The sequence below is a fragment of the Brevibacterium sp. 91QC2O2 genome, from assembly GCF_024580695.1.
Lineage (GTDB): Bacteria > Actinomycetota > Actinomycetes > Actinomycetales > Brevibacteriaceae > Brevibacterium > Brevibacterium moorei.
Genome location: NZ_JANIJY010000001.1, coordinates 56197 through 113079 on the forward strand (window position 1 = coordinate 56197; position 56883 = coordinate 113079).

Sequence of the window (56883 nt, forward strand, 5' to 3'; positions counted from 1 at the left end):
TGCGACCTGGATTTCGACGGAGTCATCCGAGGATGTGCCGACCCACGGCGCGAAGGCGCATGGATCGACGAGGAGATCATCGCGATCTACTCGAGCCTTCACTCCAAGGGCATCGCACATTCGATCGAGGTGTGGGAGGACCAGCGGCTGGTCGGAGGACTATACGGCCTGGCTCTGGGCTCCTTGTTCGCGGGGGAGTCGATGTTTCATCGGGCGACGGACGCCTCGAAGGTGGCCCTGGTTCACTTGGTCGAGCTGCTCGACGGGGTGGCGTCGGGACGGCCGTGGCTGATCGACACTCAGTGGTCTACACCGCATTTAGCGACGCTCGGTGTATCGGAAATCCCCCGGCTCGAATATGAGCGCAGACTGCCCGCCCTGCTCGGCGGCATTCATTCGCAGGGTTTTCTCAAGAACTGAACAGCCCGGTATGAATTTCTACCCCGTGTAGCGGTAAGGTAGACACGACAAAAGTAGTTATTGGTACGTAGGCTCATCGCCCGCTGCGAAACCCACTCGGATTCGCCTCGATCGCGGTTGGTGAACCTGCCGAATCAGTTGTGAAAGGCTGCACGTGGATTCTCCGAATCAGCCAGCACGTGGGAGGGCAGCGACCTGGGCCAAGCGGCTTGGCCTGGTCGGGGTGCTCTCCGGCGCTGTGCTCCTCTCAGGATGTTCCAAGGAGGAACTCAAAATCGGGTTCATGCCCCTCGATTCCGTGGGCGCCACGAACCACACGGAGGCATATACCCATCTGTGGGTCGGCGGCTGGATCGCCGCCCTGCTCGTCGGCCTCGTTACCTGGGGTCTGATGCTCTTCTGCCTCATCGCCTACCGTCGGCGCAAGCACGACCGTGGCCTGCCGGTGCAGATGGGGTACAACATGCCCATCGAAATCTTCTACACGATCGTCCCGATCATCTTGGTTGTCGGATTCTTCGGTCAGACGGTTCACACGCTGAACCAGACGACTGAGGACAAGACCCCCGGCGAACAGAAGATCGAGGTCGTCGGCAAGCAGTGGGCGTGGGACTTCAACTACGTCACGGAGGACGCTTACTACGCCGGTGTCCAGGCGAACCTGGACGGCACGGAGAAGCCCGGTAAGAACGCTCCCACGCTGTACCTGCCGGCCAATACGAACCTCGAGATCGAGCTGCGCTCCCGCGATGTCATCCACTCGTTCTGGGTGCCGGCATTCCTGGAGAAGCGGGACATGATCCCCGGCCAGCCCAATACCCTGCACCTCAAGGCCCTCAAAGAGGGCGAGTACATGGGTAAGTGCGCCGAACTGTGCGGCGAATTCCACTCGGAGATGCTCTTCAACGTGAAGGTCGTGTCGATGGAGGAGTTCAAGGCCCAGACCAAGCAGCTGCGCGATTCCGGTAACAAGGGCCAGCTCGGCGACGACCTGGACCGTACCGAATGGCACAAGAACCCGTACGAGGAGGGTGAGAAGTAATGACGGCGGTTGCCAATGAACCGATTACCGTCGCGGCCGGGCCCAAACAGCCCAAGAGCCTCGGCAAGGTGATCGTCAGCTGGATCACCTCCACTGACCACAAGACCATCGGGTACATGTACCTGATCGCGTCCTTCCTGTTCTTCTGCATCGGCGGCGTGATGGCGCTGCTGATCCGCCTGGAGCTGTTCGAACCGGGCATGCAGATCATCGAGACCAAGGAACAGTACAACCAGCTGTTCACGATGCACGGCACGATCATGCTGCTGATGTTCGCGACGCCGTTGTTCTCCGGCTTCGCCAATGTTCTGATGCCGCTGCAGATCGGGGCGCCCGATGTCGCCTTCCCGCGACTGAATGCCTTCGCCTTCTGGCTGTACCTGTTCGGTTCGCTCATCGCCTGCGCGGGCTTCCTGACCCCGCAGGGCGCCGCCGGCTTCGGCTGGACGGCCTACGCCCCGCTGAGTAACACGACGTACACGCCGGGCATCGGCGGACACCTCTGGGTGATGGGCCTGGCCTTCCAGGGCTTCGGTACCATCATGGGCGCGGTGAACTTCATCACCACGATCATCACCCTGCGCGCTCCGGGTATGACCATGTTCCGGATGTCGATCTTCACCTGGAACACCCTGATCACCGGTGTCCTGATCCTGATGGCGTTCCCGCCCCTGGCCGCAGCCCTTCTGGCGCTGGGAGCCGACCGAATATTGGGTGCGCATGTGTTCAGTCCGGAGAACGGCGGGCCCATTCTGTTCCAGCACCTGTTCTGGTTCTTCGGGCACCCGGAGGTCTATGTCATCGCCCTGCCGTTCTTCGGCATCGTTTCCGAGATCTTCCCGGCGTTCTCCCGTAAGCCCGTGTTCGGCTACAAGATGCTGGTTTACGCGACGATCGCGATTGCGGCCCTGTCCGTGACCGTGTGGGCACACCACATGTACGTCACCGGTGCGGTGCTCTTGCCGTTCTTCGCCTTTATGACGATGCTGATCGCGGTGCCGACGGGTGTGAAGATCTTCAACTGGATCTTCACCCTGTGGAAGGGATCGATCACCTTCGAGACCCCGATGCTGTGGTCGTTGGGCTTCCTGGTCAGCTTCGTCTTCGGCGGTCTGACCGGTGTCATCCTGGCCTCTCCTGCGCTGGACCAGCACATGTCCGACAGCTACTTCGTCGTGGCCCACTTCCACTACGTGATCTTCGGTACCGTCGTATTCGCGATGTTCGCGGGCTTCTACTTCTGGTGGCCCAAGTGGACCGGCAAGATGCTGAGCGAGCGCCTGGGCAAGATCCATTTCTGGATCCTGTTCATCGGCTTCCACGCGACCTTCCTGGTGCAGCATTGGCTGGGTGTTATGGGTATGCCGCGGCGTTACGCCGACTACCTGCCGCAGGACGGCTTCACCGTTCTCAACCAGGTGTCGACGATTGGTTCGCTGATTCTGGGCCTGTCGATGATTCCGTTCTTCTTGAACGTCTGGATCACCGCACGCAAGGCACCCAAGGTCACCGTGGACGATCCGTGGGGCTACGGCAGCTCGCTCGAATGGGCGACCTCCTGCCCGCCCCCGCGCCACAACTTCAACTCGCTGCCCCGGATTCGCTCCGAACGCCCCGCGTTCGACGCGAACCACCCGGAGCTACTGGAGCTGGCGGGGCACCCGGCGGATGCCTACTCCCTGCCTGAGAGGAGCACCAAGTGAAGTTCACAGCATGGCTGTTCGGCGCTTCGATCTTCTTCTTCCTGCCGGTCGCCCTGGTCTACGGCATTCTGACGGATTTCAAGGAGCTCGTGGGCTTTCCCGCGATCGCCCTGGTCGGTCTGATGTGCCTGATGATCGGCGGCTATGTGGGCCTGCATCACAGGACCACCGGTGATATCGCCTCGGATAACGAACAGGGCGAGATCGCCGATGAGGCCTACGAGTACGGCTTCTACAGCCCCTGGAGCTGGTGGCCGCTGGTCGTCGCCATCGGCGGCGCCATCACCTTCATGGGTGTTGCGGTCGGCTGGTGGATCGTGCCCTTCGGTGCACTGATCCTCTCGGTCGGTGTGGTCGGTCTGGTCTTCGAGTACGATCGCGGCAAGCACGCTCACTGATCGGATTCCCGGTTGCCGCGCCCCGGTCCTCCACATCATGTGGAGGACCGGGGCGCGGTGCATTCAGCGGCTTCCTGCGGGCAGGCCGGCGAGGTGGATGGGCTTCTCGGAAGTAACCCACCGGGTTCGGTGAGCCACTGGCGGTCCGTGCAGCGGGCGGTGGCGGGTGCCGGGGGCTGTGGGCGCACGGACTCTCGGGTCCCGCGGATATAGCGTTCTGACATAGCGAAAGGGGCGGGTGCTCAAACTCAGTTTGAGCACCCGCCCCTTTCGCGGTCCCTCCCGGGGAAGTATGTCCTGACCTGTGGCCTGTTACCGCGGCTAGCGTGCCCTGCGGGCGGCGCGCCGGGCCGCGAGCTCGTCCATGGGCGCCGGTGAGGTGGTCCGGCCTGAAGCGTCTAGGGGACGCTCGCTGGGAAGCTCGGAAAGCTTGCCCTCGACCTCACGCCAAACGCGCCCGACGGCGATGCCGAAGACGCCCTGCCCGCCCTGGATGAGGTCGATGACCTCGTCTGCGGATGTGCACTCGAAAACACTGGCGCCATCACTCATCAGCGTGATCTGGGCGAGTTCCTCGATGCCGTGTTCGCGGAGATGACTAATGGCCACGCGGATCTGGTTGAGTGCAACACCGGTATCGACCAGACGTTTGACTACCTTGAGCACCAATACGTCACGAAAACCGTAGAGACGCTGCGTGCCCGAGCCGTCGGCTTCTTGAATGGAGGGTGCGACGAGGTCGGTACGGGCCCAATAGTCGAGTTGCCGATAGGTGATGCCCACGACTCTGCACACAGTGGGCCCACGGTAGCCGGCCTGCTCGTCGAGGGCGGGTAGATCTTCGTCGAAGAGCAGGCCCTGTGCCGCACGTGGCACGGGACTCGGCTCCATCGAATCAAAACTTGAGCGGTTCACACCGACTCCTCCTTACTACCCACCGGGAAGTGAGGTGCCCTCGCACATCTGGTCCGGGTACCGCCCGGCGCGCCGAGGGGCACCCGGGGCTGATAACTGAAACCAATCTATGCTCAAGTCCGGGCGCACTCAAGGATCTGGGCCGGAAGAATTCGGCGTGTCGCGCTCACTGGGAGTCTTTGGGCCTGTTCCGTGATTCGGTTAGCAATCGGGTCTTGACGCTGGAGGCGTAGGAGTCGACGTATTGCTGGCCGGAAAGGCGGAGGATCTCGTACATGATCTCATCGGTGATGGAGCGCAGGAGGAAGCGATCCTCGCTCATCTCGGTGTACTTGGAGAAGTCGAGTGGTTCGCCGAAGATGATACCCACCCGGCGCAGGCGGGGGATGAGTCTGCCCTGGGGTTGGATCTTGTCGCTTCCGACTATGGCGACGGGGATGACGGGGACCTGGGCTTCGACGACCAGGCGGGCGACACCGGTCCTGCCGCGGTAGAGCTTGCCGTCCGGGCTGCGTGTGCCCTCAGGGTAGATGCCCAGCAGGTTGCCCGAACCCAGAACCTTCAATCCCGCGTTCAAGGAGGCCTCAGAGGCCGAGCCGCCGGAGCGGTCCATGGGTAGTTGATTCGTCGCCAGGAAGAACCAGCGGGTCAAGCGGCCCTTGATCCCGCGGCCGTTGAAATAGTCCTGTTTGGCCAGGTAGACCACCGGACGGGGGGCGACCAGAGGGGTGAAGATCGAATCCATGAACGACAGGTGGTTGCCGGCGAGGATAGCGGGGCCGGAGTCGGGGATGTTCTCGACTCCGCGGACCCAGGGCCGGAAGAGTATCCGCAACAATGGGCCGACAAGAATCCTCTTCAACAACCAGTAGAACACTCAGTACCTCTCAGGGGTCCCCGGCGCCGGGGCACCGCGCTCATCACGATATCGGGCCTGCCGGCAAAGGCGGCCCAGACCCACTATAAACGGTGGGGGCCGTTGTAGTGTGTGCGCCGGGGCCGCGCGAAACGGTCACGATGCCGCCGGCTGTGTCAGGGGCCCGCGGCACAATGGGGGATATGAGTGGTTCGCAGCGCAAGCAGTTCACCCCTGCATTCGAGCGTCCGGAGGATAAACGGTCGGGGCAGCTGGATCTCAGGTCGCTGGGCACACGATTCTCCGATGCCGCCTTCACCGTGGTGGACTTGGAGACAACCGGGACCCTGGGGGCGCGCGACGAGATTACGGAGATCGGTGCGGTACGCGTTCGGGCCAGGCGAGTCGAGGAGGAATTCTCGACGCTCGTGCGTCCTCGTCGGGCCGTGATCAGCCCGTTCGTTCAGAACCTGACCGGGATCTCCAATTCGATGGTCCAGAACGCGCCGTACCTGGACGCGGTTCTACCGGAATTTCTCGAATTCTCCCGCGGCAGCGTATTCGTCGCCCACAATGCGCCCTTCGATATCGGTTTTCTGCGGCGGGCATGCCGCGAGCTGGACTATCCCTGGCCGGAGCCGCTTGTGTTGGACACCGTCAGACTTGCCAGACAGGTGGTGCCACGTCCCGAGGTGCGCAATCACAAGTTGGGGACCCTGGCGGGTTTTTTCGGTACCGAGGTCTCGCCGAGTCACAGGGCGCTCGACGACGCTGCCGCAACCGCCGAGATCCTCTACCACCTGTTCGACCGGTACCGCGCCGCAGGGATCGACACACTCGAGGAATTGAAAGCGCTCAAGCCAGTGGGTACCGGGCGCCGGGCGGAGAAACGCCATTTGGCCCATGACGTGCCGGCCCGGCCGGGTGTCTATATGTTCGTCGACGCGGCAGATCGGGTCCTGTATGTCGGGACGAGTCGCAACATGCATGCGCGGGTACAGCAGTACTTCACCGTTTCCGAAACGCGGGGACGGATGGTCGAGATGATCGCAGCCGCCGTTCGGGTGCAGACCATCGTGTGTGATTCGATCATCGAGGCCCAGGTGCGTGAGGTCCGACTGATCGGCGAACTGGCCCCACCATACAATCGGGCATCGAAGCATCCGGACCGACTCACCTGGGTCAGGCTGACGGCGGAGGCCTATCCCCGCCTGTCACTGACCCGACGGGATCCGGGCCCGGATGTGACGGCACTGGGGCCCTTCAGGAGCAATCGCGGGGCGGCCGGGGTCAAACACCTGTTGGAACGGATTTACCCGCTCAAGACCTGCACAACCAGGGTCCCCCGTGGGGCGGAGTTCCATGACTTCCGCGGGTGCCCTGCTGGGGAGATCGGTGGTTGTGCTGGGCCGTGTGCAGGAGACTTCGATGTGGCGGACTACACCGCCGGTCTGGCGGATCTGATCGAGTTGGGGCGGGGACGGCCGGTGGACTTCGTCGGCCGGTTGCGCGTGCGCCTGGCAGAACTAGCGGGGGACCAGCGCTACGAGGCAGCGGCGACTGCACGCGATGCGGGGCTACGCGTCCTCCGGTCCGCGGCCGGGAACGAGTCCCGGGCGCAATTGGAGGGCCTTCCGGAAGTGCTGGCGGCCCAGCCGGTGGCAGCCGGCGGATTCGACGTGGCGATCCTCAGGTACGGCCGGTTGGCCGGTAGTGCCCACGTCGACCGACTCGAGCAGTTGGAACAGGCGGGCCGGGTGCTGCGCCTGACGGGCGAATACGTTTCCGAACAGCCGGGGACCCTGCGGGCGGAGACTGGCCTGTTGCTGGATTGGCTGGGTAACGGCGAAACCCGATTCATCATGGGCGATCTTTCGTGGACCTGTCCACTGCAGGGCGCCCAGGCCCAGGCGGCGGCCTTCACCGTGCGCCCGGGCCAGTAGACAGCCCGGGGTCAGCCCCGCGCTGCGATCCGCTGCGAGGCGTCGACCAGGGCCTCGAGCCGTCCCGCGGCGGCGCCGGAGTCGATTGCCCGGCGCGAGGACTCGATCTTGACGGACAGGCGGTCGGCGAAAGAGCCGCCCGCGTCACGATCGAAGGCGACCAGAGCGGCCGCCGCATTCAACAGGACCGCATCGCGAACCGGCGATTCCTCCCCGGCCAGGGTCCGGCGCATGACAGAGGCGTTGAATGCGGGGTCTCCGCCGCGGAGATCCTCCTTGGTGACCCGCGGAAGGCCCAGCTCGGTGGCGTCGAGGACCGAGTGCTCGACGTTGCCGCCGCGGACTTCCCAGACATCATTCGGTGCGGTGTTGCTCAATTCGTCGAGCCCATCACGCGAGCGGAAGACCACTGCGGTGTCACCGCGGGCGGCCAGGGTGCCGGCGACGAGTGGCGCCATCGCCGGGTCGGCCACCCCGATCGCGGTGGCCCTCGTGTGCGCGGGGTTGGTCAGGGGCCCCAGGATATTGAAGGCCGAGGGCACCGCGATCTGTTTGCGCACAGGAGCGATGAAGCGCATGGCGGGGTGGTAGACATTGGCGAAGCAGAAGGCCATTCCGACCTCGTGGGCCAGTTCCACGGTCTGCTCCGGGGTCAGGTCGAGGACCAGTCCCAGTCGTTCCAGCACATCGGCCGAACCGGAAGCCGAGGACGTGGCCCGGTTGCCGTGCTTGACCACCCGGGTGCCCTGGGCGGCGATCACGAAGCTCGACGTCGAGGAGATGTTGACGGTCTTGGCGCGGTCTCCACCGGTACCCACGATGTCGACGGAATCGGAGAGGCCCGGGAGCTCCACGGCATGCTCCATCATCGCCTCGACCAGACCGGAGATCTCCTCGACGGTCTCGCCTTTGCCGTGATGGGCCACAAGGAAAGCCGCCATAGTGACATCGGGCACGACGCCCGACATGATCTGATCCATTGCCCAGGCCGAAGTGGCACGGTCCATATCGTGGTGGGCCATCAGTCCGACCAGCAGATCGGACCAGTCGCGGACCTCGCGCAACGTGGGCTCGGTCGGCTGATCTGTGGCAGTGGATGGAGACATGGTGTGCCTTTCGGAATGGAAACCTCATCGTAGGGCGTCGGCGACACCCTCAGTGGCAATCCTATTGGCTGTCTCGGTGGACCGGGCCCGCCGGTGGCTACAGGCGTCGGTGTGACCGGAACGGGCGCAGCCACGGCCGCGGCAATTAGAACATACTCCGATGCCCTAAAGATGCCTGCTCGCGATACCTTGGTCACCCTATGGGACTGGCGATCTGCCGCGTCAGAGCTTGCCAAGCCCGGGAATCCGCGGAAGGCACTACGCGTTGTAGAAAAACAGTTCCGCAAACCTGAGTGAAAGATGAAATTAGCCTGCGCACTGAGTAATAATAGGGCTGTGTCTACTGCCACTGCTAATCACTCAGCGCCGGTTCATCCCGTGATCAACAGGCCAAACTCGACCACTGTCGGGTTCATGGTTTGGCTGTCGAGCGAGTTGATGTTCTTCGCCGCGCTCTTTGCTATGTACTTCACGATTCGGTCGGTCGTACCGGAGATGTGGGCTACGGAAACCCAGAAGCTCGAGGTTCCCTACGCCACTGTGAACACCATCATTCTGGTGGTGTCGTCCGTGACGTGTCAGATGGGCGTGTTCAAGGCCGAGCATTTCAAGCCCCGTCGTACCGGCGGGCTGCTCAATGTCGGGTCCTGGGGCATGGTCGAGTGGTACTTCCTGTCCTTCATCCTGGGTGCGATCTTCGTGTCCGGCCAGGTGCTGGAATACGCGAACATGGTCTCCGAGGGTATTGCGATCAACTCCGATGCCTACGGGTCCGTCTTCTACCTGACCACGGGCTTCCACGGCCTGCACGTGACCGCCGGCCTGTTCGCCTTCCTGTTGGTGATCGGCCGCGCCTACGGTGCCAAGAAGTTCGGTCATCGTGAGGCGACGTTCGCCATCTGCATGTCGTACTACTGGCACTTCGTCGACGTTGTCTGGATCGGTCTGTTCAGCGTCATCTACCTGCTGAAGTAGCCACCGGCTCCGACCGTACGTATTTCCAGTAATGAAAAGGACAAACTCGTGAAGTTTCTTTCACAACGGCGACGCCACCCGATGGCTCTGCTCGTGCTGCTCCTCATGGGTCTGATGCTCACGGGCGGTGCTTACGCCCTGTTCACGACCAGCAGCACGGCAAAGGCCGAAGAGTACTCGGCCTCCGATATCGACGGCGGCAAGAAGCTGTTCGTGTCCAACTGTGCGACCTGCCATGGCGCTGGTGCCCAGGGCACTCCCAACGGGCCCAGCCTGATTGGCGTCGGAGCCTCGGCCGTCGACTTCCAGGTCGGCACCGGACGTATGCCGCTGCAGGCATCGGGCCCACAGGCGCCCGTGAAGAAGGCGCAGTTCAGCGACGACCAGATCAAGCAGCTGTCCGCCTACGTCGCCTCGCTGGGCCCCGGCCCGTCGATTCCGGACTCGGAATACCTCGATGCCTCCAAGGGTGACGCGGCCGCCGGTGGCGGTCTGTTCCGCACCAACTGCGCCATGTGCCACAACGTCGTCGGCGCCGGTGGTGCCCTGACGCGTGGCAAGTACGCCCCGAATCTGCAGCAGGTCAGCGAAAAGCACCTGTACGAGGCGATGCAGACCGGTCCCCAGAACATGCCGATCTTCAACGACGCCAATCTCACCCCCGAACAGAAGCGCGACGTGATCTCCTACGTCCGCACGGTCTCCGAAACCCCGTCGCCCGGTGGTTTCAAGCTCGGTGCCCTGGGCCCCGTCGCAGAAGGCCTGTTCGTCTGGTTCTTCGGTCTGGCCGCTGTCATCGGCATCACCGTCTGGCTTACGGCTCGGTCGAAGTAAATGCCCCAGAAGTCTCTATCCACAACGATCACTAAACGAGGAAGCGAATGAGCTCGAATCAGCATTCAGGTTCCACGGCCGGTGAGCTCGAAGTGGTGAACGGGTTCGAAAACCCCGGTCTCCCCGAGCACAAACCGCGCATCACAGACGTCGAACCGGCTGCCGAGAAGGTGGCTGAACGCCAGATTGCGGCCTGGTTCCTTCTGTCCATGGTCGGCACCATCTGGTTCATCGTGTCGTACTTCCTGTTCCCGCTTGACGGACAGATCGGCTCTGTCCGCATGCAGAACACCATGCTGGGCATCGGCCTGACGGTCGCGCTGTTCAGCATCGGTATCGGCATCATCCTGTGGGCCAAGACCCTGATCACCGACGCCGAGGTGTCGGAGGATCGCCACAGCATCCCGGGCTCGGAAGAGGATCAGGCAATCGCCATCGAGATCTTCAACCAGGCCAAGAACGAATCGGGCATCGCCCGTCGTCCGCTGATCCGCAATATGCTCATCGCCGCCGTGGCCATCGCGCCTCTGCCCGCGATCCTGGTGCTGCGCGATCTGGGCCCGCTGCCCGGTAACAAGATGTTCGAGACCCTGTGGGGCCCGGGCGTTCGCCTGTGCAAGGACACCGGCGGCGTGCCGTCGGTGGAGACCCCGATCAAGGCCTCCGATGTCACGATCGGTTCCGCCTTCCACGTGATCCCCGAGGGAATGAACAAGTCGGAGGACCCGCTGAATGAGAAGGCCAAGGCCGCTGTTCTGCTGATGCGGGTGGATCCCGAACAGCTGAATACCAAGCCCGAGCGTGAGAGCTGGCAGGTCGACGGCATCGTCGCCTACTCCAAGATCTGCACGCACGTGGGTTGCCCCGTGGCCCTGTACGAGCACCAGACGCACCATCTGCTGTGCCCGTGCCACCAGTCGACCTTCGACGTGACCAATCACTGCAAGGTCATCTTCGGGCCGGCCAAGCGTCCGCTTCCGCAGCTCCCGATCAAGGTCGATTCCGACGGCTACCTTGTCGCCCAGCGCGACTTCACCGAGCCCGTCGGCCCGTCCTTCTGGGAGGTTCACACGAGGGAGACTGAATCTCGATGAGTACCGATCTCAACGCACCCCCGGCTCTCGCCGCCACCTCGAAGTGGATCGAGGAACGAACCGGGGCCTCCGCGGCCGTCAAGGAGTTCGGCCGTAAGATCTTCCCGGCCCACTGGTCGTTCATGCTGGGCGAGGTCGCCCTGTACAGCTTCATCGTGCTGGTCCTCTCCGGGACCTTCCTGACGCTGTGGTTCCATCCGGCGATGGGGGAGACGCACTACGAGGGTCCGTGGACTCCGTTGAAGGGCGTCGAGGTATCCGAGGCATACGCTTCGACCCTCTACATCTCCTTCGAGGTCCGCGGCGGCCTGTTCCTGCGCCAGATCCACCACTGGGCTGCCCTGCTGTTCATGGCGGCACTGAGCATCCACGCTCTGCGCATCTTCTTCACGGGCGCCTACCGCAAGCCGCGCGAGGTCAACTGGATCGTCGGCGTGGGCCTGGTCGCCATGGGTATGGCCGCCGGCTTCACCGGCTACTCCCTGCCCGACGATCTGCTCTCGGGCAATGGCCTGCGGATCATCGACGGTCTGCTGAAGTCCATCCCGCTGATCGGCACCTACCTGTCGTTCTTCCTGTTCGGCGGTGAGTTCCCCGGCACCGATATCGTCTCGCGCCTGTACTCCGTGCACATCATGATCGTCCCGGCACTGCTGATCGCCCTGATCGGCGTGCACCTGATGTTCGTGGTCATCCACAAGCACACGCAGTGGCCCGGTGCCGGGCACACGGAGAAGAACGTGGTCGGCGAGCCCGTCCTGCCGACCTTCGCGGCCAAGGGCGGTGGCTTCTTCTTCATGATCTTCGGCCTGCTCTCGGCGATGGCCGGGCTGTTCACGATCAACCCGATCTGGAACTACGGTCCCTACGATCCTTCGCCAGTGTCCGCCGGTACCCAGCCCGACTGGTACATCGGCTGGATGGATGGATTCCTGCGCCTGCTGCCCGGTTGGATGGAGTTCTACGTCTTCGGCTACCCGATCTCGCTGAACATCTTCCCGGCTCTGCTGGCGGCGGCTGTTCTCTTCGGCGGCATGGTCGTCTGGCCGTTCATCGAAGCGTGGATCAGCGGGGACAGGCGTGAGCACCACATCCTGGACCGTCCGCGCAACGCCCCGACGCGCACCGCGCTGGGCGTGGCCGTGATCATCTGGTACTGCGCGATGTGGGCTGCCGCCTCCGGCGACTTGATCGCTGTGTTCTTCCACATGTCGCTGAACGACATGATCTACGTGTTCAGGACGCTGTTCTTCGTCGGTCCGGTGATCGGGTACATCGTGACCAAGCGGATCTGCATCGGCCTGCAGCGCAAGGACCGGGAGATCGCTCTGCACGGGTTCGAATCCGGCGAGATCATCCGTCTGCCCCACGGTGAGTACCAGGAACGCCACAAGCCCCTGGACGAGCACGAACGCTGGCGCCTGACCGCATTCCAGACCCCGTCCTATGTTCCGGCGCAGCCGGATGCCAGGGGCAAGGTCTCGGGTGCGGAGAAGGCTCGCGCGGCCCTGTCGAAGTTCTTCTACGAGGACCGTGTCGAACCGGTGACCAAGGCCGAACTGGATGAGGCCCACGCGGCCCATGCAGTCGAGGGCCATGGTTCCACCGGCGAGCTGGAGCACTGAGCCGGCAGTAAGGCACACGCCCGTGGGGCGGACACCTGAGGGTGTCCGCCCCACGGGCGTTTTTCGTGTCCGGCTCACAAACTGCGCGCCCACAACGGATCGTTCTGGTTCCCCTTGATGGCAGTCGGTGCCCGGCCCGGAAATGCAAGCCGAGAGGGTAAGACGACAAAAGGACCCTGCCAACATCACCGAGATGATTGGTGGTGTCGGCAGGGTCCAGCGCAATGCTGCCCCTGGCGGGGTGGGTCAGTGCCGGGGTCGGCGGGGCTTTCGTTCGCCTTCGGAGGGCGTGTCCGCGGGGGAATCGGGCTGGTCCAGGGGCCGGCGGTCATTACCGCGCGGGCGGCGGAGACTCGGTTCACCAGCGGCATTTGCGGACGGGGCACGATCGGGCCGACCGGGTGCAGCCGCTGCCGGTGCGGCGGTCTGCGGAGCAGGGGAGATCTGCTGCGGCGGACTGTTGGGCACGGCGGGCGCAGCGATTGTGGGACTCTGCGCCGTGAAGGTCGGCGGAATGTCCGGCTTGACCGGTGTCTTCACCGAGTTCGCTGAGGTGCCGGTCTTCTCGGCTGCCCGCCGTTCGAGTGCGATGAGGAACGCGTCCTCGTGGGTCGGGGGTTCCGACTCCGGGGCCGGTGTCTGGCCGGTGGGTTGTGCCCCGGCGTCTGTGACCGCGTTCGGCTCGGCGGGTACCGTCGGTGCCTGGGCGGACCGTGTCCGCTCCCGGTCCTCGGACCCGCGGATACTCTCGGCACGTAGCGTACGGTCGAGGATCTGGTCGAATGCGGTGGCCAGTTCGGCGGCCGGGCGCCCCGGCCAGGCATGGATCGGGCGGGCAGAGCCCTGGGCCTGTTGTAGGACCGTGCGCTCGGGTAGAGCAGGGGAGAGCACAAGGGGACCGAACATCTCGCGCAATTCATTGACCCTGTACTGGTGCTCACGTGAGTTGGGCCGCACCCGGTTCACTGCGATGCCCAATGGCTGGACGGTAGCAGAGGAGTGGCGGCGTAATTCGTCGACGGCCCGCAGTGCCCGGTCGGCGGCGGCAACGGAGAACAGCCCCGGCTCGGTGACGATGAGGACGCGCTGGCTGGCCGCCCAGGACGCCCGGGTCAGTCCGTTGAGGGAGGGCGGCGTGTCGATGATGACCAGGCGGTAGTCCTGGGCGATTCGGCTCAGCGCCTCCCGGAGTTTGCGCAGGTAGCGGTCGGAGAGCGAGGGCCGGTCGAACTCCGCAGCCCGTGGAGAACCGGGGATGACGTCGACGCGTCCGCGCTTGTCGGTCCACCCGCTGGGTACCAGCGCATCACCGAGCAGCTTGGATTTGGGCGCGGCGAGGACGTCCGCGACGTCGAGCGGGGTCTGCACGGGAATATCAAGACCCGTGGATACATCCGCCTGCGGATCCATATCGACGATCAGGGTCGGAACCCCACGGCTGTACGCGGCCGATGCGAGACCCAAGGTGACCGAGGTCTTGCCCACTCCGCCTTTTAGACTTGAAACACTGAGGACGATCACAACCTTAACGTTATCGCACCGACCGGGGTGATTTCTTCATCCCGCGCCTACCGGAGAGCCGAATGCGTTGTAATAGTCGAACCCGTGGGGGATGGGACTACCGTCAACGTGTTCGGAACTACATCGTGAATCGCCTGCACATGGGAGATGATTCCGATGGTCCGGCCGCCCTCCCTCAGTTCGTCGAGCACCGCCAGGACCTCTGCCAGCGCATCGGGGTCCAAGGATCCGAAGCCCTCGTCGATGAAGAGGGTGTCCAAGTCGATTCCACCGCGTTGCGCCGCCACGGTGTCCGCCAGGCCCAGGGCGAGGGCGAGTGCCGCCATGAAGCTCTCTCCGCCGGAGAGCGTGCGGGTATCGCGCAGCGTCTGGGTGAAGGAGTCCTCTACCAATAGTCCGAGCCCGGCACGTTTCTCCCGTTTGTGCAGCCCGTCGTCATGGACCAGGCGGTAGCGGCCCCGGCTCATGGTCGTCAGGCGCTGTGAGGCGTTGCGCGTGACATCGATGAACAGTGCCAGCAGGGCGTACGAGGTCAGCGGCATCCGTTTGAGGTTGTCGGCACCGGTGGCGCTGACCGTCTCCGCCAGGCGCACCCTGGTGGCCAGCTGGGACATGCGGGCGTCCTGTGCGGTGGCACGGCGGGCGTGGGCGGTGCCCTGCTCGGCCAGTTCCGTGGCCGCATGTCGGGCGAGGGTGAATCGCTCCGCCGCAGCGCTCTGCTGCGCTTGGGCTCGTACGAGCCCAAGGCGTGCGGCGTCGCGGCGATCTGTGAGGAGCTCGTCCGGGCTCGAGTCGGCCAGTGCGGCCGGCGCTGCCGGATCCTCACGCAACTGCGCGAGTCGGGAGGCGGCATCCTCGTGGGCCCGGATTCGGGAGGCCAGTGCGGACTCGTCTCCGGTGGCGGCCCGTGCCAGTTCTTCGGGATCGGCGAACGGGGAGTCGGATAGGAGTGCGGCGAAGCGCTCACTGGTGTCCTGGGAGACTGCCAGGGCGGCCGCGGCTTCGCCCGCGGCCAGCTGGGCCCGACGTGTGGCCTCGACCAGCTCGGCACAGTCGGCTGCCAGGATCTGCGCCGCCTCCGGTTCCCGTGGAGCGGTCAGGCCGGCGGCGGCCAGCGTTTCCTCCTCCGGCAGGAGAGAGGCCGTCGCGAGGGCAGCGAGGTCCGCGCTGGCGTGGGTGAGCTGATCCTGCAAGGCGTCGGCTCGCCGCCGGCAGGTTGTGGCGTGCGTCTGTGCCTCCTGTCGGCTCGCTTCAGCGGCGGACGCGGCCCGTACCCGGTCCTGGGCGCCGGCCTCGAGTTCCCGCAGATGGGCTGTGACCTCTGCTAGTTCCGCTGCTGCGGATTCCTCATCGACGCCGCCCAGTGCCTCCGCGCGGGTCCGCGCAGCGGTATGGGCGTCTCGGGCCTCGCCCAATGCGATCCTGACGTCCTGCAGGTGGGACTCGGCCTGGGTCCAGCGGGTGGCCGCGGCCTCTTCATCTGCGCGGGTCACGGCATCTGGTGCGGTACCGGCCGGCGCAGGGTGTTCCTCCGATCCACAGACCGGGCAGGCCGCACCGTCCTGCAATTGGGCTGCGAGTTCAGCGGCGAACCCGGCCAGGCGCAGGTTTCGGGTCCGTTCGAAGGCACTTCGGTCGTCTTCCGCGCGGTGCTGCGCACGGTCGAGGTCGTTCTGGGTCCTGAGGAGTTCGGCCGAGGTGCGTTCGAGCTCTGCACAGGCCTCCCGTACCGCAGTGCGACGCCGGGTAGCCTCGGCGACCCTGCCGCGAAGTGTTTCGAGGCGTTCGGGGGGAATCAGTGCGGCGGTCGTGCTGTTCACGCGCTCTATGTGTTCGGCCAGCGCAGAGGAGGCGGCGTCGGCGGTTTCGTGGGCAGACGCCACGTCTGCGGTGAGTCGGTCGACTCTGGCCAGGAGCTCGGCGCGCCGGCCCAGGCCTTCGGCCAGCCTGTCTGCGGCATCGCGCAGCGCCAATCGGGATTCGAGGAGGGTATGGGGGAGCTCTGCCGACTCCGGAAGACCCAGTCTGTTCGCTACCTCTTGCAGGGCCTGCGCGGCGCGTCCGGCGGCGGCGTCGAGCTCCCTGACCGTGGCCTGGCGTCTGCTGGACTCCTCGGCCAGGCTCGTGAGCTCCCGGGCCCGGCGCAGACGTGCAAGTTCAGTGCGGCTCGAATGCAGGTCGGCGGCACCGGCGTCGACTGCGGTCTGGAGTGAGCGAATCCGATCGGCCAGGGCGCGTCGGTCGATGGCCTGTTGTGTCCGTTCGACCCGACCGGCGGCCACGGTCACCTCCTGTTGGGCCAGTGCGAGTATCTCAGCGGCAGCCCAGGACTCCTCCTGGGTCTGGATTCGGGCCACGGACAGCGCAAGTGAGACTTCGGCCGAGGTCGGATGGTCCGGAATGGCGATGGCATCGCCGGGCAGGCCCGCGATCTCCAATGCCCGTGCCATTGTGTGCGTCCGGGTGGCCGAGATCGTGCCGATCTCGCGGCGCGCCGCGGTCGCGTCGGCAGACAGAATGCGTTCGACAGCGGCGAAACGGCCGGTGTCGAACAACTGCTGAAGGATCGGTTCGCGTTCCTGTGGGCCGGCCTTGAGGAACTGTGCGAACTGTCCCTGTGGCAGCATGATGATCTTGGTGAACTGTTCGGCATTGAGGCCGATGAGGTTCTGGATGGTCTGCGAGGTCTCCTGATTGGTCCGGGTCAGGCCGGCGGGACCGTCGCCGCGCAATTCGCTGAGGAACGCCTGGGCGCGCTGCACGGTCATCCGGTTGCCCCGCTTGGCTGGGCGTTCATAGGCCGGAGTCCGCTCGACCCGGTAGGTGTGACCGCGTGCGCTGAAGGTCAGGGTGATCGTCGTCGGCATGTCGGGGCCCGCGGCCTGGGCGCGCAGTTGGTGGGCATCGTTGCGCTGGCCGGGAACGCGTCCGTATAGCGCATAGCAGACCGCATCGAGGATCGAGGTCTTCCCGGCGCCGGTGGGACCGGAGATGAGAAACAGTCCGTCGGCGGCGAGCCGGTCGAAGTCGATGTGAATCCGTCCTGCGAAGGGCCCGAAAGCGCTCAATTCCAGGGTGTGCAGTCTCATGCGTCCTCCCGCAGCGCCTGGGCCAGCGCGGTATCGAACAGTGCGGTTTCCTCCGCGGTCGCAGGCTGTCCGGTGGTGGTGCGCATGAAGTCGATGAAAACCTGTGTATCGGTGCGCGCTTGAGTGGAGCCGGTCGGTGCGGTGGCCGTGGGAGTCGGCAGGTTCGTCCATTCGTAGCGGACCAGTCGTTCGAAGGCCTGTTTCAGGCGCGGTAGGGCCTGCGGCGACCTGGCCGGATCGGTCAGCCGGACCTCGACGAAGGAACCGTCGTCCGGGGTCCCGAGCACTTCGGCCAGGGTGCCGGTCAGAGTCCGGGCGGAGACGAAACAGGGCAGGGCGATGGCCTCGACCTGCGCGGGACCATCGGGTGGGACGTCGATCTGCAATAGCCGTTTGGGCCCTTCGTCGAATCCGAACGCCAGGGGAGACCCCGAGTACCGCACAGTGGGCAGTGGGTCCTGAGGGCGGTGTAGGTGGCCCAGAGCGGTATAGGCGGTGGAGGCGAATGTGGCCGCGGGCACGGAGCCGACCCCGCCCAGATCGATCTGGCGTTCGGATTCGGAGGGACCGGAACCGGTGACAAAGGCGTGGGCGGCCACCACGAGTCGGGTACCGGGGTGGTTGCGGGAGTGATCATCGTGGATGATCTCCATAGCCCGCTCCAGGACCGCGGCGTGGGTCCGGGGAACACCCAGCCGGTCGGCCACCAGTGCGGGCTCCAGATAGGGAATGCCGTAGACGGCCACGTGGGCGTCGGAGTGCCCGATGAGCGCCGGGCGCACAAGGTCCGCCAGGCGGGTGCGCAGATGGATTCCGGAGTCATCGAACAATTCCCGGCCGAAGCCCAACCGCATGAACGAATCATGATTGCCACTGGTGGCCAGGACCGCCACGCCGGCCTGGCGCAGGCGTGCCAACAGTGTGTCGAAGGCGGCGACGGCCGCGGGTCCCGGGATCGCGCGGTCGTAGACGTCGCCCGCGATGATGAGGAGGTCCACATGGCGTTCGGCACAGACGTCGACCAGATGCTCTGCCAGCGCGGTGTGGGCCGCGCTCAGGTCGAAACCGAAGAAGGTGCGTCCCAGGTGCAGATCCGAGGTGTGGAGTATGCGCATGCGACAACCCTAGCCGCGGGCGCTGACACGGCCGGGTGCCGCTGTCGGATGCCACGATGTGACATCGTGCACTGGGTATCTGTCGAGGTGGGTAGAGTATGTCCTGACATCAGTGTCCCCCTCACCGTCAATGATGGCGGTGACGAACTGAAATGAGTGTCTGAATGTTTCAGAAAGTACTCGTAGCGAACCGCGGGGAAATCGCGGTTCGTGCGTTCCGCGCCGCCTATGAACTGGGTGCCGCGACCGTGGCCGTATTCCCCTGGGAAGATCGCAATTCGGAACACCGGCTCAAGGCCGATGAGGCCTACATGATCGGCGAAAAGGGTCATCCCGTTCAGGCCTACCTCAACGTCTCGGAGATGATCCGGGTCGCTCAACTGGCCGGCGCCGATGCAATCTACCCCGGCTATGGATTCCTCTCCGAGAACCCGGATCTGGCCCGCGCCTGCGCGGATAACGGCATCACGTTCATCGGTCCGCGTGCGGACATCCTGCAGATGGCCGGCAACAAGGTCGAAGCCCTGCATGCGGCGCAGAAGGCCGGTATCCCCACCCTTGACTCCGTCGCCCCCTCCGACGACGTCGAGGTCCTGCTGGCCGAGGCCGAGCGGATGGAATACCCCCTGTTCGTCAAGGCGGTCGCCGGTGGTGGCGGACGCGGCATGCGCCGGGTCGCCGAGCCCGCTGCGCTGCGCGAGTCCGTCGAGGCCGCAATGCGCGAGGCGGAGGGCGCCTTCGGCGATCCGACGGTGTTCATCGAGCAGGCCGTGCAGCGGCCCCGTCACATCGAAGTCCAGATCCTGGCCGACACACACGGCGATGCGATCCACCTGTTCGAGCGCGACTGCTCGATCCAGCGCCGTAACCAGAAAGTCGTGGAGATCGCCCCGGCTCCCAACCTGGACCCGGAGATCGCCACAGCCCTGCACGCCGATGCGCTGACCTTCGCCCGCGCGCTGGGCTACCAGAACGCCGGCACCGTCGAATTCCTGCTGGAGACCGAGGGGCCGCGGGCGGGCAAGCACGCGTTCATCGAAATGAACCCGCGGATCCAGGTCGAGCACACGGTCACCGAGGAGATCACCGACGTCGACCTGGTGCAGTCGCAGATGCGCATCGCCGCAGGTGAGTCCCTGTCCGATCTGGGCCTGGATCAGGATTCGGTGCACGTGCGCGGGGCCGCCCTGCAGTGCCGTATCACGACGGAGGACCCGGCCAACGGCTTCCGGCCAGACACCGGCACGATCACCGCCTACCGGTCCGCCGGCGGCGCGGGTGTCCGCTTGGACGGCGGGACCGTACACGCCGGTGCCGAGGTCTCGGCCTACTTCGACTCCATGCTGGTCAAGTGCACCTGTCGTGGCCGCGACTTCCGGCAGGCGGTCAACCGGGCACAGCGAGCCCTGGCGGAGTTCCGCATCCGCGGAGTCGCGAGCAATATCGCCTTCGTGCGTGGGGTGTTGGCCGATCCGGATTTCCAGTCCGGCAACCTCTCGACCCGTTTCATCGAGGAGCGTCCGCAGCTGCTGCAGGCCAATGTGGGAGCCGACCGCGGATCCCGCCTGCTCGAATACCTGGCCGACGTCACCGTCAACCGGCCCAACGGCAGCTCGCCGGTGGACCTGCAGCCGCGCGAGAAGCTGCCCAGCCTTGACCTCAGCGCGGCGCCTGCGCAGGGCTCGCGCCAGCAGTTGCTGGACCTGGGTCCGGCCGGCTGGGCCCAGGCCCTGCGTGAGCGCAAGGGTCTGGCCGTAACCGATACGACCTTCCGCGACGCGCACCAGTCGCTGTTGGCCACGCGCGTGCGGTCGAAGGACCTGCTGGCCGTGGCGCCCTATGTGGCACGCGAGATGCCGGAACTGCTGTCGGTCGAGTGCTGGGGCGGGGCGACCTACGATGTGGCCCTGCGCTTCCTGGCGGAGGACCCGTGGGAGCGTCTGTCCAAGCTGCGCGAGGCAATGCCGAACCTCAACCTGCAGATGCTGCTGCGCGGGCGCAACACGGTGGGCTACACCCCGTACCCCACCCGCGTGACCCAGGCCTTCGTCGAGGAGGCAGCCGCCACCGGTATCGACATCTTCCGGATCTTCGACGCGCTCAACGACATCGAACAGATGCGCCCGGCCATCGAAGCGGTCCGCGAGTCCACGAACTCCGTGGCAGAGGTCGCCCTGTGCTACACCTCCGATCTGAGCAATCCGGCGGAGAAGGTCTACACCCTGGACTACTACCTGGGCCTGGCCGAAAAGATCGTCGATGCCGGCGCTCATGTGCTGGCCATCAAGGACATGGCGGGCCTGCTGCGGCCGGCCGCAGCCGCCACGTTGGTCACCGCCCTGCGGAAGAACTTCGACCTGCCTGTGCACGTGCACACGCACGACACCGCCGGCGGTCAGCTGGCCACGCTGTTGGCCGCGGCCAATGCCGGCGCCGACGCCGTAGACGCGGCGAACGCCGCCATGGCCGGGACCACCAGCCAGCCCTCGCTGACGGCGCTGATCGCGGCCTTCGAGAACACTGAGCGCGACACCGGGCTGTCGCTGGCGGCAGCGGAGGACCTCGAACCGTACTGGGAGTCCGTCCGCAATGTCTACAAGCCCTTCGAATCGGGCCTGCCCGGGCCCACCGGCCGTGTCTACCGCCACGAGATTCCCGGCGGTCAGCTGTCCAACCTGCGCCAGCAGGCCGTGGCGCTGGGCCTGGGGGAGAAGTTCGAGGAGATCGAGGACATGTACGCCGCGGCGGACGCGATCCTCGGCCATCTGGTCAAGGTCACCCCGTCCTCGAAGGTGGTGGGCGATCTTGCCCTGCACCTGGTGGCGGTGGGCGCCGACCCGCAGGAGTTCGCGGAGAACCCGCAGAACTTCGACATTCCGGACTCCGTCATCGGCTTCCTGTCGGGTGACCTGGGCGATCCGCCCGCCGGCTGGCCCGAGCCCTTCCGCACCAAGGCCCTCGAGGGCCGCACGCACAAGTCCCCGGTGGCAGAGCTCGATCCAGCTGACGAAGAACTGCTGGCCGTCGCCGGCCGGACGCGCCAGGACACCCTGAACCGTCTGCTGTTCCCCGCCCCGACCCGTGAGTTCGAGGCGGCCCGCACCAACTACGGCGATCTGTCCGTGCTCGAGTCGACCGACTACCTCTACGGTCTGACCCAGGGTGAGGAACACGGTGTCGAGATCGAGCAGGGCAAGGTCCTGCTGCTCGGCGTCGAGGCGATCGGTGAGGCCGATGAGCGCGGCATGCGCACGGTCATGTGCACGCTCAACGGCCAGCTACGTCCGGTGTCCGTGCGCGATAAGTCGGTCGACGTCAACGTCGCGACCGCCGAGCGGGCCGATGCGAACAACCCCGGCCACGTCGCCAGCCCCTTCGCCGGAGTCGTCTCGCTGCAGGTCGCGGTGGGCGACAAGGTCAAGGCGGGCCAGACCGTCGCGACGATCGAGGCGATGAAGATGGAGGCGGCTATCACCAGCCACATCGACGGCACGGTCTCGCGCCTGGCGATCGGCCCCGTCCAGCAGCTGGAGGGCGGCGACCTGGTGTTGGTGATCGATGCCTGATCGGTCGATCCGAGTCTTCGGGGACCCGGTTCTCAGACAGATCTGCGAACCCGTCGTCGAATTCGACGAAGCCGCGCGCCGGCTGGCGGAGGATCTCATAGAGACCTCCCTGCCGGCCGGGCGCGCGGCGGTCGCGGCACCCCAGATCGGGGTGCCGCTGCAGGCCTTTGGCTACGACGTCGACGGGCGCCGCGGCGCTGTATTCAACCCCGTGGTCGTCGAAACCGGGGGAGAGCTCAGGGACATCGACGAGGGCTGCCTGTCGGTGCCCGAACTGTGGTTCCCCACTCCCCGGTGGGAGTACGCGCGGGTGACCGGCCTCGATGCCACCGGTGAGCCGGTGGACATCGACGGAGAGGGCGTCTTCGCGCAGATGCTCCAACACGAGACGGACCATCTCAAGGGGATCGTCTACGTCCAAACCCTGCCCCGGGAGCGCCGGCGGGAGGCGATGCGCAGCATCCGCACCGCGCCGTGGTTCCTGGCCGGCAGTCAGAACTGACGCACATCGAAGGAGAAGAGTGTGAGCATTGAACGCGCTGGAGTAATCGGCTCCGGTCTCATGGGATCCGGCATCGCCGAGGTGCTGGCCCGGTCCGGACTGCACGTCGTCGTCCGCGATATCAACGACGCCGCCGTGGCCGCCGGCCGCGGACGGATCGAGAAGTCGCTGGGCCGCGCGGTCGAGCGCGGCAAGCTACCGGCCGCGGAGGCCACCGCCGCGCTGGACCGGCTGGTCTTCACCACCGACCTGTCCGCTATGGCCGATCGCCAGCTGGTGATCGAGGCGGCCAGCGAGAACGAGGAGATCAAGAAGTCGATCTTCGCCGAACTCGATGCGATCGTCACAGACGAACGCGCGATCCTGGCCTCGAACACCTCCTCGATGCCGATCATCCGGTTCGCCCAGCAGACCGCGCGGCCCGAACGGGTCCTGGGCATTCACTTCTTCAATCCCGCGCCCGTGCAGCCGCTGGTGGAGATCGTGTCCTCCGTGCTGACCGCTCCCGTCGTGGCGGCCGAGGTCGAGGACTTCGTCACCGATGTGCTGGGCAAGGCCCCGATCCATTCGGAGGATCGGCCCGGTTTCATCGTCAACGCCCTGCTCATCCCCTTCCTGTTCTCCGCGATTAGGATGCTGGAGGCCGGACATGCGACGAAGGAGCAGATCGACGCGGGCATGGTCAATGGCTGTGCCCATCCGATGGGCCCCATCGCCCTGGCCGACCGCGTCGGGCTGGACACCTGCCTGTTCGTGGGCCAGTCGATCTTCGCCGAGACCGGCGACGCTGCGGCCAAGCCGCCCGTGTTGCTGTCGCGGATGGTCGACGCCGGGCTGCTGGGAGTCAAGAGCGGCCGCGGTTTCTACGACTACAGTCGCTGAGCCGCCGACCGGCCCGTGCCGGTGAGATACACTGCAGGGTCCGTCCCCGAGCTATCGGGGACGGACCCTGCAGTCGTGTGCCCAGCCCGCTATCGCATACCACCGGACTGCGCGGCCTGCAGGCCGGCGTAGACCCCGCCGGCGGCCATCAGCTGGGCGTGCGTGCCCTGTTCGACGATATGGCCCGCATCCATCACGATGATGAGATCAGCGCCCTGGATGGTCGAGAGACGGTGTGCGATGACGAAACTGGTCCGCCCGCTGCGCAGCCGGTTCATGGCCTTCTGCACCAGCACCTCGGTGCGCGTGTCGACCGAGGAGGTGGCCTCGTCGAGCACCAGGATCTGCGGCTGGGACACGAACGCTCTGGCGATCGTGATGAGCTGGCGCTGACCGGCTGAGATATTGTCCGCCGTCTCCGTGATGACGGTGTCGTAGCCGTCTGGCAGGTGGGCGACGAACTGATCGACGTATGCCTCCTTTGCCGCTGTCATGACCTGCTCACGGGTGGCGCCCGCGAGTCCGTAGGCGATGTTGTCGTAGATCGTGCCCTCGAACAACCAGGTGTCCTGGAGCACCATGCCGATTGGCGCCCTGACCTGGTCGCGGGTCAGCTGAGCGGTGTCGATTCCGTCCAGGGTGATCCGACCGGCGGTGGGCTCGTAGAAGCGCAGCAGCAGGTTGACCATGGTCGTCTTGCCCGCCCCTGTGTGTCCGACGATCGCGACGGTCTGGCCCGGTTCGGCCACCAGGCTCAGATCCTCGATCAGCGGGGTATCCGGACGGTAGGCGAAATCCACGTGTTCGAAGGCGACTCGTCCGCGGGTCACGGCGAAGTCCGGATGCGCACTGGGCGGGGCCGGTTCGTCGGCCTCGTCGAGCAGTGCGAAGACGCGCTCGGCGCTGGCCAGGGCGGACTGCAGCTGGGAGGCCATACCGCCGAGTTGTTGCAGGGGCTGGGCGAACTGCCTGGCGTATTGGATGAAGGCCTGGACCGTGCCCAGTGTCAGCTGCCCGGAGGCGACTTGCAGGGCGCCCAGTAGGGCGATGCCCACGAAGACCAGGTTGGAGACGAAACTCATCGCCGGCATCATCGCCCCTGAGAGGGCCTGGGCCCTGAACGAGGCGCGGTAGACCTCCGCGTTCTTGACGGCGAAGGCCTCCTGGGTCCGCTCGAGAGCTCCGTAGACCTGCAGCAGGGCGGCACCCGTGATCGACTCCTCGACCTGGGTGTTCAACTCGCCCGTGGACTTCCACTGGGTGCGGAACTGGCGCTGGGATCTGGTGCCCAGGAGCGCGATGACGACGACCGTCAGCGGAATCGTGGCGACGGCGACCAGTGCCAACTGCCAGGACAGGACGAACATGATGCCCAGCACGCCCAAGAACATGACGAGGGCGGAGACGATGTCCTGCGCGGACTGGTTGAGGGTCTGGTTGAGATTGTCGATGTCGTTGTTCAGCCGCGACAGCAGATCGCCCTTGGCCTTCGAATCGACGACCGACAGCGGCAGGCGCTGGATCTTGTCCTCGATATCGGCGCGCAGGGAGGACATGACGCGCTGGATGATGGAGTTGGCGATGTACCCGCCCCACCAGTTGAGCAGGCCGGACACGATGTGGATGAGGACCACCAGGCACAGCAGCCGGGCCAGGGCGGGGAAGTCGACGCCCAGACCGGGGGTCAAGTGCATCGCCGCGACCATATCGGCCCGCTCACCCGCCCCCTGGGCGCGCAGTTCTGCCACGACCTCGGCCTGGGTCTGGCCCGGGCGCATGGTTAGGGAGACGAATCCGGAGAATACGAGATCGGTCGCCCGGCCCAGCACATAGGGCGCTGCGATCGTCAGCACGGTGCCCAGCACGAGTGTTAGGGCCGACAGGCCGGCCCGCCAGGCGTACGGGCGGAACACCCCGCCGAGTCTGCGCAGGGTTCCGCGCACATCGCCGGCCTTCTGCCCTGGTGCGATCTGCTCACTCATCGTGCCTCCTCGTTCAGCTGGCTGGAGACGATCTCCTGGTAGACCCCACAGGAGTCCATGAGCTGGGCATGGGTGCCCAGCCCCACGACGTGGCCGTCGTCGAGGACCACCACCTGGTCGGCGTCGATGGCCGCTGCCACGCGCTGGGTCACGATGACCTTGGTCGCCTCGACCTCGTGGTCCAGGGCGGATCTGACCGCGGCGTCGGTGGCGGCGTCCAGGGCCGAGAACGAATCGTCGAAGACCAGGATCGGGCAGCGGCGCACCAGGGCCATGGCGATGGCCAGGCGCTGCCGCTGCCCACCGGACAGGTTCGTCCCGCCCTGGTTGATCGGGTGGTCCAGCCCGTCGGGGAAGGTGGAGACGAACTCGTCGGCGCGGGAGACCGCCAGGGCCCAGGCGAGGTCGGACTCTGGTGCATCGGGTGCGCCGGTGCGCAGATTGTCTCGCACGCTGGCCCCGAAGACGTGGGGTTGCTGGGGGACGTAGCCGAACTGGCGGCCCAGCGTCTGCGGGGCGATTGCGGCCACGTCGACGCCGCCGATCGCGACCCGACCGGAATCCGGATCGGCCAGCCGGACCAGGAGTTGGACCAGGGTGGACTTGCCCGATCCGGTGGCGCCGATCACCGCGGTGGTGGTACCCGGGTCCACCGTGAAGGACACATCGGTGAGCACGGGGGACTGGGCGCCGGGATAGCGGAATGTGACATGGGAGAATTCGATCGCTCCGGGATCCGGCAGGCTTTCGACGGTGCCGGAGTCGCGGTCCATCTGCGGGGTCGTCTCCAGGACGTCGACCAGGCGCCCGGCCGCGACCTCGGCGCGGGGGATCATCATCGCCAGGAACGTCACCATCATCACGCCCATCAGGATGAGCATGAGGTACTGGATGAACGCCATCACGACGCCCACCTGGGTGGTCCCGTCCTGTACCTGGCGGGCACCGAACCACACCACGGCGGCCGCTCCCGCGTTGACGATGGTCATCACGGCGGGGAAGAGCACGACGAAGAGTTTGCCGACGTACAGGTTGGTGCCGGTGAGCGCCTCATTAGCGGCTTGGAAGCGGTCGCGTTCGGTGCTCTGCTTGCCGAAGGCGCGGATCACCCGTAGTCCGCCCAGCTGTTGGGAGAGTACGGAGCCAAGTGAGTCGAGGCGCTCCTGCATGGCGCGGAAGCTCGGGACCATCTTGCGCACCACCTGCAGCATGATCACCAGCAGGACGACGACGGTCACCAGGATGACCCAGGACAGCCGCAGGTCCTGTGCCAGTGCCATCGCCAGTCCGCCCAGCGCCATGATCGGCGCCATGATCATCAGCGACATGCCCATGACGAGGAACTGCTGGACCTGGCGGACATCGTTGGTTGAACGGGTGACCAGGCTGGAGGTCCCGAAGTGACCGGTCTCCCTGGCGCCGAAGCCCATGACCGCGGTGAAGAAATCCCGGCGGATGTCTGCGGCGGCGCGCATCGCGACATGGGCGCCTGCGACGATCGCGACGATGTTCGCCACCACCTGTCCGGCCGCTACGGCGAGCATCAGGCCGCCGTAGCGCCAGACGGTCGCGGTGTCGCCTGCGGTGATGCCGCGGTCGACGATGCCGGCGTTGAGCGTGGGCAGGTACAGGGTGCCGAGCACCTGGAGGAGTTGGAAGAGCAGGAGGACGATGACGGCTGGAACGTACGGGCGCAGATAATGCCGGAACAGGCGGATGAGCATTCCACCGATTCTAGTCGCTCGGGCCATCGGCGAATACGCACACCCGTTCGAAAACCTGGGTGTCGGCCCACCTGAGTCAGCGGGGCAGCGGAGCCCTGCGGTAGGCGGAGTCCGTCACCGCGGTGGCGGCGGCGATGACGAAGCACAGGCCGACTATGTGCAGGGCGACCAGTGCGACCGGCACGCCCAGGAAGTACTGCAGATACCCGATGAGGCCCTGGACGACTTCGGCGGCGAGCATCACCCACAGGGCGCGGCGCACGGCGACCAGCCCCAGGCGGGTACTCAGAACCAGACCCCAGACCGTGGCGATGACCAACAGCCAGACGGGGAAGGCGTGCATCCTGGCGATGATGACCATCGGCAGTCCGTTGCGGGCGCTGATCGCATCACCGGCGTGGGGGCCCGCACCTGTGACCAGTACGCCCAGGACGACCGTGAGCGCGGTGAGGATGCCGATGGCCCACTGCAAGCCGCGCAGCAGGGCCGTGCCCACCGGCTCCGTCGGGCCGCCGGCGTCGTGGGTGCGGAGCACCAGGTAGGCGGACAGGGCCACACAGACGGCCGATGGCACGAAGTGCGCGGCGACGATCCAGGGGTTGAGCTCCATATGGACGCTGATGCCGCCGATCACGGCTTGCACCGGCACGACCAGGGTCAGCACGATGGGCAGCCAGAACAGATCCTTCCGGGTTCTGCGCAGCCGCCACACCGCGGTGATCGCCACCAGGCAGATGATGAACAACACAACGCCCAGCAGGCGGTTGCCGAACTCGATCGCCCCGTGGATCCCGGCGTCGGCCGCCGGCGCGATCGTCACGCCGTTGCAGGTCGGCCAGTTGTCGCAGCCCAGGCCGGAACCGGTCAGGCGCACCAGGGCGCCGGTGACGATGATTGCGGAGTTGGCGATGAGCAGAAGCCAGGCGGTCGCCCGTACGGTGGCGTTGACCTCGGTGGGCTGTAGGCGATCGCGCAGGGTGGCCCCGGCCGCAGGGCCGGCGGGAACGGTGGATTGTGCCATGGTGCCTATCCTCCCCTCTTTTCTACCTCAGGTCGAATTCGGTGGTACGGCCCACAGACGGCCGTCCGTGGGCGTGGATGGTCACTTCGCGTCGAAGGAGAACCAGCGCTTGCACGCGGTGACTCCGATGATCGCCCAGACCGCCAGAACGGCCAGGCTCGTCCAGTCCGGGGTGGCGTCGAGCACCGCCGAGCGCATGGCCTCGCCCAGGGCCCCGAAGGGCAGGAAGGCGACCAGGTCGCCCCACAGTCCCGGCGGGTCGAAGACCACGCCGCCGGCCGCGGCCATCACCACCCAGACGATATTGGCCAGGGCCAGGGTGGCCTCGGCGCGCAGGGTGCCGGCCAGCAGCAGGGCCAGGGAGACCAGTGCCGCGGTGCCCAGGATGGCGGCCAGTACGATGCCGAGGACGGAGACGTGGCGGTGGAAGCCCAGGGTGGCGGCGATGACGAAGAGGACGAGGAACTGGGTGAGCACCACCGCGTAGACGGCGATGATCTTCGCCACCACCAGCCCCCAGGCCCCCAGCGGGGTGGTGGAGAGTTGGCGCAGCACACCGTAGCGCCGGTCGAAGCCGGTGGCGATCGCCTGACCGGCGAACGAAGTGGCCGAGATCGCCAGGGGCAGGGCCGCGGCGGTCGCCTCGGACAGATGATCGTCCGAACCCGCGCCCAGGGCGTCGTAGAGCTGAGTGGTGGCCAGTGCCACGAGTGCGCCGACCGGCAACAGGATGGACAGCAGGAGCTGCTCTCCATTGCGCATGATGGCGCGCATTTCGAACAGCGCCTGTGCCAGGATCCGGCGGGCGGCCGGCGCCGCATTGCCGCTGCGGTCGCCGACGGGCGCATCCGATGAGGGGACGGTGCTCAACGCAGGTTCCTTCCCGTGAGGTCGAGGAAGACATCGCCCAGGGACCTGCCCGTGAGCTGGAAGTCGTCGATTACGGCGCGGTGGTGTGCGAGCACCCCGGTGATCGCATGGAGCCGTTCGGTGTCGAGCTCGCCGGACAGGGTGATGGCCGGACCGGTCGCCTCGACTTCGGCGAGGACGGCCAGATCGGTCAACACGTCGACCGCGGGGACGCCGCGCAGGCGGATGCGCAGGACCCGTGAGCGTTCGGCGATGAGTGCGGCGGGTGCGCCCTGGGCGATCACTCTGCCGTGATCGACGATGGTCACCTCATCTGCCAGGCGTTCGGCCTCGTCCATATCGTGTGTGGTCAATACCACGGCAACGCCCTCGGCTCGCAATTGGTCGATCACGGTGTACACCGCGATCTGCGCCTGCGGATCGAGGCCGGCGGTCGGTTCGTCGAGGAAGACCAGCCGGGGCCTGCCCACCAGGGCGGCCGCCAGATTGACCCGCTGGCGCTGACCGCCGGAGAGGTGCCGGATCGCCCGGTCGGCAAACGAGGTGATGCCCAGGCGCTCGGCCAGGGCCTGCACATCGAGCGGGTTCGCATACATCCGCGCGATGTGGCTGAGCGCCTCGAGTGGTTTGGAGGCCATCGGCAATCCGCCGTCCTGCAGCATGACGGACACCAGGCCGGCGGTCCGCGTGTGCTGGGCGTGGGGGTCGAGGCCGAAGGCGCGGACCCGCCCACGGGTCGGACGGTAGAGTCCGACCGACAGGGCGATGGTCGTGGACTTGCCCGCTCCGTTGGGTCCCAGCAGGGCGTGGACGCGGCCGGGTTCGACGCAGTAGGACACGTCGTGGACGGCTTCGGTCCGGCCGTAGGAATAACCCAGGTCGGTCACGGTCAGCGCAGCTGTTTCGGTCACGGGAGTCCATTCTACGTCGCGCGCCCAGCGCTCCCCGCGCGCGTCCGGCAAGCGCGTCGGCGCTGGCCGGAAGCCCCGCGGCGTCGGTGGAATACGGGTTCCCGCCGATGATTTCGGCAGGTTCTGTAAGGCGGTCCTGGGTTTACAGGGAATAAATTACGTTACAAACTTCTTCTTGAAAACGTCAGTGCTCATCGGGTCATGTGCCCGTGGAAGACGGAAAGTGGAGGCGGTGACGGCCGTGGTGAACAAGGAGAAACAGGACGAACGCACGCGGCAGAAGGTCCTGGCCGCGGTCCTCGATCACGGTCCGGTGACCGCATCGGAGGTCGCACGGATGCTGGAGTTGACCGCCGCGGCGATCAGACGGCACCTGGACGCGCTCGAGGCCGACGGCTATGTGGAGGTCAGGCGACTGACCGGCACCAAGGCCGGACGGGGCAGACCCGCCCGACACTATGTGCTCACGGAACGTGGGCACAGCGAGATCAGCAACACCTACGACGACCTGGCCGTCGAAGTCCTCGACTTCGTCTCCCGCGAGGTCGGCGATGAGGGCGTGCGGAAGTTCGCAGCAGAGCGCACCGAACGGCTCCGCCGGGCCCTGACCGCCCGCCTCGACCAGCGGCACTCGGGGCGCACGGAGACCGTCGCCGCCCGCTCCAGGGCGCTGGCGAAGGCCCTGACGGCAGAAGGGTATGCGGCCTCGGCCTCTCCCGTGGCCGTCGGCACTCCGCTCGAGGCCATGCAGCTGTGCCAGGGCCACTGCCCGATCCAGAACGTGGCGGGGAAGTACCCGGAGTTCTGCGAGGCCGAACTCGAGATGCTCTCTGACATGCTCGGCGTCGACGTGCGCCGCCTGTCCACCCTGGCCAGCGGTGGACACGTGTGCACGACCCATATCCCGACCTCGCTGACGAATCGGCCCCTGCTGGACTAGCGCGTCAGCGCCCCACCCCAAGCACACCGCTCGATTTCACAACACCCAAGGAGGATGCTGGTGACCGAAACCACCGAATCCAATCGCATCATCGAGCTCAATCCGGAGCTCAAGGACATCGGCAAGTACGCATACGGCTGGCATGACGAACACGATGCCGGTGCCAATGCGACCCGCGGCCTGAGCGAACAGGTCGTGCGCAACATCTCCGGTATGAAGAACGAACCGGAGTGGATGCTCAAGCGCCGCCTCAAGGCCCTCAAACTCTTCGAGAAGAAGCCCATGCCCAACTGGGGCGCGGACCTCACCGGCATCGACTTCGACGACATCAAGTACTTCGTGCGCTCCACCGAGGGCCAGGCGGATTCCTGGGAGGATCTGCCCGACGACATCAAGAACACCTACGACCGCCTGGGCATCCCGGAGGCGGAGAAGCAGCGCCTGGTCGCGGGCGTCGCCGCCCAGTACGAGTCCGAGGTCGTCTACCACAAGATCAACGAGGAGCTCGAACGCCAGGGCGTCATCTTCCTCGATACGGACACCGGTCTGCGCGAATACCCGGAGATCTTCGAGGAGTACTTCGGCTCCGCGATTCCCGCCGGGGACAACAAGTTCGCCGCGCTGAACACCGCGGTGTGGTCCGGCGGCTCGTTCATCTACGTGCCCAAGGGCGTCCACGTCGACATCCCGCTGCAGGCCTACTTCCGCATCAACACGGAGAACATGGGCCAGTTCGAGCGCACGCTCATCATCGCCGACGAGGGCTCCTATGTGAACTACGTCGAGGGTTGCACGGCGCCGATCTACAAGTCGGACTCGCTGCACTCGGCCGTCGTCGAGATCATCGTGAAGAAGGACGCCCGCGTCCGCTACACGACGATCCAGAACTGGTCGAACAATGTGTACAACCTGGTGACCAAGCGCGCGATCGCCGAAGCCGGCGCCACCATGGAATGGGTTGACGGCAACATCGGCTCCAAGGTCACCATGAAGTACCCGGCGATCTGGCTGACCGGTGAGCATGCCCGCGGCGAAACGCTGTCGGTCGCCTTCGCCGGTGAGAACCAGCACCAGGACACCGGCGCCAAGATGGTCCACGCCGCGCCCAACACGCACTCCTCGATCGTTTCGAAGTCCGTGGCGCGCGCGGGCGGCCGAGCCGGCTACCGCGGCCTGGTCCATGTGCACCCCGGTGCCAAGGGCTCGTCGAACAACGTGTTGTGCGACGCCCTGCTGGTGGACAATGTGTCGCGTTCGGACACCTACCCCTATATCGACATCCGCGAGGACGATGTGTCCCTGGGCCACGAGGCCACCGTGTCGAAGGTGTCGGCCGATCAGCTGTTCTACCTGATGAGCCGCGGTCTGCCGGAGACCGAGGCGATGGCGATGATCGTGCGCGGCTTCGTCGAGCCCATCGCGCGCGAGCTGCCGATGGAATACGCCCTGGAACTCAACCGCCTGATCGAACTGCAGATGGAAGGCGCCGTGGGCTGATCGGGTTGACAGATAACCCGAACGGCAACCACTGAAGGAGACATTTTCAATGACAGAAACCCTGCAGGCAGCGGCGGAGGTCCAGGTACCTGCCGCTCGCCGCGACGCCAGAACCCGCAGCTTCGCAGTCGCGGACTTCCCCGAGATCACGGGCCGGGAGGAGGAATGGCGCTTCACCCCGGTGCGCAAACTGGCCGGGCTGTTCGCCGACGCCCCGACCGGCGGCCACCTGAAGTTCACCGAGTCACTGCCCGAGGGCGTGACGAAGGAGACCATCACCCTGGACCAGGCCCGTGAGCTGGGCATCATGGAGCCGGAGGACCGGCCGGCCGCGATCGCGGCGGCCCACGCCGGCGGCGTCCTGCACTACCACGTGCCGGCGAACACCGAATTGACCGAGCCGCTCATCGTCCACGCCGACGGCCAGGGCGAGACTGTGCACGGCCACGTGCTGCTGACCGTGGGGGAGAACTCCACGGCGACCATCATCGTCCAGCACGAGGGCGAGGCCGAGTACTCAGAGCTCGTGTCCACCGTGATCGGCGACGGCGCGCGGGTGACCTACGTCGGCCTGCAGCTGTGGGGCGACAAGGCCGTGCACCTGGGCCAGAACGACACGATCATCGGCAAGGACGCGTACTACAAGCACATCCTCATCACCCTCGGCGGTGACGTGGTCCGGTTGAACTCGAACGTCCGGTACTCCGGTCCCGGCGGCGAGGCGAAGATGCTGGGTCTGTACTTCGCCGATGCGGGCCAGCACCTGGAACACCGCACCTACGTCGACCACAACACCCCCAAGGCCGTCTCCGACGTGCTCTACAAGGGCGCGCTGCAGGGCCAGGACGCCCACAGCGTGTGGATCGGCGATGTGCTGATCCGCCCGGAGGCCCTGGGCATCGACACCTATGAGATGAACCGCAACCTGGTGCTCTCCGAGGGCGCCAGGGCGGACTCGGTGCCGAACCTGGAGATCGAGACCGGTGACATCGAGGGCGCCGGCCACGCATCGTCGACCGGCCGGTTCGACGAGGAACACCTGTTCTACCTCATGAGCCGCGGCATTCCGGAAACGGTCGCCCGCCGCCTGGTGGTGCGCGGCTTCTTCAACGAGGTCATCCAGCAGATCAAGGTCCCGGCGATCGAAGAGCTGCTCACGGCCAAGATCGAGGACGAGCTGTCCAGGAGCATGATGTGAGCCTGACCCGTGTCTGTGCTGCGGACGAACTCGCGGCCGGCGAGGCGGTGCGCATCACCTTCGGGGATGTGCCGATCTGCCTGGCCCGCGATGAGGACGGCCGCGTGCACGCGGTCGGCGATCTGTGCACCCACGGTGAGGTATCCCTGTCGGAGGGCGATGTGGAGGGCTGCACCGTCGAGTGCTGGCTCCACGGTTCCGCCTTCGACCTGCGCACCGGCCAGGCGCTCACCCCGCCGGCATTCGAACCCATACCCGTCTTCGACTGCGTCGAACAAGACGGCGACATCTACATCGATCCCGAGCCCAGCCCGGCGACGGATCACTGACATCCGAGGAGTCTCATGTCCACCTTTTCCATCCGCGACCTGCACGTCAGCGTCGAAACCGAAGCGGGTCCCAAGGAGATCCTGCGCGGGGTGAATCTCGACATCAACTCACGTGAGACCCATGCGATCATGGGCCCCAACGGCGCGGGCAAGTCGACCCTGGGCTACGCCCTGGCCGGCCACCCCTCCTACACCATCACCTCCGGCAGCGCGACGCTTGACGGCGTCGACCTGGTCAAGATGACCGCCGACGAACGCGCCCGCGCCGGCCTGTTCCTGGCCATGCAGTACCCCGTCGAGGTGCCCGGCGTGACCGTGACGAACTTCCTGCGCGCTGCCAAGACCGCGGTTTCGGGCGAAGCCCCCAAGCTGCGCACCTGGACGAAGGAACTGAGCCAGTCCATGAAGGACCTGCGGATCGATCCGGAGTTCGCCAGCCGCAATGTCAACGAGGGCTTCTCCGGTGGTGAGAAGAAGCGCCAGGAGATCCTGCAGCTCGAACTGCTCAAGCCGCACTTCGCGATCCTCGACGAGACCGACTCCGGCCTCGACGTCGACGCGCTGCGCATCGTCTCCGAGGGCGTCAACCGCGCCAAGGAGCGCACCGACATCGGCATCATGCTCATCACCCACTACACGCGCATCCTGCGCTACATCAAGCCCGATCACGTGCACGTGCTGGTCAACGGCCGCGTCGCAGAAGAGGGTGGCCCCGAACTGGCCGACCGCCTCGAGAACGAGGGCTACGACCGCTTCTTCGCGGACGCCTGATGTTCTCGCCCACCCAGCTCACGCAGATCCGCAACGACTTCCCGATCCTCGATCGGGAAGTCGGCGGGCTGCCGGTGGCGTACCTGGATTCGGGGGCGACGAGTCAGAAACCCGTCTGCGTCATCGACGCCGAACAGGAGTTCTACTCGATGCGCAACGCCGCGGTCCACCGCGGTGCGCACACCCTCGCGGTCGAGGCGACCGACGCCTATGAGGCGGCCAGGGCCACGGTCGCCCGGTTCGTCGGCGCCGCCGTCGACGAGATCGCCTGGACGAAGAACGCGACCGAGGCACTCAATGTCGTGGCGTACGGCTTCGCCAACGCCACCGCAGGGCTGGGCGGGCCCGAGGCCGAACGCTTCGTCTTGGGACCGGGCGACACGATCGTCGTCACCGAGATGGAGCACCACGCGAACCTGGTGCCCTGGCAGCAGCTGGCCCGGCGCACCGGCGCCGGACTGCGCTATCTGCCCCTGGCAGACGACGGTCGGCTGGACCTGGACGGGCTGGAGACGATCGTCGATTCCTCGACGAAGATCCTGGCCTTCACCCACGCCTCGAACGTGCTGGGCACGATCAACCCCGTGGCCCGGCTGGTGGAGCGGGCCAAGGCGGTCGGCGCCTATACGGTGCTCGACGCCTGTCAGTCCGCACCGCACTTCGCCCTGGACTTCCACGCCCTGGGCGTCGACTTCGCCGCGTTCTCCGGACACAAGCTGCTGGCGCCGACCGGGATCGGCGTGCTCTACGGGCGGGCGGAACTGTTGAACGCCCTGCCCCCGGTGCTCACGGGGGGATCAATGATCACCACCGTGACCATGGAGGACACGCAGTTCATGCCGGCCCCGCAGCGCTTTGAGGCCGGCACCCAACCCGTCGCCCAGGCCGTCGGCCTGGCCGCGGCGATCGACTACCTCACGGAGACCGGGATCGACGCGATCCACGCGCACGAATCCGAGCTGGCCGCCCGCCTGCTCGACGGGGTCGCTGGCATTCCGGGCGTCCGGGTGATCGGGCCCACCGACACAGCGGATCGCCTGGCCACGGTGTCCGTGGTCGTCGACGGTGTGCACGCCCACGACGTCGGCCAGTACCTCGATGCGCAGGGAGTGGCGGTGCGGGTGGGACACCACTGTGCTCAGCCGCTGCACCACCGCTACGGGGTGACGGCGACCACCAGGGCCAGCGCCTATCTGTACACCACCCCGGATGAGGTCGATCGGTTCACCGCCGGCCTGGCCGAGGTCCGCGGTTTCTTCGGAGTACCGCGATGAACGGGCTCGAACAGCTCTACCAGCAGGTGATCCTGGACCACTCGCGGCAGCGCACCGGCAATCTGCCGTTGACCGGGGGCGCCCCTGGGGAGTCCTTCGGGTCCTCCCACCAGCTCAACCCCGTGTGCGGCGATGAGATCACCCTGGAGGTCCACATCGGCGCAGACGGCAGCCACTCGGTGCGCTGGGACGGCGATGGTTGTTCGATCTCCATGGCCTCGGCCTCCGTGCTGAGCGAACTGGTCGAGGAATCCGCACCGGAGGAACTGGTCCGGATCGAGGCTGCCTTCCACGAGCTCATGCACTCGCGCGGCAAGGGGGAGGCCGATGAGGAACTCCTCGGGGATGCGGCGGCCTTTGTCGGAGTATCCAAGTTCCCCGCCCGCGTCAAGTGCGCACTGCTGTCCTGGGTCGCGTTCAAGGACGCGTTGCTCCAGGCTCACAGCCTGACACCCGAAGAAAGGAAGTGACATGCCGGAGATCATCGACGCACCGGCCAATGCCGACCCGGACGAGGTCAAAGAGGCCCTGTTCGACGTCATCGACCCGGAACTCGGAGTCAATATCGTCGACCTGGGGCTGGTCTACGACGTCGCGGTGGAAGAGGACAACACAGCCGTGATCTCGATGACCCTGACCTCGGCGGCCTGCCCGCTGACCGACGTCCTCGAAGACCAGATCGCCGCTGCCCTGGACGGGATCGTGCCGGCAGTGCGGGTGAACTGGGTGTGGATGCCGCCGTGGGGTCCAGAACGCATCACGGAGGACGGGCGCGAGCAGATGCGCGCCCTGGGGTTCAACCTCTGAGTCCGAATCAGGCCGCCCCGAGCGCATTCCACGCGATGCGCCCGGGGCGGCCCGCGCTGTTCCAGGTGGACGGCGTACCATAGGAGAGTTGTCCACTCCCCACACCCGAACAAGGAGACCCCGTGCTCACAGTTGCCGTCGATGGATCGGCCCTGGGCAATCCGGGACCGGCCGGCTGGGCCTGGTACATCGATGCGGACAATTGGGCCGCCGGAGGATGGCCCAAGGCCACGAACAACCGCGGTGAGCTGCAGGCCGTCATCGAGGTCCTCGAGGCGACCGCCGACACCGGTGAGGACCTGCACCTGATGGCCGACAGCCAGTACGTCATCAATTCGGTCACGAAGTGGATGGCCGGGTGGAAGCGCAAGGGCTGGAAGAAACGCGACGGCCAGGAGGTCGTGAACAAGGACCAGATGGTTCGGATCGACGAACTCATGTCCGCAGCCAAGTCCGCCGGTCGCACGGTCGACTTCGAATGGGTCAAGGGCCATGCCGGCCACCCATTGAATGAGGCGGCGGACGACGCCGCCAGGGGAGCGGCAGAGGCGTATCGGAACAAGCGCGCCCCTGACGCCGGCCCCGGTCTGGCCGGGGCACAGGCTGGGCGGCCGCGCCCGGCCGAGGCGCGACCGGACCCGGTGGACGACTCCGTCATCGTGTCCTGCCGATTGCCCCGGGAGCGCGCCGACGAGGTGATCCGGCGGGCCCGGGCCGCCGGAGTCAACCCCCAAGAAGAATTGGCCGAACTCATCGAGCTCGGCATGGAACGAAGGTATTCTCTGTGATCTCAGTCTCCGACCTCGAAGTCGTCGTCGGCTCGCGCACCCTCATGTCGGGCGTCAGCTTCCGTGTCGACAAGGGCGACCGGGTGGGCCTGGTGGGCCGCAACGGCGCTGGCAAGACCACCTTGACCCGGGTACTGATGGACGACTACATGCCCAGCAACGGGCACGTGGACAAGTCCGGGACCATCGGCTACCTGCCCCAGGACCCCCGCTCGGGCAAGCCGACCGAGACCGCGAAGGAACGCATCCTGGGCGCCAGGGACCTCGACGTCCTGGCCAAGCGGATGCGCCGCGTCGAAGAGCAGATGGCCAGCCCCGACCCGGATGTGATGGCCAAGGCGATCGAGAAGTACCCCAGGGTCGAAGCCGAGTTCGTCTCCGCCGGCGGCTATGCGGCCGACTCCGAGGCCAGTGCGATCGCGGCCAATCTGGGCATCGACGAGGAACTGCTCGCCCGCGAACTGCAGGCCCTGTCCGGCGGTCAGCGCCGCAGGGTGGAACTGGCCCGGATCCTCTTCGCCGGTCCCGACACGATGATCCTCGACGAGCCGACGAACCACTTGGATGCGGAATCGGTGCTGTGGCTGCGCGACTACCTGAAGACCTACTCGGGCGCGCTCGTCATCATCTCCCACGATCTGGACCTGATCGAGGAGGTCGTGAACAAGGTCTTCTTCCTCGACGCCAACCGGCAGGTCATCGACATCTATCAGATGAACTACCGGCAGTACCTCAAGCAGCGCGAGGACGATGAGCGGCGGCGCCGCCGCGAGCGCGCCAATGCCGAGAAGAAGGCCGATGCGCTGCTCAAGCAGGCTGCGAAGCTCGGCGCCAAGGCCACGAAGGCCGCAGCCGCCCATCAGATGGTCCACCGGGCCGAGAAGATGATGGCCGGGCTGGAGGACGAGCGGCAGCAGGACAAGGTCGCCAATCTGCGCTTCCCCGCGCCGGCCGCGTGCGGCAAGGTGCCGTTGACGGCCGATGGCCTGTCCAAGGCCTACGGCTCCACCGAGGTCTTCACCGGGGTGGACCTGGCGATCGACCGGGGTTCGCGCGTGGTCATCCTGGGCTACAACGGCGCTGGCAAGACCACTCTGCTGCGGATCCTGGCGGGCCTCGACGAGCCCGATTCCGGCACCGTGGTGCCCGGCCATGGACTCAAACTGGGCTATTACGCGCAGGAACACGAGACCCTCGACATGGACCGGACGATCCTGGAGAACATGCGCTCGGCCGCGCCCGACCTGGACGATACGGGCGTGCGGACCGTGCTGGGCTCTTTCCTGTTCTCCGGCGACGACGTCTCCAAACCCACCCGGGTGCTCTCCGGCGGTGAGAAGACGCGCCTGGCCCTGGCCACGCTGGTCGTCTCGAGTGCCAATGTGCTGTTGCTGGACGAGCCGACGAACAACCTGGACCCGGCCAGCCGTGAGGAGATCCTCTCGGCCATCCACCGCTATGAGGGCGCGATCGTCCTGGTGACCCACGACGAGGGCGCAGTGGAGGCGCTCAACCCGGACCGGGTCCTGCTGCTCCCCGACGCCGACGAGGACATGTGGAGCCCCGACTACCTGGAACTGGTCACCCTGACCTGAGGCCGGCGGGGTTACTCCGGGTGGGTCTGCGTCAGGGCCATGGAGCCGAGGAGTCGCACTGCTTCGGCGGAGTGAGGGTCCGCTGGCATGTAGGTGACAAGGATCTGGCGCGGTGCGGCCGGGGTGGACCAGGCAACGTAGGTGAGGTCGATATCGCCGACCTCGGGATGGCGCATGAGGTTCATCCCGGTCGACTTCTCGAAGACCTGGTGCTCCGCCCAGAGGCGCCGGAAGACCTCGCTGCGCACGGAGAGCTCTCCGACCACGGCGGCCAGAGCTGTGTCGTCCGGGTCCTCACCGGCCGCTTTTCTCAGCATGCCGACGGTGCCCCTGGCCGAGGTCTCCCAGTCACGGTGACGGGCCGCGATGTCCTCGTCGAGGAATAGCAGGAGCGCGGAATTGCGCTCTCGCTCCGGAAGCGCGCCGTAATCGGTGAAGACGGCCGCGGCCAGTGGATTCCAGCCGATGACCTGCATGGCCCGTGACATCACGAGTGCGGGCACGGTCAGGGTGTTGAGGAAATCGCGGGTTACCTCCGGAACCCGCTCCCGTGGAATCCTGCGGACTCTCCGCGGTCTGGGGCGGGCCAGGTCGTAGAGGTGGGCGCGCTGAGTCGAATCCAGCAGGAGTGTGCGCGAAATGGCCTCCAGGAGCTGTTCGCTCGGGCGCCCGCCGCGTCCTTGTTCGAGTCGTACGTAGTAGTCCGTTGAAACACCCACGAGGGTGGCGACCTCCTCGCGGCGCAGTCCGGGTACGCGGCGGCGCTCGGATTCCGGCAGGCCGACGGTGCGCGGAGACACCGCCGCCCTTCTGGCCTGCAGGAAGTCGCCGAGTTCAGACTTCCACGTGGTGGGTCGCATGCTCGTGTGATCGTGCCGCGCGGGCACGTCGTCTCCTCTCATAGGCCTAGCCTGCCGGGTTTCGCCCAAGGTTGGGGAGACCTGTCAGTACCCTGGTTCGACATCCCCCGGGGTCCGCCAACCCCGGGGTGGATTCGGCCTGAATGCGAACTCGTCTGCGGTCCATTCTGGATCAGTGACTATTTCCAGACAACGAGAACCGAACATACGCGCGACGGTTGTGGCCGTCTTGATCGCGTCCTTCCTGCTGCCGTTCGCCGTGACCGGTCCGGCGATCGTCTTGCCGGCTCTGACGGCCGACCTGGACGCGTCGGCCTCGGGCACGCAGTGGGTCCAGAACGCCTATAACGCGGTCTTCGCCGCCACCGTCCTCGCAATGGGCAGCCTCGCCGATCGATTCGGCCGGCGGCGTGTGCTGCGGGCGGGGATTGCAACCTTCGCCGTGGCGATGGCGCTCATCGCCATTTCTTCGAACATCGTGTTGATCGACGTGCTGCGTGGAATCCAGGGACTGGCGGCCGGTGCTACGGTCTCCGCGGGATCCGCGGTCCTGGCCCACGCCACGTCCGGCCACCAACGCGTGCGCGTATTCGGCCTGCTCGGGGCCAGTTTCGGTGGAGGGACGGCCATGGGCCCACTCATTGCCGGCCTGCTGGCCCCTTTGGGCTGGCGCTACGTGTTCGTGGCGATTGCGCTGGCCGCCGCCGTGGCGTTTTTCGTCTCCCGATATGTTCGGGAATCGCGCGACCCGGCTACAGCGCGTCCGGATCTGGCTGGAATGGCTCTCTTCGGCGGCGCTCTCTTCTTGCTTTCCCTCGGGTTCGTCAACAGTGGTGATGCCGGCTGGCTCGACCCCTGGACGCTGGGCTACTTCGCCGCGACCTTGCTGTTGCTGGCTCTGTTCATCGTCCTTGAACTACGCATCGACCACCCCATGTTCCAGATTCGCTTGTTCAAACGTCCTGCGTTCATCGCAATGATGTGTATGCCGTTCTCCGTCACGTTCGGTCTGGCCGCGCTCAACGTGTATCTCCCGATCTTTCTGCAAAGCGACGGTGCATCCCCGCTTGCAGCCGCCGTCGAGCTGACACCGCTGGAAGTCCCCGTGCTGCTGGTACCGCTCGCCGCTCGATGGTTGACCGGACGGTGGTCGGAGCGCTTTCTCCTCATCACCAGTCCCATCCTGATTGCGGCAGGGAGTTTCGGCCTTGTCCTGATGGACCGGGGTGCTTCTCCGTGGGTTTCACTCATGCCCTTGCTGGTCCTCGGTATCGGTGTGGGGGTGGCCTTCGCGATTATGGACAACGCTGCGATCAGCACTGTCCCAGTCGCGCAGGCCGGCGCGGCGGCAGGCATGTTCAACACGATGCGCATCACGGGGGAGTCGCTCGCTGTCGCGGCGACGGCGGCAGTGCTCATCTCGGTCACCTCTGCACGCACCTCCGCAGCGGAGGCGACGGCTGCAATCCAGGGACAACATATCGGCCCCATGACCGGGGCGGCGTTCGCCGACGCGCTGTACATCGTCGTGATCGGACTCGGCGTCCTCGCACTCGTCGGAGCACTTCTGACGGCCTGGGCGCTGCGCAACACCAAACCGAACCAAACCAAGACACCAGGAGCTACATCGTGAACTCTGAAAAAACACTTGTGCAGGGCCGCAGCGCGATCGTCGTGGGTGCGTCTCTCTCCGGGTTGATGACGTCGTTGGCGCTGGCGCGGGCCGGGTTGGAGGTGACGTTGCTGGAACGCTCGGCCCGGAAGTCTCGCACGGGCGCAGCCCTCCCCGTGGCCGAGGGACTTCTAGGACGTCTCACCGGTCAACCTGAGACCGGGCAGCAGAGCGTCCCATCGGGCGCGCAGGCCTGGACGGACATCCATGCCGCTCTACGGGATGCCGTCGTGGCTGATGCACGCATCGACTTCCGGGCTCCGGTGCTGGTCACTTCGGTGGGAGAGGACAGGCGTTCCGCCTGGGTATCCGCCGACGGTGGTGAGGTCCTACGTGCCGATCTGCTTGTCGGGGCCGACGGGCACCGCAGCGTAGTGCGGGTCAGCGTGTCGCCTGACACACCTGACGCGGAGTTCTCGGGATACGTGATCTGGCTCGGCCTTGTCGATGAATCGGCTATCAGCTCTCCGGCTTGGCCTTCTGACCTGGCGATTCTCTACGAGGGCGACTATTGCCTCAACGCCTACTATCTTCCAGGGGAGGATGGATCGACCTTCACCGGTGAACGGCGCCTCGGATGGGGCTGGTACGACGCGGGACACAATGAGCTCTTGCGCCGAAGCGGAGTTGTGAAGGGAAACGTGGTGCAACGTTCGATGCGCCCCGATGACATGCCGGATTCCCTGTTCAAGGACCTCGCTCGTGCTGCCCGCCATTTCTGGCCGGACCCGTGGCGGGAAGCCATCCTGGATTGTCTGTCGAGGAGAAGCATCATCGGTACTCCCATTGGCGAGTACATGCCGGATCGGTTGGTGACGGAGCGGATCTGCCTTGTCGGCGACGCCGCCCACCTGCCCTCGCCGATGACGGGGAGTGGCTTCTCGGCTTCGGCCGAGGACGCGATGGCCCTCGGGGACGCGATTGAACGGTGCGACGACCTGGGCGAAGCCCTCCGCCGCTACGAGGACCGCAGGTTGCAGGCGGCACAAGGGCTGGTCCGGTCGGGGCGATCCTTCAGCCGTTCGTTCGCACCGCGCGGGGCCGCGCAATGACCGGGCCGAGGCCTTGGCCGGTCAATCGCGCTCCTCACGGCCGAGCTCTGCGGTGAGGAGCGCATCGAAGGCGGAATCGAGCGAGGCCGCGATGGATTCCTCCCCGCCGAGGTAACCGCTGACCATGGCCCCGTCCCGCAGCATCATGAGCTGCCGAGCCGTCTGCTGCGGGTCGTCGACACCCGCCTCGGCCGTCATGGAGGCGAATTCGCCGAGCATCCACTGGCGGTGGGTGTCGACCACCTCGCGGACGGGGTCGCCCGGGTCAGAGAATTCCGCTGCCGCGTTGATGAATGCGCAACCGCGGAACCCCGGGCTGCAACTGGCCTCGCCGATGCCTGCGGCGATCGCGCGCAGGGAGCAGACTGGGTCACCGACCGTCCGCATGCTTGAGAACCAGTCGCGCTCCTGGGTCGCCTGTTCGGTGAGGTAGGCGACCACGAGGTCGCTCTTGGTGTGGAAGTGACGGTAGAACGTGACCTTCGTGATGCCGACTTCCTCGATGATCCGATCAGCGCTCGTGGCACGGATCCCGTGTGTGTAGAAGAGCCGCGTCGCAGCCTCGAGGATGCGCTCACGGGTGGCGCCCGCCGAGCGTTTCCTGGGGGTCGTCCCCGTCGATTCCGACTTCATCTGTGCCTCGGTTCTCGTCGTACTTGCGTCGGTGTACGAACTAGTCTACATTAGCGAGGTAGACGAACTAGTAACTCTACTGTTCGTGACCGCAAGGAGAGAACATGTCCGCACCGCTCTACACCGCAACCGCCACCTCAACGGGCGAGGGCCGCGCCGGAGGCCGTGCCGTCACCGATGACGGCCTCCTCGACCTCGACCTGGCGATCCCGACCTCGATGGGCGGCCCGGGTGGCGCGACCAACCCCGAGCAGCTCTTCGCCGCCGGCTGGTCGTCGTGCTTCCACTCGGGACTGAAGATGGTCGCCGCACAGAACAAGACGCCGCTGACGGACTCCACCGTCACCGCCCGGGTGTCCCTGACCAAGACCGCCGCGGGCGGCCTGGCCCTGAGCGCGGAACTGCACGTGCGCATCGGCGGCGGACTGGACCAGGCCGCGGCCGAAGACCTCGTCGCCGCCGCACACTCGGTCTGCCCCTATTCGCTGGCTACCAGCGGCAACGTCCCCGTCACCCTCACGACCACAGTCGCCTGAGCACGCTTCCCGATTCGAGAACAGGAACACGCCATGACCACCACAGAGAACACCTCAGCCCTCGCCTATGCGCACAAACTGCGCACCCTCTACTTCGTCCGCTTCGCCTTCGCCATCGTCTGGGTCGGCATCATGTTCGCCACGGCGGCCAAGGCCACCGATCCGAACGCCCTCCTCACGGTGCTGCTGATCGTCTACCCGGCGTTCGACGCAGGCGCCGTGCTGTGGCAGCTGCGCGCCGATCCCGACAAACAGCGTCCCAAGGTCACGGAGTGGATCAGCGTCGCCGTCAGCATCGCGGTGGCCATCGCACTCGGGATCTCATCCTCGGCATCGATTGCCACAGCGCTCGCAGTCTGGGGAGCATGGGCGATCGTGGCAGGCGTCCCGCAGCTGATTACCGCCATCCGCAACCGTCGCTCCGGCGGTCAGGTGGCCCAGATGCTCTCCGGCGGCATCTCCGTGTTGGCCGGTGCCTCCTTCCTCTTCCAGGGCATCCAGGGCAACGGGGCGATGGCCGGAGCCGCAGGATATGCGGCCCTCGGCGCGATCTTCTTCCTAGTCTCCGCCATCCGCCTGAGCGTGAAGCTGCGAAAACGCTCCGCATGAGTGCCCCGGAAATCGCAGCGGCCGACTACGATCTGCTCGTGATCGGCGGTGGTCCGGCCGGTGAGAACGTCGCGGACTACGCCGTCCGGAACGGGCTTCGCGTCGGTATCGTCGAGTTCGCACTTGTCGGCGGCGAGTGCTCGTACTGGGCCTGCATGCCCTCGAAGGCCCTGCTGCGCAGCGGGCACGCTCTCCGCGCGGCGCGCCGCCTCCCCGGTGCCCGCGAGGCAGTGACCGGCGAGCAGCTCTCCGCGACCGCCGTCCTCGCGCGTCGCACGTCCTTCACCAGCGGGTGGAAGGACGACGGGCAGGTGGCCTGGGTCGAGTCCGCGGGCATCGACCTGATCCGCGGACACGGACGCCTCGACGGACCGGGCCGGGTGAAGGTCGGGGACCGGGTGTACTCGGCCGGCGCCGTCGCCCTAGCGACCGGGTCCGTGCCGATCCTCCCCGCGATCCCGGGCCTTGCGGAGGCCAGGCCATGGGGCACCCGCGAGGTGACCGCAGCGGACCACGTTCCGCCGCGACTGATCGTCCTCGGCGGAGGCGTGGCCGGAACCGAGATGGCGTTCGCATTCTCCTCCCTCGGGTCGCAGGTGACCTTCCTGTCCAGGGGACCGCTTCTGGAGCGTGAGGAGTCCTTCGTCGGAGAGTACCTCGCAAAGGCGCTGACGGCCGACGGCGTCGACGTCCGCCTCGGCGACGCTCTTGCCCGCATCGATCGCGGTGCGCACGGAGAAGTGGAAGTCACCCTGGACGATGGCACCAGCTTGGTGGGCGACGAGATCCTCGTCGCCACGGGCCGCCGGCCCGCCACCGCGGACCTCGGGCTCGAATCGGTCGGTCTCGGCACGGACCTGACCGTGGACGACACCTTGCTCGTCGACGGCACGGACTGGCTCTATGCCGTCGGCGACGCCAATGGCAGATCGCTGCTCACGCATCAGGGCAAGTACCAGGCGCGCGCAGCGGGAGAGGCCATCGCCGCCAGACTGAACGCAGCACCCGCGTCATTGGAACCCTGGAGCCGCTACGTCGCCACGGCCGACCATGCGGCGGTTCCCCGCGTCGTGTTCACCGATCCGGAAGTCGCGGCGGTGGGACCGACCGAGTCAACGGCCCGCGCATCGGGTGCACGGGTCCGCAGCGTCGAGTACGAGATCGGCCATGTGGCCGGTGCCTCCCTGCACGCTGACGGATACACCGGGCGGGCCAAACTCGTCATCGACGAGGACCGGGGAGTCATCCTCGGCGCCACCTTCGTGGGCCAGGACGTCGCCGAACTGCTGCACTCCGCAACGGTCGCGATCGTCGGAGAGGTTCCGTTGGAACGCCTCTGGCACGCTGTGCCCGCCTACCCGACGATCAGCGAGGTCTGGTTGCGGCTGCTCGAGGAGTACCGCCGAACGGGCCGGTGATCAGTCGCATAACCAGATCCACACGAAGGAGAGCCATGATCGAGTTCAGGTCGGTGCGCAAGCACTATCCGGACGCGATGGTCGCAGTCGGCGGGACCACCCTGACGGTGGCAACGCGGTCGATCGTCGTGCTGGTGGGCCCATCGGGCTCGGGCAAGACCACGCTGCTGCGCATGGTGAACCGCACGGTAGAGCCCACCGCAGGCCAGGTGCTGATCGATGGCCAGGACGTCCGCGAGCGCAATGCCGTCCGGCTGCGACGCTCGATCGGGTACGTCATGCAGTCCGCCGGCCTGCTGCCGCATCTACGGGTGATCGACAACATCGCCACCGTCCCCGTCCTCTCCGGGATGCCGAAGACGAGGGCACGGGAGCGGGCGCTGGAGATGATGGAGACCGTCGGCCTCGACCGTCGGCTCGCCCGCCGATACCCGGCTCAACTCTCCGGCGGCCAGCAGCAACGGGTCGGCGTCGCCCGGGCGTTGGCCGGCGACCCGGAGATCCTGCTCATGGACGAGCCCTTCGGCGCGGTCGATCCGGTGGTGCGCGGCGAGCTGCAACGCGAGCTGCTGCGCCTGCAGCGGGAGTTCGGGAAGACCATCCTGTTCGTCACCCACGACATCGACGAGGCCTTCCGCCTCGGCGACCAGATCGTGATCCTCGCCCCAGAGGGGCGAGTCGTCCAACAGGGCACGGGCGAGGAGATCCTGCAGCATCCGGCCGACGGTTTCGTCCGCGAGTTCGTGGGGATCACCGGTGGGCACCGGGAGCTGAGCCTGCGCACCACGGCGGAGGGGACCATGGTGGTCGACGGCTCCGGTCACCGGCTCGGCATCCTGCGGGACGACGCGTGAACTGGATCCTGTCCAACCTGGACCTCGTGGCGTCCCTGGCCGTGGATCATCTGCGCCAGTCGCTGCCGGCGATCCTGTTCGGGCTGGCGCCCGCCATCCCCCTGGGCTGGATCGCTTACCGCTTCCGCACCGTACACGGGCTCGTGCTCACCATCACCGGCCTGCTCTACACGCTGCCCTCGCTCGCGCTGTTGCCCCTGCTGCCCGTCGTCTTCGGCATCAGCGCGCTCAGTGCGACGAACCTGGTGCTGGCGCTGACCATCTACGCGCTCGCCCTCCTCGTGCGTTCGGCGGCCGACGGGTTCGACGCCGTGCACGCCGAGGTCAGGCTTTCCGCCACCGCCGTGGGTTTCGGCCCCGTGCGCCGGTTCTTCCGCGTCGAGCTGCCCCTGGCGGGACCGGTCATCCTGGCCGGACTGCGCGTGGCAGCCGCGAGCACGATCTCGCTGGCGACGGTCGGGACTCTGATCGGGGTCACCAATCTCGGCTACCTCTTCACGAACGGGTTCCAACGACGCCTCATCGGGGAGATCTTCGCAGGCGTCGTGGCGGTCGCACTCGTGGCACTGCTCGTCGATGTGCTCCTGGTGCTTCTGGCGCGTGCGCTGATGCCCTGGGCAGCTGCGCCGAATCCACGCAGAGGCGGCCGGCGATGAACGTCATGACAGCGGCTCTCGCATGGATCCTCTCACCCGACCGACTCACCGGCACACACCCCCTGCCGGAGTCGATCGCCGTGCACCTGGCGTACACGGCGATCGCCACGCTGCTCGCGGCCATCATCGCGATCCCAGCCGGATGGGCGATCGGACGCACCGGACGCGGCCGAGAACTCGCGGTCGGCCTGGCGGGGGCCGTGCGGGCACTGCCGTCGTTCGGACTGATCCTGCTGCTCGTGCTGCTCCTCAGCGTACTGCACTCACAGGCGGCTGCGCTCATCGCCTTCGTGATCCTTGCGTTCCCGCCGATCCTGGCCGGCGCTTATGCGGGCTTCGAGGCCATCGACCGCTGCACCACAGATGCGGCGCGGGCGATCGGAATGAGCGGTCTGCAGGTGCTGTGGCGCGTCGAGGTGCCGCTCGGCTTGCCCCTGCTGATCGGCGGGCTGCGCTCGGTGACGCTGCAGGTGCTGGCCTCGGTGACGCTGGCGGCCTATGTGAACCTCGGCGGGCTCGGCTACGACATCCTGCAGGGGATCCAACTGCATCGATTCGACCAGGTGCTCGGCGCAGCGATCGTCGTGGCGGTCCTGGCTCTGGCGGTCGACGCGATATTCGCCCTTTCACAACGAACCGCCCGGCCGGCGGGCGGCACCGTGAATCCCGGAACGAACCGGCCGTCGTTCCACTACACAGATGACAAAGGATGAAAACCCATGAAGATTCGTGCAATTCTCGCTGCCGCAGGCACTGCTGTCCTGGCGCTGACCCTGGCCGCCTGCACACCGACCGATCCGCTGGACTCCGGGGGAGGACCCGCAGGGCAGCGGACCGCTGGGAGCCGGACGATCGTCGTCGGCTCCCAGGCCTATGCGTCGAATGAGATCATCGCCGAGATCTACGCCCAGGCGCTCGAGGGCGCCGGTTATACGGTGAGCCGCCGCTTCGACATCGGTCAACGCGACGCCTACTGGCCTTCACTGCAGAAGGGCGAAATCGATGTCTTCCCCGAGTACACGGGCAACCTGCTCCAGTACTTGGACACCGACGCCGCAGCGCGCTCCGCCGAGGACGTAATCGCGTCCTTGCGGCGGGCCCTGCCCGCCTCGCTTGCCGCCCTGGATTACGCCGAGGCGGCCGACCAGGACTCCTACACGGTGACCGCCGACTACGCGGCCACGCATCACTTGGAGACGATAGGCGACCTGAGGAAGGTCCCCGACCGTGTCACCTTGGGCGGGCCGGCGGAACTGGAGAAGCGCCCGTATGGTCCCACAGGCGCCAGGGGCACCTACGGTCTCGATCTCGGATTCGAGGCCACGGGCGAGACCACTGTCGAGGCTTTACAAGCGGGCACGATCCAGGTCGGCAACGTGTTCACGGCCGATCCGCGCATCAAAACGGAGGGGCTCGTGACATTGGCGGACCCCAAGAGCATGTTCCTCTCCTCGAACGTCGTCCCGATCGTCAAAGCGGAGCTCTCCGATGAGATGGCGCAGGTGCTGGACCCGGTCGACTCCGCCCTGAGCACGGACGAACTGATCGGGATGAACGTCGCGAACACCGATGGGGCCCAGCAGCCCGCGGAGATTGCGAAGGACTGGCTGAGCGAAAAGAACGCGAGGTGAGGTTTCAGGGACGGCTGTCGTACCAGGCGTCCTCGGCCTCTTCATCGGCGCTGCGCTTGCGCCGGTGCAGACGGGTCTCCGAAGAACCGCCGAGCACGGCCTCGCCGTAGCGGCCACCTGACTGGGTGATCCGGGCTCCGGAGACCAACGCGTCCTTGTCGATCACCTGCAGTCCACCGGCCGCACCTGTCTGCGCGTCCGGGGCGTCGGCACCGTAATGGCGGGAGAGTCTGACCGCCTCCTCGCGGTTCTTTCGCTCCCGCACCGCCATATAGATCAGGGCGATGACGATCATCACGCCGAATGCGATCCACTGCAGCTGATAGGACAGGTGTGAGCCGGGGTCGGTATCCGGTTTGGCCAGGGGTGACAGCGCCGAATCGGCAGCCGGATCCTCCCGGTCGAGCTGCGCATAGGCGTGCCAGTAGGGGTCGGACAGGCCCGGGAGCCTCCGGGGGTCGATCGCCTTGAGCGTGCCGGGGGGATTGTCGTCCTTCGTCCCGTCCTGCGTGGGGCGCAACCAGCCGGTCACGGTGATGCGTCCCGGGGCCGGCTGGGGCAGCTCGGAGGCCTGGGGCAGGCCGCCGGTGTTCTTCGTGGGCAGGAAGCCGCGGACCACCAGCAGGGTGTGCCCGGTCTGCGCGCCATCGAGGCGCAGCGGGGTGACGACGTAGAAGCCGGGGGAGCCGTCCTGGCTGCGGTTGCGCGCCACGACGGTGTGTGCGGTGTCGTAGGTTCCAGTGACCCGGATATGCGACCATTCAGCCGTCGGGTCCAGCGGGGAGTCGGAGCCGGGCAGGACCGCGGACAGCTCGCCGGGGGCGGCACCGTAGTGGGCCTCGATATTGGCGATCTGCGCGTCTCTGGACTGCCTGCGGTGGTTCTGCCAGTTCGACAACAGCAGGCAGACGACGACGAGCACCAGCGCGAATGCGGCGTATCGAATCCACCTGGCGCTGAAGACGAACCGGTAATCGTGCTTGACCGACAACTCAGCCGGCTCCTTCCGGGATTTCCGTGACCGCGACCGTATCGCGCAGGAATCCGCGCAGGTCGAGGAACTGGGACAGGTGATTCAGGTGGGCCGGGCACGCCAGCCAGACCTTGCGGCGTTCGGGGGTGTGCAGCCCGGGATTGTTCCACAGCAGTGCCCACTCGGCTGGTTCCCCACAGCCCTTGGCCGAACAGCGCAGCGGTGCGTCGTCGGCGGCGCTCATCGGCGGTCCTCCGGGGTTCCGGGCGGGAGGGGATTGACGATTTCACCGTAGACCACATCGTCCTCCGGCCGGCCGTCGTCCCTGCTGTGCGGGGCCGAATCGACTGGCTGCTGGGGCAGCTCGGGGGCATCACCGGAAGTGGTGAAGGCATCGGAGCGCAGGCGTTTGGCCTCGGCCCGGTTGTTCGCGATCAGCACCGCGATCCAGGGCAGGATGATCGCCAGAATCGCCGCAACCCAGCGCAACCAGCCATGGAACAGGAAGACCGCCAGGATGAAGCAGACGATGCGGGCCCCCATCGCGATGAGGTATCGCGTCTCACGCGTGCTGATGTCCTTCTCATGGGACTCCGCCGCGTCTGTGATGTTGATCGGGCTGCGCTTATTCACGTCGTCTTCGGCTCGGGTACGGTTCGCCTGCCAGCATACTCTTCCACTATGGGGTCGGGATACCGATTCGGGGCCAACCTGGGTTAGGTTTGTGTGCGAAGCCGTGTCACGGCTCTCGATCGTTTTTCTAGGGAAGGAACCATCACGTGAGTGAACCGCGCGTCGTGCTCGTCACCGGAGGCAACCGGGGCATCGGCCGGAAGATCGCAGAGGAGTTCCTGGCCGCCGGGGACAAAGTTGCCGTCACCTCGCGCAATGGGGAGGCGCCGGCCGGCGCACTGGCCGTCGCCGCCGATGTCACGGACTCGGCCTCCCTGGACGCGGCGTTCACCCGCATCGAAGAGGAACTGGGCAATGTGCAGATCGTGGTGGCCAACGCCGGCATCACCGCCGACAATCTGCTCATGCGCATGAGCGAAGAGGACTTCGAACGGGTCGTCGACACGAACCTGACCGGAGTCTTCCGGACCGTGCGCCGCGGCATCACCAATATGATCCGGGGCCGGTGGGGCCGGATCGTGCTGATCTCCTCGGTCTCCGGCCTCTACGGTGTGCCCGGACAGGCGAACTACTCCTCGGCCAAGGCCGGCCTGGTCGGCATGGCCCGGTCGATCACCCGTGAACTGGGCGCACGCGGCATCACCGCCAATGTTGTGGCCCCCGGGTTCATCCGCACGGAGATGACCGATGAGCTGCCGGAGAAGAAGCAGAAGGAATACCTGGCCAATGTGCCCGCCGGCCGTTTCGCCGAACCCGAAGAGGTCGCCAAGGTCGTCCGCTGGATCTCCTCGGACGAGGCCGCCTACATCTCCGGCGCCGTGATCCCGGTCGACGGCGGCCTGGGCATGGGCCACTGAACCCCGATCAACCACGTACAGAATCAAAGGAGAAACTGCTATGGGAATCCTGGATGGCAAGCGCATCCTCGTCACCGGTGTGCTGACCGAATCGTCCATCGCCTTCGCCGCCGCCCGGCTGGCGCAGGAACAGGGCGCAGAAGTGATCCTGTCGTCCTTCGGCCGACAGATGAAGATCACCACGATCATCGCCGAGCGCCTGCCGCACCCTGCCACCGTCATCGAGCTCGACGCGACGAATGAAGACGATCTGGCGGCACTGCCCGAACGCCTCGGCGGGAACATCGACGGCATCGTCCACGCGATCGCCTTCGCCCCCAAGGACGCCCTGGGCGGGGTGTTCCTCGACACCCCGTTCGAGTCGGTGTCGAACGCTGTGCACGTGTCCTCGTACTCGCTCAAGGCGATCGCCGTGGCGGCCAAACCGGTGCTCAATCCCGGTGCCGCGATCGTCGGCCTGACCTTCGACGCGACCGTCGCCTGGCCGGCCTACGACTGGATGGGCGTGGCCAAGGCCGCGCTCGAATCCACCTCGCGCTATCTGGCGAAGTACCTGGGCGCCGACGGCATCCGCGTCAACCTGGTCTCCGCCGGCCCGTTGAAGACGACCGCGGCGAAGTCGATCCCCGGCTTCGAGGCCTTCGAGGACGTGTGGGGAACCCGCGCGCCCCTGGGCTGGGATCAGACGAACACCGAACCTGCGGGCAAGGCGATCGTCGCGCTGCTCTCCGACTGGTTCCCCGCGACCACCGGGGAGATGGTCCACGTCGACGGCGGCCTGCACGCCACCGGCGCCTGAGCCCACCGGCGCGGTAGAGTCGCTGCATGCCGACTCTCATCCTGGCCCGTCACGCCCACGCAGCCCACAGCCCTGGCACAACCGATTTCGATCGGCCGCTGACCGGGGCGGGGCTGGCCGAGGCGCGGCGGGCCGCCGCTTTCCTGGCCGCTGAAGCCGCCGCACCGGTCGACTACGCGGTGGCCTCGGCGGCGCTGCGGACCCTGCAGACCGGCGGGGCCGTGGTCGAGCAGGCCGGTGTCCCCGGCCTGGAGCTGGTAGCCGATACCGGCCTGTACGAAGCAGCCGTCCCGGCCTGGCTCGAGGTCATCTCCACGATTCCGGCTGAGAGCCGGTGCGCCTATCTGGTGGGCCATCAGCCCACCGTGGCGGCCACCGTGCTCACCCTGGCGCCGGCCACGGCGCTCACGGCGTTTCGGCCCAGCACCTTGGCAGTCTTCGAACTGCCCGGTTGGGACCTGGCACCGGGGGACTACCCGGTGCCGCACATCGTGGACTTCTGCTAGCAGGCCAGCCCGGTCACGGCCGACCACACGGCGCGCATATCGCGGACGTCCAGGGCCACATCGGCCACCTCGCGCAGGGCGGGTTTGGCGCAGAAGGCCACGCCCAGGGCGGCCTGACCGATCATCAGCGCATCGTTCGAGCCGTCGCCGATCGCCACGGTCCGCGCGGCGTCCAAGCCGTATGCCTCCACGAGCCGGGCCAGGGTTGCGACCTTGACGTGCTTGTCGACGATCTGCCCGGTCACCCGGCCCGTCAGCTTTCCGGCCTCGACCTGAAGATGGTTGGCCAGCACATCGGTGATGCCCAGGGGCTCGGCCAGGGCGCGCACGATCGGGGTGAAACCCCCGGAGACCAGGGCGACCCGGCCACCGGCGGCCTGCACCCGCGCCACGAACTCCGGTACCCCGGGGGTGTAGGTGACCCGCTCGGCGGTCGCGGCGAGCACGGATTCGTCCAGACCCGCCAGCGTCTGCACCCGCGCGTGCAGGGACTCGGCGAAGTCGAGCTCTCCGCGCATCGCGGCCTCCGTGACCCTGGCGACCTGCTCGCCCACCCCGGCCTGATCGGCCAGCAGGTCGATCACCTCTTCATTGATGAACGTCGAATCGACGTCCATGATGACCAGCTGCGGGGGCTGCTGGGCCAGGGCCGGCGGGATCGTCCAGACGGCGGCGTCGCCGGATGCGGCGGGTGCTGCGCTGAGTTCGGACTCCACGGTGAAAGAGGTGCCGGTGGGGGAGGTGGTGGGGATGATGCGGGAGACTCGGTACATGCCGGTCAGTCTACCGGCCGGTCGCCTGCGGCACCGTGGTCAGCACATCGGCCGCCGCGCGGTGCAGCTGGGACAGCAGTGCGCCCACCTGAGCCGGGGCGATGCTCAGCGGCGCCAGGATTGGCGACATCGATTCGTGGATGTCCAGGGCCGCGTGCACCGCGCCGACATAGCGCGGAGCCGGCAGCAGGGCCGCGATCCCATCGCGAATGGACGAACTCATATCGGCCTGCCAGTCCCGCCAAGCTGCATTGGCGATGGCCTCGGGAATGTCGGGGGTGGACTCGACGATGCGCAGCCCTGCCATCACGGTCTCGCGTAGCCGGCGGCACGCCTCTGCCGCGGTCACCACGCCCAGCCCCGCGAAGGGAACACGGGCGCAGTCGAGGACGCGCACCTCGGCGTCGGCGCCGAGTACCAGCACCGCCCTGGCCGGGCCGTAACCGCCGAAGTCCCCGGGCCCATGTGCCACGGCGACGGCGCGCGCCGCGGCGATCACGCGGGCGTGCGCAGGGTCGACCGCCGGCACGGTATACGGCAGGCTCGGGTGCACGGGAACGAAGCGCAGGGCGGCGATACCGGATCTGCGCGCCTGCCCGACCCACAGGAGCAGCCCGGCGGGTCCTCCGCCGAGCGCGTCCTCGACGACGAAGGGCACGGGGGCCTCATCGGCCAGGAACGTCTCGACGACGGAATCGGGAGAGGTTCGACCGTCCAACAGGGCATTGACCGACAGGGTCGTCAGCAGGGTTGCGAGCACGGTTTCCACAGCCGTTCAGACTACCCCGCGGCACCAGCCGATGGCACCCGCGGGGCCCGCCGGGCGTCGGGTCGGCGTGCGATATCGTAGGCACCATGACGGAAGTGCTGAAGTTTGACGATGTCCGCGTGCGCCGCGGTGACAATATGCTGCTCGACGGGATCGACCTGGCTGTCTCCGAAGGCCAGAACTGGGTGATCCTGGGACCAAATGGCGCGGGCAAGACGACCCTGCTGGAACTGGCCGCCGGCCGGATGCACCCGACCTCGGGCACCGTGCACATCCTCGAAGAGCAGATGGGCCGCGTCGACGTGTTCGAACTGCGTCCGCGCATCGGCTACGCCTCGGCCGCCCTGGCCGGGCGCATCCCCGGTTCGGAGACGGTCATCAACGCCGTGGTCACGGCCTCCTACGGCGTGTTGGGCCGGTGGGTCGAGGAATACGACGAGATGGACCTGGACCGGGCCCGCGATCTGCTGGGCGCGTTCAATATGGCCGAATTCGCCGAGCGCGCCTTCGGCACCCTGTCCGAGGGCGAGAAGAAGCGCGTCCAGATCGCCCGCGCGCTGATGACCGACCCTGAACTGCTGCTGCTCGACGAATGCGCCTCCGGACTGGACCTGGGCGGACGCGAGGAACTGCTGATGGCACTCTCGGAGATCCTGGTCGACAAGTACGCGCCCACCACCCTGATGGTCACCCACCACGTCGAGGAGATCCCCGTGGGCGTCACTCACGCCCTGCTGCTCAAGGACGGACGGGCAGTGGCCGCCGGTCCGATCGACCAGGTGCTCACGGAGGACAACCTGCACGAGACCTTCGGCTTGAATGTGGTGCTCAGCCGCGAGGCCGGCCGCTACTCGGCCCGCGCCCGCCTGTAGTCCATGGAATTCGACGCGCTCCAGATCGTCCTCATCCTGCTGGCCGGGGTGGGGGCCGGCGCTATCAACGCGGCCGTCGGCTCCGGCACCCTCATCACCTTCCCAGCCCTGGTGGCCTTCGGCGTCCCACCGCAGGTCGCGACGATGAGCAACGCGCTGGGGCTGATCCCGGGCAATATCGCCTCCTCGATCGGCTACCGGGAGGAGATCCGCGGCCAGGGCCGCAGACTGCTGAGCTGGCTGCCGGCCTCCGTGCTGGGCGCACTGCTGGGCGCGTTCCTGCTGCTGCACCTCCCGGAGACCGCCTTCGAGGCGATTGTTCCCGTGCTGATCGTGCTCGCACTCATCATGGTCGTCGTCCAGCCCGCCCTGCAGCGTCACCTCAAGAAGCGCAAGGCGGCAGCCGGGCAGCTCGCAGGCGACATGGGCGAGGTCGGTCCCTCCACGGGCCGCGCCGTCATCGTCTGGTTGGCGATCGCCGCCACCGCGGTCTACGGTGGCTACTTCGCGGCCGCCCAGGGGATCATCCTGATCGGCCTGCTGGGCCTGCTGACCGATGAGCCACTGCAACGGCTCAACGGGATCAAGAACGTCCTGGTCCTGGCGGTGAACACCGTGGCCGCGGCCTGTTACGTGGTCGTCGGCTTCGAGCGGATCAACTGGATGGCGGTGCTGCTCGTAGCGATCGGCTCACTCTTCGGCGGGTACTTCGGTGCCCGGATCGCACGCAAGATCAACCCGACGCTGCTGCGCGGCATCATCGTCGTCCTCGGCCTCGTCGCACTGGTCCGGATCCTGGGGATGGGCCGATGAACACGCGCAAGAAGCCCGAACCGAGCAGGGAACAGGTGCTCGAGGTGGCGGCGGGCGCCGGAATCGACCCCGCCCGGCTGCACTTCTTCACCACCCCGGACGCACCGGAACTGCACGACTACACGGACTTGACCGATGTGGCCCTGCGGCGGGTGCGGGAACCGGCCGAGGGCCTGTTCATCGCGGAATCGGACAAGATCATCCACCGGGCCATCGCCGCCGGCATGACGCCGCGCTCCTTCCTCATGTCCGCCCGCTGGTTCGCCGACCTCGCCGATGTGGTGGCGGCGAGCACCGCCCCCGTCTTCATCGGCTCCGAGGCCGCGGTCAGTTCGCTGACCGGGTTCCACCTGCACCGCGGGGCACTCGCGGCGATGGTCAGGCCCGCCGACCGCCCCCTGGCCGAGGTGCTCGACGGCGCCAGGCGCGTCGTCATCGTCGAGGACGTGGTCGACCATACGAACGTGGGCGCGATCTTCCGGTCCGCCGCGGCCCTCGGCGTCGACGCGGTGCTGGTGACCCCGCGGTGCGCCGATCCGCTGTACCGCCGGTCCATCCGCGTGTCCATGGGAACCGTCTTCCAGGTGCCCTGGACCCGGATCGAACCATGGCCCGACGCCCTGGGAACGCTGCACGACATGGGATTCCACACCGCGGCCCTGGCGCTGACGGAG

Annotated in this window: 55 protein-coding genes (2 of these 55 cut by a window edge); 37 read left to right on the forward strand and 18 right to left on the reverse strand. The window is 66.7% G+C overall.

Annotated elements, in window-relative coordinates; translation table 11 throughout:
* The 4 genes from aat to NQ036_RS00290 form a co-directional block, all read left to right on the forward strand.
* Positions 1–420, forward strand: partial view of a leucyl/phenylalanyl-tRNA--protein transferase gene (aat, locus tag NQ036_RS00275; RefSeq protein ID WP_257056818.1) — the 3' portion only. The gene continues 213 nt to the left of window position 1, outside the view; the window shows 420 of its 633 coding nt (coding positions 214–633); its start codon lies beyond the left edge, outside the window; the stop codon is at positions 418–420.
* 154 nt (positions 421–574) lie between these two features.
* Positions 575–1462 (forward strand): cytochrome c oxidase subunit II, encoded by an 888-nt coding sequence (gene coxB / locus NQ036_RS00280; RefSeq protein WP_257046749.1) that lies wholly within the window; start codon positions 575–577, stop codon positions 1460–1462.
* Positions 1462–3165: a cytochrome c oxidase subunit I gene (gene ctaD / locus NQ036_RS00285; RefSeq protein ID WP_257046748.1), complete on the forward strand. Its 1704-nt coding sequence runs from the start codon at positions 1462–1464 to the stop codon at positions 3163–3165. Before coxB ends, ctaD begins: the two co-directional genes overlap by 1 nt.
* The gene (locus NQ036_RS00290) at positions 3162–3563 is read left to right on the forward strand and encodes a cytochrome c oxidase subunit 4 (RefSeq protein ID WP_257046747.1); all 402 of its coding nucleotides are present in this window, start codon (positions 3162–3164) and stop codon (positions 3561–3563) included. Before ctaD ends, NQ036_RS00290 begins: the two co-directional genes overlap by 4 nt.
* A 321-nt stretch (positions 3564–3884) precedes the next feature.
* Here the strand turns inward: NQ036_RS00290 and NQ036_RS00295 are convergent, their stop codons facing one another.
* A complete protein-coding gene (locus tag NQ036_RS00295; RefSeq protein ID WP_306439884.1) occupies positions 3885–4454 on the reverse strand; it encodes a MerR family transcriptional regulator in 570 nt (189 codons plus the stop codon).
* A gap of 190 nt (positions 4455–4644) precedes the next feature.
* On the reverse strand, positions 4645–5355 hold the full coding sequence (locus tag NQ036_RS00300; RefSeq protein ID WP_257046745.1) for a lysophospholipid acyltransferase family protein: 711 nt from the start codon (positions 5353–5355) through the stop codon (positions 4645–4647).
* 182 nt (positions 5356–5537) lie between these two features.
* On the opposite strand from NQ036_RS00300, the gene NQ036_RS00305 reads away from it, so the two are divergent.
* On the forward strand, positions 5538–7277 hold the full coding sequence (locus NQ036_RS00305; RefSeq protein WP_257056820.1) for a DEDD exonuclease domain-containing protein: 1740 nt from the start codon (positions 5538–5540) through the stop codon (positions 7275–7277).
* A gap of 11 nt (positions 7278–7288) precedes the next feature.
* On the opposite strand, the gene trpD is transcribed toward NQ036_RS00305, so the two are convergent.
* Positions 7289–8383, reverse strand: a complete 1095-nt coding sequence (trpD, locus tag NQ036_RS00310; RefSeq protein ID WP_257046743.1) for an anthranilate phosphoribosyltransferase — start codon at positions 8381–8383, stop codon at positions 7289–7291.
* A 336-nt stretch (positions 8384–8719) separates the two neighbouring features.
* Between trpD and NQ036_RS00315 the strand changes: the two genes are divergently transcribed.
* Genes NQ036_RS00315 through NQ036_RS00330 form a run of 4 tightly spaced genes read left to right on the forward strand, consistent with a single transcriptional unit; the run spans position 8720 to position 12911 of the window.
* Positions 8720–9358, forward strand: coding sequence for a heme-copper oxidase subunit III (locus NQ036_RS00315; RefSeq protein ID WP_257046742.1), 639 nt, complete (start codon positions 8720–8722; stop codon positions 9356–9358).
* Between the two features lie 48 nt (positions 9359–9406).
* Positions 9407–10192: a cytochrome c gene (locus tag NQ036_RS00320; protein ID WP_257046741.1), complete on the forward strand. Its 786-nt coding sequence runs from the start codon at positions 9407–9409 to the stop codon at positions 10190–10192.
* 47 nt (positions 10193–10239) lie between these two features.
* A complete protein-coding gene (locus NQ036_RS00325; protein WP_257046740.1) occupies positions 10240–11286 on the forward strand; it encodes a ubiquinol-cytochrome c reductase iron-sulfur subunit in 1047 nt (348 codons plus the stop codon).
* A complete protein-coding gene (locus tag NQ036_RS00330; protein WP_257046739.1) occupies positions 11283–12911 on the forward strand; it encodes a ubiquinol-cytochrome c reductase cytochrome b subunit in 1629 nt (542 codons plus the stop codon). The genes NQ036_RS00325 and NQ036_RS00330 overlap by 4 nt, the downstream gene beginning before the upstream one ends.
* Positions 12912–13157: 246 nt before the next feature.
* Here the strand turns inward: NQ036_RS00330 and NQ036_RS15610 are convergent, their stop codons facing one another.
* From NQ036_RS15610 to NQ036_RS00345, 3 genes are read right to left on the reverse strand one after another with little or no spacing between them, the layout of a single operon-like run.
* A complete protein-coding gene (locus tag NQ036_RS15610; protein ID WP_373566569.1) occupies positions 13158–14432 on the reverse strand; it encodes an AAA family ATPase in 1275 nt (424 codons plus the stop codon).
* Between the two features lie 47 nt (positions 14433–14479).
* On the reverse strand, positions 14480–17521 hold the full coding sequence (locus NQ036_RS00340; protein WP_257056821.1) for an AAA family ATPase: 3042 nt from the start codon (positions 17519–17521) through the stop codon (positions 14480–14482).
* Positions 17518–18636 carry an exonuclease SbcCD subunit D gene (locus tag NQ036_RS00345; protein WP_257046737.1) on the reverse strand — a complete coding sequence of 373 codons (1119 nt, stop codon included), beginning with the start codon at positions 18634–18636 and terminating at the stop codon, positions 17518–17520. Before NQ036_RS00345 ends, NQ036_RS00340 begins: the two co-directional genes overlap by 4 nt.
* A gap of 164 nt (positions 18637–18800) precedes the next feature.
* Between NQ036_RS00345 and NQ036_RS00350 the strand changes: the two genes are divergently transcribed.
* Genes NQ036_RS00350 through NQ036_RS00360 form a run of 3 tightly spaced genes read left to right on the forward strand, consistent with a single transcriptional unit; the run spans position 18801 to position 23586 of the window.
* Complete coding sequence (locus tag NQ036_RS00350) at positions 18801–22202, forward strand: pyruvate carboxylase (protein WP_257046736.1); 3402 nt, start codon at positions 18801–18803, stop codon at positions 22200–22202.
* Positions 22195–22704, forward strand: coding sequence for a peptide deformylase (locus NQ036_RS00355; protein ID WP_257056822.1), 510 nt, complete (start codon positions 22195–22197; stop codon positions 22702–22704). Before NQ036_RS00350 ends, NQ036_RS00355 begins: the two co-directional genes overlap by 8 nt.
* Before the next feature lie 21 nt (positions 22705–22725).
* A complete protein-coding gene (locus NQ036_RS00360; RefSeq protein ID WP_257046734.1) occupies positions 22726–23586 on the forward strand; it encodes a 3-hydroxybutyryl-CoA dehydrogenase in 861 nt (286 codons plus the stop codon).
* A gap of 89 nt (positions 23587–23675) precedes the next feature.
* On the opposite strand, the gene NQ036_RS00365 is transcribed toward NQ036_RS00360, so the two are convergent.
* From NQ036_RS00365 to NQ036_RS00385, 5 genes are all read right to left on the reverse strand, one after another.
* Positions 23676–25568, reverse strand: coding sequence for an ABC transporter ATP-binding protein (locus NQ036_RS00365; RefSeq protein ID WP_257056823.1), 1893 nt, complete (start codon positions 25566–25568; stop codon positions 23676–23678).
* Positions 25565–27292, reverse strand: a complete 1728-nt coding sequence (locus NQ036_RS00370) for an ABC transporter ATP-binding protein (protein ID WP_257056824.1) — start codon at positions 27290–27292, stop codon at positions 25565–25567. The genes NQ036_RS00365 and NQ036_RS00370 overlap by 4 nt, the downstream gene beginning before the upstream one ends.
* A 76-nt stretch (positions 27293–27368) precedes the next feature.
* Positions 27369–28313 carry a heme A synthase gene (locus tag NQ036_RS00375; protein WP_257046731.1) on the reverse strand — a complete coding sequence of 315 codons (945 nt, stop codon included), beginning with the start codon at positions 28311–28313 and terminating at the stop codon, positions 27369–27371.
* A gap of 81 nt (positions 28314–28394) precedes the next feature.
* Positions 28395–29183 (reverse strand): ABC transporter permease, encoded by a 789-nt coding sequence (locus NQ036_RS00380; protein WP_257046730.1) that lies wholly within the window; start codon positions 29181–29183, stop codon positions 28395–28397.
* A complete protein-coding gene (locus NQ036_RS00385) occupies positions 29180–30094 on the reverse strand; it encodes an ABC transporter ATP-binding protein (protein WP_257046729.1) in 915 nt (304 codons plus the stop codon). The genes NQ036_RS00380 and NQ036_RS00385 overlap by 4 nt, the downstream gene beginning before the upstream one ends.
* A 241-nt stretch (positions 30095–30335) precedes the next feature.
* On the opposite strand from NQ036_RS00385, the gene NQ036_RS00390 reads away from it, so the two are divergent.
* The 10 genes from NQ036_RS00390 to abc-f all read left to right on the forward strand — a co-directional run bounded on the left by NQ036_RS00390 (position 30336) and on the right by abc-f (position 39293).
* Complete coding sequence (locus NQ036_RS00390) at positions 30336–31034, forward strand: helix-turn-helix transcriptional regulator (RefSeq protein ID WP_373456807.1); 699 nt, start codon at positions 30336–30338, stop codon at positions 31032–31034.
* 54 nt (positions 31035–31088) lie between these two features.
* A complete protein-coding gene (sufB, locus tag NQ036_RS00395; RefSeq protein ID WP_257056825.1) occupies positions 31089–32531 on the forward strand; it encodes a Fe-S cluster assembly protein SufB in 1443 nt (480 codons plus the stop codon).
* Between the two features lie 49 nt (positions 32532–32580).
* On the forward strand, positions 32581–33729 hold the full coding sequence (sufD, locus tag NQ036_RS00400; protein WP_257046727.1) for a Fe-S cluster assembly protein SufD: 1149 nt from the start codon (positions 32581–32583) through the stop codon (positions 33727–33729).
* Positions 33726–34058 carry a non-heme iron oxygenase ferredoxin subunit gene (locus tag NQ036_RS00405; protein WP_257046726.1) on the forward strand — a complete coding sequence of 111 codons (333 nt, stop codon included), beginning with the start codon at positions 33726–33728 and terminating at the stop codon, positions 34056–34058. Before sufD ends, NQ036_RS00405 begins: the two co-directional genes overlap by 4 nt.
* A 15-nt stretch (positions 34059–34073) precedes the next feature.
* Positions 34074–34829 (forward strand): Fe-S cluster assembly ATPase SufC, encoded by a 756-nt coding sequence (gene sufC / locus NQ036_RS00410; RefSeq protein WP_257046725.1) that lies wholly within the window; start codon positions 34074–34076, stop codon positions 34827–34829.
* A complete protein-coding gene (locus NQ036_RS00415) occupies positions 34829–36103 on the forward strand; it encodes a cysteine desulfurase (RefSeq protein WP_257046724.1) in 1275 nt (424 codons plus the stop codon). The genes sufC and NQ036_RS00415 overlap by 1 nt, the downstream gene beginning before the upstream one ends.
* The gene (gene sufU, locus NQ036_RS00420; protein WP_257056826.1) at positions 36100–36573 is read left to right on the forward strand and encodes a Fe-S cluster assembly sulfur transfer protein SufU; all 474 of its coding nucleotides are present in this window, start codon (positions 36100–36102) and stop codon (positions 36571–36573) included. Before NQ036_RS00415 ends, sufU begins: the two co-directional genes overlap by 4 nt.
* 1 nt (position 36574) lies before the next feature.
* A complete protein-coding gene (locus NQ036_RS00425; protein ID WP_257046722.1) occupies positions 36575–36910 on the forward strand; it encodes a metal-sulfur cluster assembly factor in 336 nt (111 codons plus the stop codon).
* Between the two features lie 122 nt (positions 36911–37032).
* Positions 37033–37698 (forward strand): ribonuclease H, encoded by a 666-nt coding sequence (locus tag NQ036_RS00430; RefSeq protein WP_257056827.1) that lies wholly within the window; start codon positions 37033–37035, stop codon positions 37696–37698.
* Positions 37695–39293 carry a ribosomal protection-like ABC-F family protein gene (gene abc-f / locus NQ036_RS00435; protein ID WP_257046720.1) on the forward strand — a complete coding sequence of 533 codons (1599 nt, stop codon included), beginning with the start codon at positions 37695–37697 and terminating at the stop codon, positions 39291–39293. The genes NQ036_RS00430 and abc-f overlap by 4 nt, the downstream gene beginning before the upstream one ends.
* 11 nt (positions 39294–39304) lie before the next feature.
* Here abc-f and NQ036_RS00440 read toward each other — a convergent pair whose 3' ends face one another.
* Complete coding sequence (locus NQ036_RS00440; RefSeq protein WP_257056828.1) at positions 39305–40195, reverse strand: helix-turn-helix transcriptional regulator; 891 nt, start codon at positions 40193–40195, stop codon at positions 39305–39307.
* Positions 40196–40328: 133 nt separating this feature from the next.
* On the opposite strand from NQ036_RS00440, the gene NQ036_RS00445 reads away from it, so the two are divergent.
* Both NQ036_RS00445 and NQ036_RS00450 read left to right on the forward strand, forming a co-directional pair.
* On the forward strand, positions 40329–41786 hold the full coding sequence (locus NQ036_RS00445; RefSeq protein ID WP_257056829.1) for an MFS transporter: 1458 nt from the start codon (positions 40329–40331) through the stop codon (positions 41784–41786).
* Positions 41783–42877 carry an FAD-dependent monooxygenase gene (locus NQ036_RS00450; RefSeq protein WP_257056830.1) on the forward strand — a complete coding sequence of 365 codons (1095 nt, stop codon included), beginning with the start codon at positions 41783–41785 and terminating at the stop codon, positions 42875–42877. Before NQ036_RS00445 ends, NQ036_RS00450 begins: the two co-directional genes overlap by 4 nt.
* Positions 42878–42898: 21 nt before the next feature.
* Here NQ036_RS00450 and NQ036_RS00455 read toward each other — a convergent pair whose 3' ends face one another.
* Entirely contained in the window at positions 42899–43510 is a 612-nt protein-coding gene (locus NQ036_RS00455; RefSeq protein ID WP_257056831.1) for a TetR/AcrR family transcriptional regulator, read from the reverse strand.
* Between the two features lie 104 nt (positions 43511–43614).
* Here NQ036_RS00455 and NQ036_RS00460 point away from each other — a divergent pair, with 104 nt between their 5' ends.
* Genes NQ036_RS00460 through NQ036_RS00490 form a run of 7 tightly spaced genes read left to right on the forward strand, consistent with a single transcriptional unit; the run spans position 43615 to position 49214 of the window.
* Complete coding sequence (locus NQ036_RS00460) at positions 43615–44046, forward strand: Ohr family peroxiredoxin (protein WP_257056832.1); 432 nt, start codon at positions 43615–43617, stop codon at positions 44044–44046.
* A gap of 33 nt (positions 44047–44079) precedes the next feature.
* On the forward strand, positions 44080–44655 hold the full coding sequence (locus tag NQ036_RS00465; RefSeq protein ID WP_257056833.1) for a DUF308 domain-containing protein: 576 nt from the start codon (positions 44080–44082) through the stop codon (positions 44653–44655).
* On the forward strand, positions 44652–46073 hold the full coding sequence (locus tag NQ036_RS00470) for an NAD(P)/FAD-dependent oxidoreductase (protein WP_257056834.1): 1422 nt from the start codon (positions 44652–44654) through the stop codon (positions 46071–46073). The genes NQ036_RS00465 and NQ036_RS00470 overlap by 4 nt, the downstream gene beginning before the upstream one ends.
* A gap of 35 nt (positions 46074–46108) precedes the next feature.
* The gene (locus tag NQ036_RS00475) at positions 46109–46927 is read left to right on the forward strand and encodes an ABC transporter ATP-binding protein (protein ID WP_257056835.1); all 819 of its coding nucleotides are present in this window, start codon (positions 46109–46111) and stop codon (positions 46925–46927) included.
* On the forward strand, positions 46924–47583 hold the full coding sequence (locus tag NQ036_RS00480; RefSeq protein ID WP_257056836.1) for an ABC transporter permease subunit: 660 nt from the start codon (positions 46924–46926) through the stop codon (positions 47581–47583). Before NQ036_RS00475 ends, NQ036_RS00480 begins: the two co-directional genes overlap by 4 nt.
* Positions 47580–48296, forward strand: coding sequence for an ABC transporter permease (locus tag NQ036_RS00485; RefSeq protein WP_257056837.1), 717 nt, complete (start codon positions 47580–47582; stop codon positions 48294–48296). Before NQ036_RS00480 ends, NQ036_RS00485 begins: the two co-directional genes overlap by 4 nt.
* Before the next feature lie 6 nt (positions 48297–48302).
* On the forward strand, positions 48303–49214 hold the full coding sequence (locus tag NQ036_RS00490; protein ID WP_257056838.1) for an ABC transporter substrate-binding protein: 912 nt from the start codon (positions 48303–48305) through the stop codon (positions 49212–49214).
* Between the two features lie 4 nt (positions 49215–49218).
* Here the strand turns inward: NQ036_RS00490 and NQ036_RS00495 are convergent, their stop codons facing one another.
* Genes NQ036_RS00495 through NQ036_RS00505 form a run of 3 tightly spaced genes read right to left on the reverse strand, consistent with a single transcriptional unit; the run spans position 49219 to position 50820 of the window.
* Positions 49219–50205, reverse strand: a complete 987-nt coding sequence (locus NQ036_RS00495; RefSeq protein WP_257046713.1) for an SURF1 family protein — start codon at positions 50203–50205, stop codon at positions 49219–49221.
* A 1-nt stretch (position 50206) separates the two neighbouring features.
* Positions 50207–50431: a hypothetical protein gene (locus NQ036_RS00500; RefSeq protein WP_257056839.1), complete on the reverse strand. Its 225-nt coding sequence runs from the start codon at positions 50429–50431 to the stop codon at positions 50207–50209.
* Complete coding sequence (locus tag NQ036_RS00505; RefSeq protein ID WP_257046711.1) at positions 50428–50820, reverse strand: DUF3099 domain-containing protein; 393 nt, start codon at positions 50818–50820, stop codon at positions 50428–50430. The genes NQ036_RS00500 and NQ036_RS00505 overlap by 4 nt, the downstream gene beginning before the upstream one ends.
* Positions 50821–50966: 146 nt before the next feature.
* Here NQ036_RS00505 and fabG point away from each other — a divergent pair, with 146 nt between their 5' ends.
* Genes fabG through NQ036_RS00520 form a run of 3 tightly spaced genes read left to right on the forward strand, consistent with a single transcriptional unit; the run spans position 50967 to position 52982 of the window.
* Positions 50967–51677 (forward strand): 3-oxoacyl-ACP reductase FabG, encoded by a 711-nt coding sequence (fabG, locus tag NQ036_RS00510; protein WP_257056840.1) that lies wholly within the window; start codon positions 50967–50969, stop codon positions 51675–51677.
* Between the two features lie 40 nt (positions 51678–51717).
* Positions 51718–52476, forward strand: coding sequence for an enoyl-ACP reductase FabI (fabI, locus tag NQ036_RS00515; RefSeq protein ID WP_257046709.1), 759 nt, complete (start codon positions 51718–51720; stop codon positions 52474–52476).
* 26 nt (positions 52477–52502) lie between these two features.
* Entirely contained in the window at positions 52503–52982 is a 480-nt protein-coding gene (locus tag NQ036_RS00520; RefSeq protein ID WP_257046708.1) for a histidine phosphatase family protein, read from the forward strand.
* Here the strand turns inward: NQ036_RS00520 and serB are convergent.
* Together serB and NQ036_RS00530 are read right to left on the reverse strand one after the other, a co-directional pair.
* The gene (gene serB / locus NQ036_RS00525) at positions 52979–53755 is read right to left on the reverse strand and encodes a phosphoserine phosphatase SerB (RefSeq protein ID WP_257046707.1); all 777 of its coding nucleotides are present in this window, start codon (positions 53753–53755) and stop codon (positions 52979–52981) included. The genes NQ036_RS00520 and serB overlap by 4 nt on opposite strands.
* 10 nt (positions 53756–53765) lie before the next feature.
* The gene (locus NQ036_RS00530; RefSeq protein ID WP_257046706.1) at positions 53766–54524 is read right to left on the reverse strand and encodes a hypothetical protein; all 759 of its coding nucleotides are present in this window, start codon (positions 54522–54524) and stop codon (positions 53766–53768) included.
* Between the two features lie 86 nt (positions 54525–54610).
* Here NQ036_RS00530 and NQ036_RS00535 point away from each other — a divergent pair, with 86 nt between their 5' ends.
* The 3 genes in view from NQ036_RS00535 to NQ036_RS00545 are tightly spaced (at most 3 nt apart) and all read left to right on the forward strand, a layout consistent with a single transcriptional unit that may run on beyond the window.
* Positions 54611–55396 carry an ABC transporter ATP-binding protein gene (locus NQ036_RS00535; RefSeq protein ID WP_257046705.1) on the forward strand — a complete coding sequence of 262 codons (786 nt, stop codon included), beginning with the start codon at positions 54611–54613 and terminating at the stop codon, positions 55394–55396.
* Between the two features lie 3 nt (positions 55397–55399).
* Positions 55400–56209 carry a sulfite exporter TauE/SafE family protein gene (locus tag NQ036_RS00540; RefSeq protein WP_257046704.1) on the forward strand — a complete coding sequence of 270 codons (810 nt, stop codon included), beginning with the start codon at positions 55400–55402 and terminating at the stop codon, positions 56207–56209.
* Positions 56206–56883, forward strand: the 5' portion of a protein-coding gene (locus tag NQ036_RS00545) for an RNA methyltransferase (protein WP_257046703.1). 201 nt of this gene lie beyond the right edge of the window; the window shows 678 of its 879 coding nt (coding positions 1–678); the start codon lies at positions 56206–56208; the stop codon falls past the right edge of the window. Before NQ036_RS00540 ends, NQ036_RS00545 begins: the two co-directional genes overlap by 4 nt.

Excerpts from the sequence above, each read along its gene's own strand:
- NQ036_RS00330 (WP_257046739.1), top strand. The coding sequence starts at position 11,283 with ATGAGTACCGATCTCAACGCACCCCCGGCTCTCGCCGCCACCTCGAAG.
- NQ036_RS00475 (WP_257056835.1), top strand. The coding sequence starts at position 46,109 with ATGATCGAGTTCAGGTCGGTGCGCAAGCACTATCCGGACGCGATGGTC.
- NQ036_RS00350 (WP_257046736.1), top strand. The coding sequence starts at position 18,801 with ATGTTTCAGAAAGTACTCGTAGCGAACCGCGGGGAAATCGCGGTTCGT.
- fabI (WP_257046709.1), top strand. The coding sequence starts at position 51,718 with ATGGGAATCCTGGATGGCAAGCGCATCCTCGTCACCGGTGTGCTGACC.
- NQ036_RS00295 (WP_306439884.1), bottom strand. The coding sequence starts at position 4,454 with ATGGAGCCGAGTCCCGTGCCACGTGCGGCACAGGGCCTGCTCTTCGAC.
- NQ036_RS00305 (WP_257056820.1), top strand. The coding sequence starts at position 5,538 with ATGAGTGGTTCGCAGCGCAAGCAGTTCACCCCTGCATTCGAGCGTCCG.
- NQ036_RS00355 (WP_257056822.1), top strand. The coding sequence starts at position 22,195 with ATGCCTGATCGGTCGATCCGAGTCTTCGGGGACCCGGTTCTCAGACAG.
- NQ036_RS00415 (WP_257046724.1), top strand. The coding sequence starts at position 34,829 with ATGTTCTCGCCCACCCAGCTCACGCAGATCCGCAACGACTTCCCGATC.
- serB (WP_257046707.1), bottom strand. The coding sequence starts at position 53,755 with ATGTACCGAGTCTCCCGCATCATCCCCACCACCTCCCCCACCGGCACC.
- NQ036_RS00440 (WP_257056828.1), bottom strand. The coding sequence starts at position 40,195 with ATGAGAGGAGACGACGTGCCCGCGCGGCACGATCACACGAGCATGCGA.
- NQ036_RS00460 (WP_257056832.1), top strand. The coding sequence starts at position 43,615 with ATGTCCGCACCGCTCTACACCGCAACCGCCACCTCAACGGGCGAGGGC.
- sufB (WP_257056825.1), top strand. The coding sequence starts at position 31,089 with ATGCTGGTGACCGAAACCACCGAATCCAATCGCATCATCGAGCTCAAT.
- NQ036_RS00470 (WP_257056834.1), top strand. The coding sequence starts at position 44,652 with ATGAGTGCCCCGGAAATCGCAGCGGCCGACTACGATCTGCTCGTGATC.
- NQ036_RS00345 (WP_257046737.1), bottom strand. The coding sequence starts at position 18,636 with ATGCGCATACTCCACACCTCGGATCTGCACCTGGGACGCACCTTCTTC.
- NQ036_RS00465 (WP_257056833.1), top strand. The coding sequence starts at position 44,080 with ATGACCACCACAGAGAACACCTCAGCCCTCGCCTATGCGCACAAACTG.
- trpD (WP_257046743.1), bottom strand. The coding sequence starts at position 8,383 with ATGTCTCCATCCACTGCCACAGATCAGCCGACCGAGCCCACGTTGCGC.
- NQ036_RS00375 (WP_257046731.1), bottom strand. The coding sequence starts at position 28,313 with ATGGCACAATCCACCGTTCCCGCCGGCCCTGCGGCCGGGGCCACCCTG.
- sufU (WP_257056826.1), top strand. The coding sequence starts at position 36,100 with ATGAACGGGCTCGAACAGCTCTACCAGCAGGTGATCCTGGACCACTCG.
- NQ036_RS00500 (WP_257056839.1), bottom strand. The coding sequence starts at position 50,431 with ATGAGCGCCGCCGACGACGCACCGCTGCGCTGTTCGGCCAAGGGCTGT.
- NQ036_RS00425 (WP_257046722.1), top strand. The coding sequence starts at position 36,575 with ATGCCGGAGATCATCGACGCACCGGCCAATGCCGACCCGGACGAGGTC.
- NQ036_RS00520 (WP_257046708.1), top strand. The coding sequence starts at position 52,503 with ATGCCGACTCTCATCCTGGCCCGTCACGCCCACGCAGCCCACAGCCCT.
- NQ036_RS00490 (WP_257056838.1), top strand. The coding sequence starts at position 48,303 with ATGAAGATTCGTGCAATTCTCGCTGCCGCAGGCACTGCTGTCCTGGCG.
- NQ036_RS00365 (WP_257056823.1), bottom strand. The coding sequence starts at position 25,568 with ATGAGTGAGCAGATCGCACCAGGGCAGAAGGCCGGCGATGTGCGCGGA.
- NQ036_RS00535 (WP_257046705.1), top strand. The coding sequence starts at position 54,611 with ATGACGGAAGTGCTGAAGTTTGACGATGTCCGCGTGCGCCGCGGTGAC.
- NQ036_RS00485 (WP_257056837.1), top strand. The coding sequence starts at position 47,580 with ATGAACGTCATGACAGCGGCTCTCGCATGGATCCTCTCACCCGACCGA.
- NQ036_RS00325 (WP_257046740.1), top strand. The coding sequence starts at position 10,240 with ATGAGCTCGAATCAGCATTCAGGTTCCACGGCCGGTGAGCTCGAAGTG.
- NQ036_RS00340 (WP_257056821.1), bottom strand. The coding sequence starts at position 17,521 with ATGAGACTGCACACCCTGGAATTGAGCGCTTTCGGGCCCTTCGCAGGA.
- NQ036_RS00370 (WP_257056824.1), bottom strand. The coding sequence starts at position 27,292 with ATGCTCATCCGCCTGTTCCGGCATTATCTGCGCCCGTACGTTCCAGCC.
- NQ036_RS00455 (WP_257056831.1), bottom strand. The coding sequence starts at position 43,510 with ATGAAGTCGGAATCGACGGGGACGACCCCCAGGAAACGCTCGGCGGGC.
- sufD (WP_257046727.1), top strand. The coding sequence starts at position 32,581 with ATGACAGAAACCCTGCAGGCAGCGGCGGAGGTCCAGGTACCTGCCGCT.
- ctaD (WP_257046748.1), top strand. The coding sequence starts at position 1,462 with ATGACGGCGGTTGCCAATGAACCGATTACCGTCGCGGCCGGGCCCAAA.
- NQ036_RS00540 (WP_257046704.1), top strand. The coding sequence starts at position 55,400 with ATGGAATTCGACGCGCTCCAGATCGTCCTCATCCTGCTGGCCGGGGTG.
- sufC (WP_257046725.1), top strand. The coding sequence starts at position 34,074 with ATGTCCACCTTTTCCATCCGCGACCTGCACGTCAGCGTCGAAACCGAA.